This is a genomic window from Paenibacillus oryzae (assembly GCF_001675045.1).
Classification (GTDB): Bacteria; Bacillota; Bacilli; order Paenibacillales; family Paenibacillaceae; genus Pristimantibacillus; species Pristimantibacillus oryzae.
The window spans coordinates 57,532-115,202 of sequence record NZ_LYPA01000032.1 but is presented as its reverse complement, the minus strand read 5'-3'; the positions used below and the strand labels follow the sequence as shown (position 1 = coordinate 115,202).

37 protein-coding genes (2 of these 37 only partly in view) are annotated in these 57,671 nt (G+C 48.9%); 25 read left to right on the top strand and 12 right to left on the bottom strand.

Annotated features, from left to right (window positions below):
• The 9 genes from A7K91_RS05490 to modB form a co-directional block, all read left to right on the top strand.
• On the top strand, positions 1-1,461 hold the 3' portion of the coding sequence (locus A7K91_RS05490) for an alpha-galactosidase (RefSeq protein ID WP_068680507.1). It extends 750 nt beyond the left edge of the window; the window shows 1,461 of its 2,211 coding nt (coding positions 751-2,211); its start codon lies beyond the left edge, outside the window; it ends in the stop codon at positions 1,459-1,461.
• A gap of 221 nt (positions 1,462-1,682) precedes the next feature.
• On the top strand, positions 1,683-2,993 hold the full coding sequence (locus tag A7K91_RS05485; RefSeq protein WP_068680505.1) for an ABC transporter substrate-binding protein: 1,311 nt from the start codon (positions 1,683-1,685) through the stop codon (positions 2,991-2,993).
• 229 nt (positions 2,994-3,222) lie between these two features.
• The gene (locus A7K91_RS05480) at positions 3,223-4,062 is read left to right on the top strand and encodes a YitT family protein (protein ID WP_068680602.1); all 840 of its coding nucleotides are present in this window, start codon (positions 3,223-3,225) and stop codon (positions 4,060-4,062) included.
• A 430-nt stretch (positions 4,063-4,492) separates the two neighbouring features.
• Complete coding sequence (locus tag A7K91_RS05470) at positions 4,493-6,106, top strand: Na/Pi cotransporter family protein (protein WP_068680499.1); 1,614 nt, start codon at positions 4,493-4,495, stop codon at positions 6,104-6,106.
• Between the two features lie 274 nt (positions 6,107-6,380).
• Entirely contained in the window at positions 6,381-7,868 is a 1,488-nt protein-coding gene (locus A7K91_RS05465) for an amidase family protein (protein ID WP_068680495.1), read from the top strand.
• 317 nt (positions 7,869-8,185) lie between these two features.
• The gene (locus tag A7K91_RS05460) at positions 8,186-8,965 is read left to right on the top strand and encodes a GTP cyclohydrolase II (RefSeq protein ID WP_068680493.1); all 780 of its coding nucleotides are present in this window, start codon (positions 8,186-8,188) and stop codon (positions 8,963-8,965) included.
• Positions 8,958-10,049: a bifunctional diaminohydroxyphosphoribosylaminopyrimidine deaminase/5-amino-6-(5-phosphoribosylamino)uracil reductase RibD gene (gene ribD / locus A7K91_RS05455; RefSeq protein WP_068680488.1), complete on the top strand. Its 1,092-nt coding sequence runs from the start codon at positions 8,958-8,960 to the stop codon at positions 10,047-10,049. The genes A7K91_RS05460 and ribD overlap by 8 nt, the downstream gene beginning before the upstream one ends.
• A 482-nt stretch (positions 10,050-10,531) precedes the next feature.
• Positions 10,532-11,407 carry a molybdate ABC transporter substrate-binding protein gene (modA, locus tag A7K91_RS05450; protein WP_068680486.1) on the top strand — a complete coding sequence of 292 codons (876 nt, stop codon included), beginning with the start codon at positions 10,532-10,534 and terminating at the stop codon, positions 11,405-11,407.
• A gap of 2 nt (positions 11,408-11,409) precedes the next feature.
• Complete coding sequence (gene modB, locus A7K91_RS05445) at positions 11,410-12,066, top strand: molybdate ABC transporter permease subunit (protein ID WP_425415644.1); 657 nt, start codon at positions 11,410-11,412, stop codon at positions 12,064-12,066.
• Between the two features lie 76 nt (positions 12,067-12,142).
• Here modB and A7K91_RS05440 read toward each other — a convergent pair whose 3' ends face one another.
• From A7K91_RS05440 to A7K91_RS05430, 3 genes are all read right to left on the bottom strand, one after another.
• The gene (locus A7K91_RS05440; protein ID WP_068680482.1) at positions 12,143-12,619 is read right to left on the bottom strand and encodes a hypothetical protein; all 477 of its coding nucleotides are present in this window, start codon (positions 12,617-12,619) and stop codon (positions 12,143-12,145) included.
• Positions 12,620-12,777: 158 nt separating this feature from the next.
• Positions 12,778-14,970 carry a GH92 family glycosyl hydrolase gene (locus tag A7K91_RS05435; protein ID WP_068680480.1) on the bottom strand — a complete coding sequence of 731 codons (2,193 nt, stop codon included), beginning with the start codon at positions 14,968-14,970 and terminating at the stop codon, positions 12,778-12,780.
• Positions 14,971-15,038: 68 nt separating this feature from the next.
• On the bottom strand, positions 15,039-16,190 hold the full coding sequence (locus A7K91_RS05430) for a GntR family transcriptional regulator (protein WP_068680478.1): 1,152 nt from the start codon (positions 16,188-16,190) through the stop codon (positions 15,039-15,041).
• A gap of 791 nt (positions 16,191-16,981) precedes the next feature.
• On the opposite strand from A7K91_RS05430, the gene A7K91_RS05425 reads away from it, so the two are divergent.
• Complete coding sequence (locus A7K91_RS05425; RefSeq protein WP_068680476.1) at positions 16,982-17,281, top strand: hypothetical protein; 300 nt, start codon at positions 16,982-16,984, stop codon at positions 17,279-17,281.
• A 116-nt stretch (positions 17,282-17,397) separates the two neighbouring features.
• On the opposite strand, the gene A7K91_RS05420 is transcribed toward A7K91_RS05425, so the two are convergent.
• From A7K91_RS05420 to A7K91_RS05405, 4 genes are all read right to left on the bottom strand, one after another.
• Positions 17,398-19,248: a cyclic nucleotide-binding domain-containing protein gene (locus A7K91_RS05420; RefSeq protein WP_169833377.1), complete on the bottom strand. Its 1,851-nt coding sequence runs from the start codon at positions 19,246-19,248 to the stop codon at positions 17,398-17,400.
• A 309-nt stretch (positions 19,249-19,557) separates the two neighbouring features.
• Entirely contained in the window at positions 19,558-20,178 is a 621-nt protein-coding gene (locus tag A7K91_RS05415; RefSeq protein ID WP_068680475.1) for a hypothetical protein, read from the bottom strand.
• Between the two features lie 208 nt (positions 20,179-20,386).
• A complete protein-coding gene (locus A7K91_RS05410; protein ID WP_068680473.1) occupies positions 20,387-21,616 on the bottom strand; it encodes an aminopeptidase in 1,230 nt (409 codons plus the stop codon).
• Between the two features lie 208 nt (positions 21,617-21,824).
• Positions 21,825-22,733, bottom strand: coding sequence for an ArsR/SmtB family transcription factor (locus A7K91_RS05405; RefSeq protein ID WP_068680472.1), 909 nt, complete (start codon positions 22,731-22,733; stop codon positions 21,825-21,827).
• An 857-nt stretch (positions 22,734-23,590) separates the two neighbouring features.
• Here A7K91_RS05405 and arfA point away from each other — a divergent pair.
• Both arfA and A7K91_RS05390 read left to right on the top strand, forming a co-directional pair.
• Entirely contained in the window at positions 23,591-25,096 is a 1,506-nt protein-coding gene (gene arfA, locus A7K91_RS05400) for an arabinosylfuranosidase ArfA (RefSeq protein ID WP_068680468.1), read from the top strand.
• A 532-nt stretch (positions 25,097-25,628) separates the two neighbouring features.
• Positions 25,629-31,619 carry an immunoglobulin-like domain-containing protein gene (locus tag A7K91_RS05390; RefSeq protein ID WP_068680466.1) on the top strand — a complete coding sequence of 1,997 codons (5,991 nt, stop codon included), beginning with the start codon at positions 25,629-25,631 and terminating at the stop codon, positions 31,617-31,619.
• Between the two features lie 483 nt (positions 31,620-32,102).
• Here A7K91_RS05390 and A7K91_RS05385 read toward each other — a convergent pair whose 3' ends face one another.
• The 3 genes from A7K91_RS05385 to A7K91_RS05375 form a co-directional block, all read right to left on the bottom strand.
• Positions 32,103-32,603: a DUF2798 domain-containing protein gene (locus tag A7K91_RS05385; protein WP_068680465.1), complete on the bottom strand. Its 501-nt coding sequence runs from the start codon at positions 32,601-32,603 to the stop codon at positions 32,103-32,105.
• 392 nt (positions 32,604-32,995) lie between these two features.
• Positions 32,996-33,559, bottom strand: a complete 564-nt coding sequence (locus A7K91_RS05380; protein ID WP_068680463.1) for an NAD(P)H-dependent oxidoreductase — start codon at positions 33,557-33,559, stop codon at positions 32,996-32,998.
• Between the two features lie 95 nt (positions 33,560-33,654).
• Positions 33,655-34,302, bottom strand: a complete 648-nt coding sequence (locus tag A7K91_RS05375) for a hypothetical protein (RefSeq protein WP_082967254.1) — start codon at positions 34,300-34,302, stop codon at positions 33,655-33,657.
• Between the two features lie 212 nt (positions 34,303-34,514).
• Here A7K91_RS05375 and A7K91_RS05370 point away from each other — a divergent pair, with 212 nt between their 5' ends.
• Complete coding sequence (locus A7K91_RS05370) at positions 34,515-36,020, top strand: glycoside hydrolase family 43 protein (RefSeq protein ID WP_068680462.1); 1,506 nt, start codon at positions 34,515-34,517, stop codon at positions 36,018-36,020.
• 389 nt (positions 36,021-36,409) lie between these two features.
• Positions 36,410-37,507 carry a PA2928 family protein gene (locus A7K91_RS05365; protein ID WP_068680461.1) on the top strand — a complete coding sequence of 366 codons (1,098 nt, stop codon included), beginning with the start codon at positions 36,410-36,412 and terminating at the stop codon, positions 37,505-37,507.
• On the opposite strand, the gene A7K91_RS05360 is transcribed toward A7K91_RS05365, so the two are convergent.
• Together A7K91_RS05360 and A7K91_RS05355 are read right to left on the bottom strand one after the other, a co-directional pair.
• Positions 37,504-39,105: a response regulator gene (locus tag A7K91_RS05360; RefSeq protein WP_068680455.1), complete on the bottom strand. Its 1,602-nt coding sequence runs from the start codon at positions 39,103-39,105 to the stop codon at positions 37,504-37,506. The two genes, A7K91_RS05365 and A7K91_RS05360, sit on opposite strands and share 4 nt — an antisense overlap.
• The gene (locus tag A7K91_RS05355; protein ID WP_068680453.1) at positions 39,098-40,921 is read right to left on the bottom strand and encodes a sensor histidine kinase; all 1,824 of its coding nucleotides are present in this window, start codon (positions 40,919-40,921) and stop codon (positions 39,098-39,100) included. Before A7K91_RS05355 ends, A7K91_RS05360 begins: the two co-directional genes overlap by 8 nt.
• Before the next feature lie 666 nt (positions 40,922-41,587).
• Here A7K91_RS05355 and A7K91_RS05350 point away from each other — a divergent pair.
• The 11 genes from A7K91_RS05350 to A7K91_RS05295 all read left to right on the top strand — a co-directional run.
• On the top strand, positions 41,588-42,931 hold the full coding sequence (locus A7K91_RS05350; RefSeq protein ID WP_082967253.1) for an ABC transporter substrate-binding protein: 1,344 nt from the start codon (positions 41,588-41,590) through the stop codon (positions 42,929-42,931).
• 67 nt (positions 42,932-42,998) lie between these two features.
• Positions 42,999-43,889, top strand: a complete 891-nt coding sequence (locus tag A7K91_RS05345; protein WP_068680446.1) for a carbohydrate ABC transporter permease — start codon at positions 42,999-43,001, stop codon at positions 43,887-43,889.
• 12 nt (positions 43,890-43,901) lie between these two features.
• A complete protein-coding gene (locus A7K91_RS05340; protein WP_068680440.1) occupies positions 43,902-44,726 on the top strand; it encodes a carbohydrate ABC transporter permease in 825 nt (274 codons plus the stop codon).
• Between the two features lie 33 nt (positions 44,727-44,759).
• On the top strand, positions 44,760-46,433 hold the full coding sequence (locus A7K91_RS05335; RefSeq protein ID WP_068680595.1) for a glycoside hydrolase family 43 protein: 1,674 nt from the start codon (positions 44,760-44,762) through the stop codon (positions 46,431-46,433).
• Positions 46,434-47,248: 815 nt separating this feature from the next.
• Entirely contained in the window at positions 47,249-48,877 is a 1,629-nt protein-coding gene (locus A7K91_RS05330) for a sigma-70 family RNA polymerase sigma factor (protein ID WP_068680438.1), read from the top strand.
• Positions 48,878-49,739: 862 nt separating this feature from the next.
• A complete protein-coding gene (locus A7K91_RS05320) occupies positions 49,740-50,243 on the top strand; it encodes an RNA polymerase sigma factor (RefSeq protein WP_068680435.1) in 504 nt (167 codons plus the stop codon).
• Positions 50,240-52,201 (top strand): TolB-like translocation protein, encoded by a 1,962-nt coding sequence (locus A7K91_RS05315; protein ID WP_068680434.1) that lies wholly within the window; start codon positions 50,240-50,242, stop codon positions 52,199-52,201. The genes A7K91_RS05320 and A7K91_RS05315 overlap by 4 nt, the downstream gene beginning before the upstream one ends.
• 509 nt (positions 52,202-52,710) lie before the next feature.
• Positions 52,711-53,451: a LytR/AlgR family response regulator transcription factor gene (locus A7K91_RS05310; protein WP_068680432.1), complete on the top strand. Its 741-nt coding sequence runs from the start codon at positions 52,711-52,713 to the stop codon at positions 53,449-53,451.
• A 4-nt stretch (positions 53,452-53,455) separates the two neighbouring features.
• Entirely contained in the window at positions 53,456-54,763 is a 1,308-nt protein-coding gene (locus tag A7K91_RS05305; protein WP_068680431.1) for an ATP-binding protein, read from the top strand.
• A gap of 112 nt (positions 54,764-54,875) precedes the next feature.
• Entirely contained in the window at positions 54,876-57,002 is a 2,127-nt protein-coding gene (locus tag A7K91_RS05300; protein WP_068680430.1) for a serine hydrolase domain-containing protein, read from the top strand.
• A gap of 413 nt (positions 57,003-57,415) precedes the next feature.
• Positions 57,416-57,671 carry the start of an NUDIX hydrolase gene (locus A7K91_RS05295; RefSeq protein ID WP_068680429.1) on the top strand. Its footprint extends 638 nt past the window's final position, so only the first 256 of its 894 coding nucleotides appear in the window; it begins with the start codon at positions 57,416-57,418; the stop codon falls past the right edge of the window.

The window sequence follows — 57,671 nt, the reverse complement described above, 5'->3', positions numbered from 1 at the left end:
AGCTTTGTATACAGCGGAAACTTCCTGGCGCAAGCCGAGGTGGATACGCATCATGCTACGAGGGTGCTGATGGGCATCCATCCCGACGGCTTCCAGTGGCCGATGGCTCCCGGCGAAAGCTTTCAAACGCCGGAGGCGGTGATCGTGTATTCCGACGCGGGACTAAACGGCATGAGTCAAACCTTTCACCAGCTCTACCGTACAAGACTGGCGAGAGGGCAATGGAGAGATTCCGTCAGGCCGATTCTCATAAACAATTGGGAGGCGACCTCGTTCCATTTTGACGAATCCAAAATATTGGGCATCGCCCGGACGGCGAAGGAGCTGGGCATCGAGCTGTTTGTTCTGGATGACGGCTGGTTCGGAGCCCGCAACAATGATGCTGCCGGACTTGGCGATTGGAGCAGCGTCAACCCGGAGAAGCTGCCGGACGGCATAGATGGACTGGCGAGCAAAATTGAAGCTTTGGGCATGAAGTTTGGCCTCTGGTTCGAGCCGGAGATGGTCAACAAGGACAGTGATCTGTACAGAGCTCATCCCGATTGGATCATTGAGACGCCGGGGCGTTCCGCCTCACCGTCCCGAAATCAATATGTGCTGGATTTCTCCCGCCGCGAGGTAGTGGATGAAATTTATCGGCAAATGTCCTCCATTCTTCGGGGAGCGTCCATCAGCTATGTTAAATGGGATATGAACCGGTACATTACGGAATGTTATTCCGCCACAGCGGGATCTGGCGGACAAGGAAAGGTCTTCCATAAATACATCCTTGGGGTGTATGATTTATATGAACGCTTGACGTCGGAATTTCCGCATATATTGTTTGAATCCTGCTCTAGCGGCGGCGCAAGATTTGATCCCGGCATTCTCTATTACGCTCCGCAGACGTGGACAAGCGATAATACGGATGCGGTGGAGCGCTTGAAGATTCAGTATGGCACCTCCTTTGTGTACCCGCTGAGCAGCATGGGGGCTCATGTATCCGAGGTTCCGAATCAGCAGCTTGGACGGATAACGCCGATTGAAACAAGGGCAAATGTGGCTTGTTTTGGCGCCTTTGGCTATGAGCTGGACCTGAACCATCTCACCGATGACGAACGAGAGACGGTAAGGCGGCAAATCACCTTTGCAAAGCGGCATCGGGAGCTTATCCAGAAGGGTGTTTTCTATCGGCTGTTAAGTCCATTTAGCGGCAATGTTACGGGCTGGATTGTCGTATCGGAGGACAAAACGGAAGCTCTTGCCGGGTATTATCGGGTACTTAACGGGGTTAATGAAGGCTGGAAGCGAATGAAGCTTGCCGGTCTGGAGAGCGACTTTAGCTACAGAATCAACGATGATTCCAGCCGGGTCCATTACGGCGATGAGCTGATGAACGCGGGGATTGTAATCCGCAAGGAAGAGCTGTGCAACGGCACAGGCGACTTTGCATCCGCGCTCTATTATATGGAACGCGTATGAAATGATATAAGTTGAACAATCGAAATAAGCAACAGGCCAGAGTGTGAATGGTTCTGGAGAAGCGAAGCGCTCGTTTGTGTTCCCGGATTTCACCATTAACTCCTATTATTTAAGGAAATCCGGGAACAACTACGATCGGAAGAACCTTTCACATGGCGGCCCTCCTGCCAAAATTCTTTTGTTCAACTTAAAAAAAGATGACCAAAGGGGTTTTGGGCATCATGGTCAAAAAAAGCTGGAGACAATTTATTGGCATCATGCTGCTGATCGTGCTGCTGCCCGCATGTAAAAGCACGGGCGGCAATTTGAACACATCCATGATTAATAACGGTGACGACGAGACGTCCGGCGAGCAAATCACGCTGCGATATTCCAGCTATTTGCTGGATACGGCTCAGGCGGGCAAGGTTTATTATGATGCAATCAGGGAGTTTGAGGAGCAGAATCCTTCCATCAAGATTGAAACGGATTTTATCCAAAATAACAACTATACAGCGGGTATCAAAATCCGGCTGCTTGGCGGCGAGCAGATGGATGTGTTCGATACATGGTCTCCCAGCTTGTTCGAGGAATTCCGGGCGCTCCGCAGCGACATTTATCTGGACCTTACGCTTTCGGAGTTTCTGGACGATTTTTTTCCTAATTCCTTAAAGCCTGTCACCATCGACAACAAGGTGTATGGCGCGCCGGAGGTTATGCATAGCGACGGGCTGCTCTACAACAAGGTGCTGTTCGACAGGTTTGAGCTGGAGGTCCCGGAAACATGGGATGAGCTGCTGCAGGTTTGCGAAAGGCTTAAGGAGGAAGGAATCATTCCTATCGCCATGGATGCGGAGTGGTCAACCGCCCAGTTTTTCTGGGGTTCGATTATGTCCAACAATGGCGCGGATCAGGAATGGACCCGCAAGCTGGAGTCGGGAGAGATCAAAATCACCGATCCTATCTTTGTGGAAGCGATCGGGATGCATAAGGAAATAATAGACCGGGGCTACGTTCCCCCGGACTGGCAAAGCCTGAAGCATGAGCAAGCCAAGGACTTGATTGGCGAAAGAAAAGCAGCAATGATCATTACGGGAACGTGGGACATCCCCAGCATTCAGGAGCGCAATCCCCGTAATGACATCCGCTTTATGATGGTTCCCGGGCGGGAGAAGACGGTTCCCAACATTAACGTCGGCACCTACCGAGTCATTAACTCCATGACGAAATATCCCGAGGAGGCCAAAAAGTTTGTTGCTTTTATGACGGGGAAGTCCACACAGGAAAAGCTCGCGGCCGGCGCTTTGGCTGTTCCCTCCATCGTGACGGCAAGCGTAGACAATCCCGTGGCGGCACAGATTGCGGCCGCCGTCACAAGAGAAGATGCGGTGCTATATTGGCCGCATACGGTTTCAACGGAAACGCTGCAAACGCAAATCCAGGAAGCGGTAAACCGCTATTTAGGCGGACAAAGTCTTGACTCCACGCTCCGGGAAATCCAGCTTGTTGTAGATCAGGCGGCAGCCAAGCGGCGAACGGCCAAACCATCGTAATCTTTTCGTCAGTCTCGCTCTGAGGGGTTCAGGGCGAGGCTGTTTGCGTTTTCCAGCCGTTAACAAAATATATTGTATACAAATTTTGCGACTCCTGTTAGAATCATTGCTGGGGCATAGGTAACACCACTTGACAGCTATGGGCGCGAAGAGACGTTTTTGCGTTATGGAACAACAGGTACGCTCTGTGCGCAAGCTGATTTTTTTGAAGAATTGGATGGAATGCAGCATGAAGAAACGAATAGTGGATATAGCTTGTTTGATGGTTGGCGCGTTTTTTTTCGCTTTGGCGGTCAATTTGTTTGTTATTCCCAATGATCTGGCCGAAGGCGGGGTTACGGGGATTACGATTATTTTGTATTATTTGTTCCAGTGGTCGCCGGGGTTGATGAACCTGATTCTGAACGGCATTTTGCTCATTGTGGGTTATAAATTTCTGGATAAAACGACAACGGTATATACGATCATAACGGTGCTGTTCAACTCTCTGTTTCTGCATGTTACAGAAAGCTGGAGCATCAATTCCGACGAGCTTTGGGTCAATACGATTTTTGCAGGTGTTTTTGCGGGACTTGGCATAGGGCTTATTGTACGCGTCGGCGGCACAACCGCAGGAACGGTCATTTTGGCGAGGATCGCCAACAAATATCTGGATTGGAGCATTAGCTACGCGCTGCTGTTTTTTGATCTGATTGTGGCGTTTTCCTCGTTTTTCATTATTGGAGCCAAGGGGCTTATGTGTACGATCGTGCTGCTGTTTGTTGGCACGAAGGTGATGGAATTTATGATTGAGGGCCTTAATCCCAAAAAAGCGATTACGATTATATCCTCCAAGCAGGACAATATCGCGAAGCAGGTCATTGAAAAAATGGACCGCGGCGTAACCGTGCTGTCGGGGCATGGCTATTATACAAAAAATCCGAAGGAAATATTGTATATCGTCATTAGCAAGCAGGAGGTTCCCATGCTGAAAAGGATCGTGCGGGCAGAGGATGTTGACGCTTTTATTACGATTCATGATGTGCGCGATGTGTTCGGGGAAGGCTTTATTGAGCTTTCCAAGACGTAAAGAGGCGGAAGCTGCAGGGAAGAAAAGCAGCAGACTAGCAGTAAATATGAGGCGGCAAGCGGCAGCTGGCAGCACATGCTGGTGGAAGCAAGAAGTGTAAGCCTGAGATAGCAAAGAGATAGTAGTATGCAGTTAATAAGTTGCCCCGATTAAGCCGCCTATAGGGCGGCTTTTTAGTTTGTTCGGGGCGGGGACTCAACTAAATCAGGCTAACAACGATTCGTCCCAGCGTTCTGGATTGCAAAATATCGCGAAGCGCATCATTGACGCTGGAGTATGTGCTCCGAATCGGGATATCTCCCTCCGGCAACATTACGGCCGGTTTTTTAACTTTTTGTCGAAAAAGGGTTTATTAATGTTTTGTAAATTACTTATAATGGGGGAGGCGCTTCTACGGCGCTCCTATCATTTGGGTATAGGGGGAGAATGAGTGAATTGGCAGGATGTAATTTTTAAGTTTGCAGGAGGACTCGGCATTTTTTTATTCGGCATCAAATATATGTCGGACGGGCTTCAGAAATCGGCAGGCGACAAAATGAGAGATGTACTGGCCAAGTATACGTCTAATCCTTTTTTGGGTGTGTTGTTTGGTATCGGAGTTACCATTTTAATTCAGTCGTCAACAGGCACGACCGTTATGGCTATCGGGCTAATCAATGCCGGCTTGATGACGTTAAGACAAGCGATCGGCGTCATTATGGGCGCTAACATCGGGACAACGATGACGGCGTTTATCGTGGGGATCAAAATTGAAACGTATTCGCTGCCCATTATCGGCCTTGGAGCTATTTTGCTCTTTTTTATCGGCCGAAAAAAGGTACAGTACATAGGTCAGGTTGTATTTGGCTTCGGCATGCTGTTTCTGGGTTTATCCACGATGGGCAGCGGCCTCAAGCCGCTTAGCCAATTGCCCGCTTTTTCGGATTTTATCGTAAACATGTCGGAATATCCCGTATTAGCGCTTCTTGCGGGAACTATCTTTACTGTTATTATTCAAAGCTCTACAGCAGCTATCGGCATTCTCCAAACGCTGGCGGATGAAGGCATGATCAGCTTCCGCCATTCCTTGCCGATCCTGTTCGGCGATAATCTTGGAACGACGATTACGGCTATAATCGCTTCCATTGGCGCCACCGTTGCAGCCAGACGCGCGGCATTGGTGCATGTTATGTTCAATGTGCTTGGCGTTATTCTCTTTATGATTTCGCTGCCTCTGGTTTACAATGTGCTGATGTGGATTGGGCCGGACATTAACGTTCGAATGCAAATCGCTTATGCGCACGGCTTTTTTAATGTAGCCAATACGATTATTTTCTTCCCGCTTATTCCATTCCTGGCCTGGATCGTGACCAAAATGGTTCCGGGCAAAATGGAAGAGCTGGAGTTTGCGCCAAAATTTCTGGATCTCCGGCTGCTGGCTACGCCTTCTATGGCGCTGGGACAGGCCCAGCATGAAATTATGCGCATGGGCAAATATGCAAGGGAAGCGCTTGAGGATGCTACCGGATACTTTTTCCGCCGGGATGCAAAATCAGCCGCCATGGCTCTGCAGAAGGAGCAATTAGTCAATGAGCTTGAACGAAAAATAACGGATTATATGGTGAAAATTCACCAAAACGGCTTGCCGGAGGCGGAGTCCGAGCGGGCGACCGGTCTTATGCACGCGGTAAATGATATTGAACGGATTGGCGACCATGCAGAAAACATCGTGGAGCTGACTCAATATTGCGCGGATAACAAAGTGGAAATATCACAGGATGCGGAGCTGCAGCTGAGGGACATGCTGGAGCTGGCCGACCGGGCCGTGGAGCGGGCGATATATGCGCTTGAGCATCATGACCGGAGCGCGGCCGATGAGGTGCTTCTTCACGAGGCGGAGCTGGACCGGATGGAGAGGGAATATCGAACGGCCCATATTAACCGGCTTAACCAGAACGCCTGCACCGGCAATAGCGGAGCGATTTTTCTGGATATAATCCACAATCTGGAGCGCGTTGGCGACCATAGCAAAAATATTGCACAATATGTTTTGAAGGTAGAGTAAGACGATACTATCTGCAATTCAGCAAAACCGGTCCGCTTTATTTTGATCCTATCTGTAGTGGATAAAAGCGGACAAAAAAGCTCGCCCTCAAGACACCCTTTCCCGTCCAGTCCTCTATGCCGGGATGTTCGGAAGCCCGAATTCAGGCCCCTGCAGCCTTAATAATATCGCGAATTTGCTTATCATAATTCACATTGGAAGGGGAAGAGGGCGTGTAGACAAATTAAAATCAGGGTAGCTTTTCCAATTATCCATAAAGCCGGGGGTATAACCAATGAATGAAGAGCATCATCTCATTACGCTTTCGCTGGACCCGGAGGAGGCCACCATTCTTGAGCTGCAGCAAGCTATGGAGAATGGGAGCTTAACCTCGCGGGAGCTGGTGTTTTATTATCTGCTCCGCATAGCCCGTTATGACCAGGACGGACCTTGCATCAATTCGGTTCTGGAAGTGAATCCCGACGCTATTTTTATAGCGGAGGCGCTTGATCTGGAACGGCAGAGCCAGGGAAGCCGGGGGCTTCTGCACGGCATTCCGATTCTGGTCAAGGATAATATTGAAACAAGGGATAAAATGCGGACAACTGCCGGTGCGTTTGCGCTGTCCCGGCATGTGGCGCAGGAGGATGCTTTTTTGATCAAAAGACTTCGGGAAGCGGGTGCCGTTCTGCTTGGCAAAACCAACCTGACGGAATGGGCAAACGGCATGTCCTCCACGATGTGGGCGGGATATAGCGCAATGGGCGGTCAGGTTCGTCATCCCTATGGCGACTTCTTTGTAGGCGGCTCCAGCACGGGTTCGGCTGCAGCGGCTGCAATGACCTTCGCTGCGGCTGCGGTGGGAACGGAAACGACAGGTTCTATTTTGAGCCCGGCAACGCAGCAATCGGTCGTTGGCATCAAACCTACGGTTGGTTTGATCAGCCGTACGGGAGTTGTTCCGTTCACTTATAGTCAGGATACGGCGGGGCCAATGGCCCGGACGGTTACAGATGCGGCTGTATTATTGGGAGCGCTGACAGGCCGCGATGAAGAGGACCCGGCGACATGGCGCAATCCTGCTAATAACGGAAATAGCTTGGACTATACCACCTTCTTGAATAAGGATGGCTTGCGGGGCGCTCGGATAGGAGTATTCCGGAAGGCTCCGGAGGGTGAGCTTTCCTCCTATGACGAAAATTTGTTTAATGATGCCATCGAAACGCTTCGCCAGGGAGGCGCGGAGGTGATCGAGTCCATCGAAATTCCTTCTTTTGACGGGCCTTGGAAGTGGAATAAGCTAAACCTGGAGTTTCAGCACAGCATTAATCGTTATTTGCAGAAGCTTCCGGCTCATGCCCCTGTTCATTCTCTGGATGAGCTTATTGCCTGGAACGAGGAGCATAAGGAGCATGCGCTCCGTTATGGTCAAGATATGCTGCAATACCGGGCGGGTTTAAGCGGCGCTCTTAAAAATAAAGACTATATTATGGAATCTGTATCCGACTTGCTTCAGGCTCAGGACAGTGGTATTGATTACGCCTTGAAGCGCGATAATCTGGACGCGATCCTTTTTGCGGCCGATGTCGGCTCGGATTTGAGCGCCCGGGCCGGGTATCCCAGTGTTGCCGTGCCTGCGGGATATTTGGCTAACGGTAAGCCCTTTGGCATTACTATTGCCGGAACAGCTTTTGCCGAAGCCAAGCTTATTTCCATAGCGTATTCCTTTGAGCAAGCTACGAAGCTGCGCAAGAAGCCTATAATGAAATCTGATCCGTCATAATGAAGCAGATAAAGCCAAGCATGCCAGCGCAACATTCCGGCCAGCTTGGCTTTTCTCTATGCTAAGCGCCGATTTACCTATTGACTTGCCTGCCAACTTATAATAAATTACTTATACAAATATTAATTTATTATGACTTATATCATATCCCGGTGAAAACTGCCTATGTACATCAACATACGGATGACGGGAGTACAAGCGTTGTTTTTACACATATTAAGACAACAATCATTTTTCTGTATAAGTCGCTTCACTTGGCGGCATCTCCGCTGCATTTTTTTGTTCGACTTATATAGCCCGGAAAAGGAGACATACTTATGCCCGCCATAAAAACCTTAGACCCAAAAGTCCTGTCCTTATTGCAACCGAAAATTAAGCTGATTAAAAAGGATGAAGGGGCTATTTATCTGGTTGGTCCCATTAAGCTGCCGGTTAACCTGGATGGGCAAACCATCGAGTTCAAATGGTACTGCTGGTTGAACTGCAAGGAGGTAACGGAGGATTTCGAGCGTATCGTCGCCAAGCTGTCCGCTGTTAATTTGGCCGAGCTTCAGCAGTCTAGCGTGCTCGTCTACGGAGATTTCGAGCAGGAGGAAAGCGCCTTGATCCGGTTTCACTCCATTTGCCATACTGGCGATATTTTTGGCAGCAAGCGTTGCGACTGCGGCTTCCAATTGAAGCAGTCTATGAAGCAAATCGCGGAGCATGGAAGCGGCGCTTTGTTTTATTTAGCCAACCATGAAGGAAGAGGCATCGGTCTTTTCAGCAAGGCTCTTGCTTATATTTTGCAGGAAAACGGCTTTGATACGGTGGATGCCAATCTTCAGCTTGGCTTTGCTGATGATGCGCGGGATTACAGCGATGCCATTGCGGTGCTGAAAACGCTGCGGAGCAAGCCAGTTTCGCTTCTGACGAATAACCCTCGAAAGCTGGATGCATTGGGCAAAGCCGGTCTGGATGTTGCAGGACGGGTGCAGCTATGGGGAGATGTTTCGGAGTATAATGAAAAGTATCTGCAAACCAAAATACATCGCTCCGGCCATTTAAACGAAGAGGATGGCATGGGCGAAGACAAGGACTGCTGCAACAATGACTAATCATGAATTTTATATGGATCTGGCGCTGCAAAATGCGATGGCGATGAAGGGACAAACCGATCCCAATCCCCTGGTTGGTTCTGTCGTTGTTAATGACAATCGCATTGTAGGCGTTGGCGCTCATATGAAGGCAGGAGAGCCCCATGCCGAAATTCATGCCATTCGTATGGCAGGCGAGCATGCAAGGGGCGCTACGATTTACGTTACGCTTGAGCCTTGCTCCCATCATGGCCGAACCGGACCTTGCGCGGTAGCTATTGTTGAAGCCGGCATTAAAAAAGTTGTGATCGCCACACTGGATCCCAATCCTTTGGTTTCGGGAAGAGGCGTAGCTATTCTGCAAGAAGCCGGAATTGAAGTCATCGTTGGCGTTTGCGAGGAAAAATCCCGAAAAATGAATGAAGTGTTCAACAAGTTCATCCTTGAAAAAACGCCGTTTGTCACGTTGAAAACAGCTATTACGATGGACGGGAAAATCGCAAGCCATTCGTTTCACAGCAAATGGATCACCTCGGATGCCGCGCGTGAGGACGTTCATGTCTTGCGTAATCAGCACGCCGCGATTCTGGTTGGCGCCAATACCGTAATCAAGGACGACCCGCAGCTAACGACAAGATTGCCAAACGGGAGAAATCCCGTCAGGGTCATTATGGATTCCACGTTGCGGCTTCCGTTGGACGCTAGGGTCGTAACCGACGGAGAAGCGCCAACATGGGTATTTACGACAAGCCGGCATGATTCCGAGAAGAAAAAAGCGCTTGAGGAGGCTGGAGTCCGCGTTTTTGTTACGGACCAAGACGACAGGGTACATCCAGCGGAGGTGCTTCATACGCTCGGCAAGGAGCTGATTTCCTCCCTTCTCATAGAAGGAGGCGGCGAGGTGAACGCTTCCTTTTTTGAACATCGGCTTATTGATAAAGTAATCCTTTATATGGCTCCAAAGCTGATTGGAGGCCGCAATGCTCCATCTTTCTTGGCAGGCATGGGTTTACCGCAAATGAGCGATGCGGTGGAGCTGGACGATCTTAGCGTTGAGAAGCTTGGCAAAGACTTTAGATTTGTTGGTTATCCAAATTATGTGTAAGACTTGGAACAACCACTTTTAGTGTGCCTCCCGGGGCTGCTCCTTGATTGTCGAGATTTCCCAATCCTGCCGATAGATAGGCGAAGTGTCTTTATCCGGTTGACGAAGCACGGGATGCAGCTTCTGGAGGCATAGTCTGAAATGCGTGTCGAGGAATTAAACCGGGCCGGCTTGATGACTATTTACAAGGAGAAGTACAGTCATGAAGATGAATCGCTAATTGTACATACTACAAAATAAGGACAATTGAAATGGAATTATCCATTTAACCTCTTCAATGTTGGAGAGGTTTTTGTGTTTAAAAATGCACATGCCCAAATAATATCAAATCGAATCAAATTATATGAAATCGATATGAAGGTGATGTAAAAGCATTGATTCATATCATGAAACGATATATATTGATGGAGTATAGTTTTGTTTAGATATGATGTGTATGATTTAGTTTTGTTTTGTTTGAGGGAGAATGTGGAGGGATTCATATGTTTAATGGGGTTAAAAATCAATGGCTTATACTGCTGTTTGCTGCGATAATGATAGTATTTACAGGCTGCGGCGGTTCTCAAAATGCAAATGGTAATGCGCCGGCAGCTGCGACTGCTTCCTCAGAAAGCGCATCGGAGCAAAGCCATCAGCCGGAGGAGAGTCAGAAGCCCGCTGAAACGGTTGAGCTTACCATCTCTTCTGCCGCTAGCATGACAGATGCCTTGGCCGACATTCAAAAGCTGTATGAAGCCCATCATTCCGGCATAAAGCTAAACTTTAACTTTGGCGCTTCCGGCGCATTACAGCAGCAAATTGAGCAGGGAGCGCCTGCCGATTTATTCCTGTCAGCCGCTGTCAAAAATATGACCGCGCTTGTTGATGAAGGATTAGTAGATTCCGGCCAGCAAACAAACCTGCTGAAGAACGAATTGGTTGTGGTTGCCGCTGCGGATTCCGCCGCATTGATTCAGAAGGTTGAGGACTTGAGCAATGCCGAAGTAAAAACCATTGCTATTGGCATTCCGGAAAGCGTACCGGCTGGCAATTACACGAAGGAAGCTTTGACAGCCCTGAACCTGTGGGATACGCTCCAGTCCAAATCAGTTCAGGCCAAGGATGTAAGGCAGGTTCTGCAATATGTGGAAACCGGCAACGCGGATGCGGGTTTTGTATATAAAACCGATGCATTGTCGTCGGATAAAGTGAAAATCGCATTTGTTGTTGATCCATCGACCTACAAGTCCATCCAGTACCCGATCGGTATCGTAAAAGCAACCAAACACGCCAAAGAAGCTGAAGATTTCTACGCGTATTTGCAAACGCAAGAAGCATTGGACGTTTTTGTAAAATACGGATTTTCCGTTGCTGAATAATGATGGTTAACTGGCATGATTTTTGGCTTCCAATCAAACTGTCCTTACAGGTTTCGCTGCTCTCCAGTATTATCGTTATTGTTATTGGTGTAGCTGTTGCTCATTGGATGTCCCGCCGCTCCTTTAGAGGCAAGATTTTTGTGGAAACGGCATTTATGCTGCCGTTGGTGCTTCCGCCAACGGTTGTTGGCTTTTTGCTTCTGGTGATGCTGGGACGCAGAAGCTGGCTCGGGAAATGGATCGAATGGCTGTTTGACGCGCCGATTGTATTTTCATGGTGGGCAGCGGTTGTGGCAGCGGTTGTGGTTGCTTTTCCGCTGGTTTATCAAACGATGAAAACAGGTTTTTTATCCATAGACCGGGATTTGGAGGATGCCGGACGCTCCATCGGGGCGAATGAATGGCAGGTATTGCGGTATATTACGCTTCCGCTGGCGTTTCGCTCGCTTGTAACGGCTTATATTCTCGGATTTGCCCGCAGCCTTGGGGAATTTGGCGCCACGTTAATGATTGCGGGAAACATCCCCGGAAAAACCCAGACCCTTCCTACAGCCATCTATGTTGCGGTTGACTCTGGCAATATGGAGATAGCTTGGTTATGGACGGGGGCTATTATTATCATCTCCTTTGTTTTGCTGCTGGTCAGCAGGAGAGGGTGAGCAAATTGGCAATAAAGAAAGCGGCACTTTCAGTGTTATTAGAACGCTAAAAGTGCCGCTTTTTGGTGTAAAGTGATTATTGTTCATTTATCTCCATGTATGTGCCGTTAATCGGATTGAAAAAGAAAGATACTTTTTGATTGTTAATTTGCATGTTTATTACATATCCTCTTTTTAAAAAATAATTCAGTTTTTTAGTTGATTTCATTGTTTTGGTTTTAGTATGGATAGCTTCTACATTTGCGTTTTCAGGTAAGTTGTGCAAAATCATCGTTGTTGCTTCGTTATATGTGTATCGCGGCATTTGGTTAACTGTTATGATGATTAACGCAATCAACAGTAACAAGCTTCCTATGAGTGAGGATAAATGATAAATAATTTTTTTTCTCGATAACAATATATTTGAATAAGTAGCCATGCATGCAGCAAAAAACGAGATAACAATCAACTCTGAATTAATTCCCGCTGCTTGATAAGCGATAACGCAGTTTATGATTAATACGATGGAAAAGAACAGACTGCATACGACATTCGCAAGAGTTCTCTTTTTCATAAAACATTTACCTCGAGCTAAGCGAGGAATTAGCGGGTTGAGTAAAAAGTAAGTATATGAGCAAGCAAAAAACCAAAAAAACCGGCTGAACACCGCGTTCTAATGGGGAACGCTTTTTCAGCCGGCTTTTTATTGTTTGAGACTTTGCTATTTTTACTCTACTTCTTCGTTAACGAAAACGGAAGCTCGTCTGCGCTGTAGCTCCGGTGAGTTGGCGCCAGGCCAAGGCGGAAGTCCAGCGTTTTGCCCGCCATGATGTCCTCGTGGGTAATGAACAGCTTGGTATACTTTTCGCCGTCCACCTCAAGCTTGCTGACAAAGTTGGATTGCGGGTTGTTGTTTTCCGTATTGACTTGCAGCTGCTTGCCGTTCGCGAGCTCCACCGTTACGCTGTCGAACAACGGAATGCCCAGCACGTATTCATTGCTGCCCGGGCAAACCGGGTAGAAGCCCATAGAGCTGAACACGTACCAGCCGGACATGCTGCCGTTGTCCTCGTCGCCAGGGAAGCCGTCATACCCGCTGTTGAACAGATGCGTCATGATTTGTTTAATGACGATTTGCGACGAAGCCGGTTGGCCCACATAGTTGAACAGATACGGAATATGGAAGCTTGGCTGATTGGAAATCGCCACCTGGCCGAAATCGACAGCAGCCATTTCGCTCATTTCGTGTATTTCAAAGCCGTAGCCCTTGACATCAAAGTCCGGCGCTTTGTTGCAAAGCTCCGTGATTTTTTCAAAGAATTTGTCGCTGGAGCCATGCTCGTTGATCAGGCCCTGGAAGTCGTGGTATACGGCATAGCCGTTTTGCCAGGAGCTGCCCTCCGCGTAATCCAGTCCCCAGCTCGTATCGCTAAAGCCCGGACGGAACTCGCCGTCCTTGCTTTTGGCGCGCATATGGCCCGTTTCCTTGTCAAAAATATTGCGGTAGTTCAAGGAGCTTTGCTTATATTTCTCCGCTACGTCGGTTTTGTTCAGTACGCTTGCCACCTGGCTGATGCAGAAATCGCTGTAGGCGTAATCCAGCGTATGATTGACGCTCTCATGGTAATCCAGCGGCACGTAGCCGTATTTCAGATAGTCGATCGTGCCTTGGCGGCCGTAACCGTCCTTCTGGCTTTGCGTCGTTGCGGCAGTCAGCATCGCTTCAAGCATCTCCGGCATCATGTCCATGCCGATGCCTTTTTTGGCAGCGTCCGCAATAACTGCGTCGATCAGCGTTCCCGGCATCAGGCCGCGCTCGTCGGGGGAGAGCCATTTTGGCAGGAAGCCTGTTTCCCGGTAGGAATTAAGGTAGCCCTGCATCATTTCCTCGTACTCCTTCGGAGCGATCAAGGAATAAAGCGGATAAACCGTTTTGTACGTATCCCAGAAGCCGTTGTTGGTGTAGAGAATGCCCTTTTGCACCTCTTTGGCGGTTGTGTTGTAATGGATCGGCTCGCCGTTTTCGTTAAGCTCATAGAACCTTTGCGGGAACAGGAACATGCGGTACAGACAGGTGTAGAAGGTTTTTACCTTTTCCTCGTCGCGGTCGCTCACCTTGATTTTATTCAGGTAATGGTTCCATTTGTCCGCTGCTTGCTCCTTCAGCTCCTCGAAGCTGAATTCCAGCTCGCGGCTGTAGTTCAGGCTTGCCTGATCAAAGCCGATGTAGGAGGTGGACAGCTTGGCCAGCAGCGTGCCTCTTTCACAATCCAGGAACCGGATCACGAAATGGCGGTCTGTTCCGTCCAGCTCGGTTGCCTGCGTAAAGTTGCCTTCGGAGTCATAGTAACCGGTAGATGCTGCGTCGATTTCTTTATCAAAGGTCAACACGGCGTAAATGCCGAAATTTTCATCGCGGCAGCCGGAGTAGTTATTGAAAAAGCCGCTTAAGGTACGGTTTTTGATGTCCAGCGTCAATTGGCTCTTTTGCTTGGCGTTGATGACAAAGCCCGCTTGCTGCACCGAATTGTATTTGACGCGAATAGCCGCGCCGTAGCAGGTTGGAGTCAGCTCCGACACGATGTTGTAGCGCTGCTGCTTCACCTTTACATAGTTAGGCTTGAACGTAGCTTCCTCCGGACGGTAGGAGCTTTGGCAGGTGAAGACGGTGCCGCGGATTTTGTCATCGGCAATTGGCGTCATCAGGAAATGCGCGAAGTCGCCCATCCACGGACTTGGCTGATGCGTCAGGCGGTAGCCCTGAAATACGCGGTCGTTCGGATTAAAATACCAGCTGCCTTCGTTTTCGGTTTGCACCGCAAAATGGTTCATGCCAAAAGGAACGGCCGTATAAGGCAGCGCGTTGCCGTTGGAGTAGGTGTACTTGTTGTTTGTGCCTTGTCTGGTGTCGATGTAATGCAGCATGTGGACTCTCCTTTAGGTTGTTAAATAGTTACGGTTAAATAGTTACGATAGAATCGGGCGTGCGGCGATTATGACCGGCCCTGCAAGGTTTTGACGGTTTGGCGCTCCATGAGAGCGACGGGAACAATTGCGGGCTCCGGCCGCTGCATGGGATTGCGTATTTGCTGCACCAGCATTTCCGCTGCCATATAGCCCATTTGCTCAAAATTTTGCGAAATCGTTGTCAGCTTAGGCTCAATTAAATCCGCGAGCTGAATATTATCGAAGCCGATGATGGAGAGATCATCCGGAACGGATAACCCCATCTCCTTGGCAGCGCCGATAAACTCGATGGCCCGGAGATCATTTTCCGCTACGACTGCGGTTACGCCTTGCTCCAGCAAGCTCTGGATCAGCCGGATATAACTTTCTCTGCTGATGTCCACCTCATGCGCCAGATAATGATCCGTCGTATCGGCAGCCTCCCGATCCAGCAATCCATGGTCAAACATCGCTTTCAGATAACCCAAATAGCGCTCCCGGATGCTATACGAGCTCTCTACCTTCAACGAGGAAATAAAAGCGATTTTCTGATGATGGTTTTGAATCAAATGGGCTGTGGCCATATAGCCCCCTCCGAAGTTGTCGGAAACGACGGATGGAAAGGGCAAGCCTTCGATCTGTTTGTCCATGATGACAATCGGAAATTGCTTTAAACGGTATTGGTACAAGGCGCCGACATCGGAATGGCTGTCCACCGGATAATAGATCAGTCCCCGATTGGGGCCGCGCAAGGCATTTTCCAGCAGCCTGCGCTGGCCGAAATTGGAGCTGGACTGGATATTCAGCGTATAGCCTGCCTGGCTAAGATAGTCATTAATCCCTTTTTCGTAATCGCCTAATCCGGGATTATGGGCAAACGGCAAAATCAAAAGCACGCTGTTTTCAGCATTGCCGTAAGGCCCGCTATGAACTTGGCCGCCAGCCTCCGCTGCTTGCCCTTGGCCATGGGGAGCAGTTTGGCTCTGCTCCCGCACAAAGCTTCCCCGGCCCTGTACCCGGTAAATTAGCCCTTCATTCTCCAGCTCGGTCAATGCCCGCTTGGATGTAATCCGGCTGACGCCGAACTGACTGGACAATTCCGCTTCCGTTGGCACCTGATCTCCGCTTCCCAGCTCTCCGGAACCTATTTTCGCCTTGATGGCATCAACGATTTTTTGATACAACGGTATATTGGTCATAACAATACTCCTCTTTCATATTTGGTATATCATATTAGAGGTCATTTTGTCAAAATGGTATATGTATGTTTTTGTAGTATGATGTTGGTTGACTCTCGACACGATGCCCGTTTTTTTAAGCGCTGGTGCAAAAAAAGGGTGTTTGCATGGAGGGTGAAGGGCGATAACTCTCGATATTTGGCGGTTCCATGAGGGGCGCCGCTTGTCAAAGGCACGAAGGACGTGTCGGAGAGACTGCTATTATGACATGAATTGTTGTTGTATTGATTTATACTATATCGCATTTTGGCAGAATACAAGCTGTCAATGCTCGTCATTCTACGGAGGCAAAGTCAGCGTGACATGTCGTTTCATGCTGGTGTGATCGATTTGATATATCAAATTTGGCGGAGGATAGGGGGGCGTGTTGTCGTTGTCTCGTTTAAGTCCGTATAGGTTTGTTTCAATCAGGAAGCAGCTTGGGAATGTCGGGAATAGTGATCCTTGTCATTGTTAAAATGCATCCAGTTTGCAAAACGCTTCAATGGGTATAAAATAAGGAGGAGAAGATTTCTATATAAGTTCAACTAAATAATGTTGGCAGGGGCCAGGCCGCCGTGAGGAAGGTTCTTCCGATCGCAGTTGTTTCCAGATTTCTTGATTGTATTTGTTTAATGTAGAAATCCGGAAACACAAGCGAACACTCCGCTTCTCCAGAACCATCCTCACTTTGGCCAGTTACTGACGGTTTTTTAGTTGAACTTATATAACTCACTATTCAGAACAAAGCGTGAAGACGGGAGATGGCCTATATGTATACGCGACTGAAACAGTTAGAGGATCGGTTGAGTGAACAGCATCACAGAGATTTATTCCTTCAGGCGAAGCATACGCTCGGCGCTTTGGACGATTTGGCGGATCAACATCGTCGCTACAGCTCCATGCAGGCGATAAGCGGCGTAAAGATCGTGGGTAGCGAGGAAGCATTGTTCTACAATACGCTTGCGGAAGTGAAGGAGCAAATCATATTGACGCTTGAAAAAACGTTAAATGATCTGGAGCACAAGGGCGACAAGCATTATGACAAAAATTTTGTAGACGGAGTCGAGTAGGAACGGACTTGTAAGGTGACTCGATTAAAAACAAATAGGCCGGGCGGACGGGGAGTACCCCTTAACCGTCCGGCTTTTTGCTGTGAAATAAAAGGAAGCCGTATGCTATCAAAAGATCATGGGCTGGAACGCAGCGCCTGTCCGCATCGGGCGCAATAGCTTAGCTGACTGGGCGCAAGCGTTCCGCAGGCCTCGCATCTAAGAGCGGGCTGGGGCGAGGAGGCAGCATCCAGCTTTTCCAGAAGGGCCGCTTGCTCAGGATACTGCGCGTCAAACGATGGGTTTAGTGTATTCAGAGCGGCGCTCTCATCCCGCACGCCTCTGTTCAAAAGCCGGAAGAGGATAAACAAGCCGGCTGCTCCAATAAGAAGCATGCCTGGTATACGTAAAGCTCCTTCCATAAAGCTGCTGTTCCACAAGGCATGCAGCAACAGGCTTGTCGCCAGCAGGAGCAGCGTAGCAACAGAGTTTCGGCTAACGGCCTGTCGTGATGTTGGGCGGACTCTGTTTTTAAGACCGAACCACAATCCGGCAGAACCTATGGCCGTCCAGGTGCCGTGCCCAAAAGGAGACAGCAAGGCGCGTACCCACATCACGGCGAGCATGTCGGAGGCTGTGCCTTGCTGCAGGTAATTCCAGCCGTACCAGAGGCTTTCTGCAGCGGCAAATCCCATACCTACAGCAGCGCCGAATACGACGGCGTCCATCAGGAAGCGATGCTTTCCGCTGCGAAGAATCAGGATGCACAGCAGCAGCTTTAGCCCTTCCTCGATAATGCTGACGGCGATTGGTTCCATAATAGGCCCGGAATGAGCCAGCCAGGCGCCGCCAGCGAATAAAAGCCGGCTCTGGATCAGCCATGCCAATGGCACGGTGGTAAAGGCTGAAAGCACAAATACTTGTGCCAGCCGACTGATCCGATAACCAAGCAATTGTGAGCTTCTGATGTACGAGACAAAGGCTACAGGACCTGTCACGCTGCCAAATAGGAGAGAGGCTCCCACCCATATCGGATGCTTGAGCCATATGGCGAGAGCCGTAGAAGCAATAAACAAGCCTCCAAGGATAAAAAGCACGTTTATCCAGGCATCGCTTTTAATGGTCTCGGATTTTTTTTCAGGCTCAACAGGCTTCTCATCCTTCTCGTCCAGCAGAGGATTGCCCGCCATAGCGTCATCGGCATCGGCATAGCGAATGTTGACAAGCTCCAGAAAAAGTCGCTGAACCTGCTCGTATTGCTGCAAAATGTAATGAAACTCTTCCTTGCCCATAAGCAGGAGTTCCCCGTCCTCCAGGGCCGTCACTGTTCCGCTGCAATTTTTATTTAACAGGAGATCGCCTTCGCCGAAGCAATCCCCGCTTCCCAAAATGGCTTTTTTTCGTCCCGAACTAATGGCTTGAAATTTGCCGCTGGCAATCATATAAAGCGAATTGGCCTGTTCACCTTGGGCTACAATAATATCTCCCTTGGATACTTGTTGTCTGGACGTGACTTCAGCCAAGCCTCGAAGCTCCGCATCTGCAATGGATGACCAGATGGTTGCTTTGCGAAGCAGCCCATGAACCTGGCGTATACGCGCCGAAAACAATAAGCTTTCATAGAAAAGGGGACTTGCTTCGGCCAAGCGATAAAATGGAGCAGCTCCTAGTCGCAGAAGCGTAAGCTCGCCCAACGCTTTAATATCTGCACTTCTCGTCTCATCCAAGAGTAAAGCAATTTCCCCGACCAAGGCGCCTTCTCCGAGGACGCCGAGAATAACAGGACGACCAATTAAATTGCGCGAAGAAACCAGAGCTTGACCGCTCATAATAAAATAGCAGCAATCCCCGACCTCTCCCTCTGTGATAAAACGTTCTCCATCGTGCAATTGTTGAATCTCCATTATCGCGGCCGCACTGGCAAGCTCCGCGTCTGGCACGCCGCGCAGCAATGGATTGCGTTTCAAAAAGGATACAATATCCGTCATAATCATCTCTCCATAAAAGAACGGGGCTATCCGAAAAGTCTATTACGGTGAATAACTATTCAGCAAAACCGGTCCCTCCCGGAAAAGGGTGTCTTGGAAGCTCAAACCTATTTGTCCGCTTTATTTTGATCCTGTTTTTAGTGATAAAAGCGGACAAAAAAACTCGCCCTCAAGACACCCTTTCCCGTCCGGTCCTCTCTGCTGAATAGTTATTCGTTCCATTTGACTTTTCGGACAGCCCCGTGCTGCTTTGTCACAGATAGTCAGCCTGATTATAACAGAATTGTGCTGTGTCTGAACGAAAAATTATTAACGCATATTGCCGATAATGGAGCTTCTGGAATCCTGCATTTTTTTGATGAAATTGGTCATCAGGTCAAAAGCTTCATTCCGTTTGTTTGTCAAACTCTGCATACGCAACATGTCCATTTGCTGTGAACTGTTATTAGAATCGATGAGTGATTTAAGCCTTTCAATTATTGCATTCATTTCGGCCATGCTATACATGCTTTTCTTCTGTAGGGGTACGCCTTTCTCCAGCAAGGAATTTTGGATGGCGGCATCCAGACTGTAATTTCCGTTTATTGGATTTATCATGGCGGTCGTTACCTGGTTCAATAGAAGATTCAGCTCCGCAATGTACTTGTTGCGATCTTGGACTGCTTCGAGTTGTGTTTTTAACTGTTGTTCCAAAAGCTGGCTGCGCTGCTGCTGCACCATCATAAGTGCGGTTTCGATATCAATGGCACCAAGCGAGACATTGCCGCCAAATCCATATACATTGTTAAAGCCGATCATATTTTTTGTGCCTCCGTCGCTGAAGACCCCTTTTACAGCTGTATACGCTTGATCGTTCATCATAATTCCGGTTCCGATCACAACTCCGAGCATGGTCAATCCCATTTTGGTCAATATTTGTTTTTTCTTCATAATCAGTGGCCCCCAACCTTCACTTTGTGTTTGTTGTACTGATTATATCGTCAATAAGGAGAAAGTTCTGTAATGTGTTATACATTTTTGATTTTCCATACAATATCACTCACAATCTTGCCAATAAAGGTGCCTATTGAAATAAAAAAGCCTTCTAAACCACTATACAGGTGGAATAGAAGGCCCTTTGCTATTTTAATTAACACCCTTAAAACGCCCAGTTGCCCTTGCGGAAGACCGGCTCGACTTTACCGTCTTCGGTAATTCCGTCGATATCCATCTCGGCGGAGCCGATCATGAAATCGACATGCAGGAAGCTTTGGTTAAGTCCGGCTTGTTGCAGCTCCTCCTTGGACATGGCCGCGCCGCCCTCCACGCAGGTTGGGTACGCGTTGCCCAGAGCCAGATGGTTGGATGCATTTTCGTCAAACAGAGTATTGAAGAAAATGATGTTGGCATCCGAGATGGGAGAACGATGCGGAACAAGAGCCGCTTCTCCCAGATAACGGGAGGTGCCGTCCAGATCCAGCATCTCCTTCAAGGAGTCATAGCCTTTTTCGGCTTTGAAATCTATAACCCGCCCGTTTTGAAAAACGAGACTGAAGTTTTCAATAAGGTTGCCTTGGTAGCTGAGCGGTTTGGTACTGCTCACTATGCCGTTTGTTTCATCCTTATGAGGCGCGGTGTAAACCTCCTCCGTCGGTATGTTGGGGTTAAACGTTCCGCCACGCTCGTTTTTGGAAATGCCGCCGTTCCAGTTGTGATTTTTGGGCAGACCAATAACAAGATCCGTGCCGGGAGCGCGATAGTGGAGTTTTTTGTATTGCTTGGCGTTCAGATAAGCGCGTTTGGCGAGCAGCGTAGTATTGTGCTCCTCCCATGCCGCGACCGGGTCATCCAGCTTGACGCGGACGGCCTTGAAGATCGCTTCCCACAAGGCCTCCACGGCGGCATCCTTATCCAGCTCAGGGAATACAAGCTTGGCCCAGTTGTCAGATGGGGCTGCCACGATGGACCAGGATACTCTTTTGGAGGACGTATAGGTACGCCAATTGACGAGCGCGGCCGAGGAAACACGGGAATAATCGGCGATGCGCTTGGGATCGACGCCTTTGAGCAGCTCGGGATCGTCGGATTTGATCAGCAAATAAGCTCCGCCGCGCTCCGCGATTTCATTCATTCCCTGTACGCGCCAGGATGGGTATTCCTGAAAGGCTTCATCAGGCGCAAGGTTATACATCAATTTTGTAACTTCCTCGTCGCGCCATTCTACATGAACGTGCTTTGCACCTACCTCGTAGGCGCGTTTGACGACCAGACGGACAAGCTCCGGAATATGGATAGGGGCATTAATCCAAAGCTCTTGCCCCGGTTGAATGTTAACCGCCGTTCTGACGATCAGATCGGCATACTTTTGTAAATCTGCAATTGCTGGCATCTCTTTAACTCCTCCTCATTTCTAAATCCCTTTTGTAGCCTTTTTATTTCCCTTAGAAGTTTAACACTTTAGCGCTTAAGAAAAAAGAACGGCCGTCACACTTGGCGCAGAACAAGCATTGGCTTTGCTTGGTTTGTATGGAACGGCAACAGTGAGTAGTCATTCTCGGGGCATTCCTATCTAGCTCTGTCTGTCTAGCTCTGTCTGTCTAGCTCCGCTCCGTGTAGCGCATTCGGATTAACAAATCCTGCTCGTAGTTGCCAAAACCCCGTCCGTAGAGCGTCAGACCGCCCCGTCCTTTTTTGAGGTCCTCGGCACTGATCCGCAATGTCCAATAGGTAGCTCCAGGGTCCAGTATGTCGACCGTTGCTTCGGATATTTTCATGCCGTCGATAAAGGCTCCGTGCGGGTTAAGACGAAGAACCTTCAGCATGCCATATTGATTGACATTCGGATTCCACCATAGCGGGGTCAAGCGGCCGCGCTGCTCGCCAAAATCGCCCGGACTGGTCCAGATACCAACAGGCTTTCCATCCAGCGAAAAGGAAATGTCGGAAGGCCAATGCTCATTAATTTCGGGCGCTTCCGAACCAATTTCCATAGATATCTCAAGCTCCTTCAGAGATTGATCGCCCAGCAGATAATTAGGAATGCGATATTCTACATACCCTCTCGCAAACCACAAAATGCCGGCGTGAACCCGTTCGGGGTCAAGGAAGCTGACAGGATCGTCGTAATGTCCGATCAACCGCTCCGTCGTGGAAATGCCGCAGGTCGGCGACGCTTCAAGCTCTGTATAATGACCCACCGGGATTGACAGCTCCTTGACATTGATATCTGTTGCCGGCGGAGAAAGCTTGATTTGCATAAATTCGGTTGTCACGAAGCAGAATTTATAAGTACCTCCATTGATGCGCCTCATTTCGCTGCCAACGACGCCGGCTTTCTCCAGCTTGCCCACGTGGCTGCTGACAACGGCGTTGCTGAGATAAAGCTTGGCCGCCAGCTCCTTGATGGACATTTCCTTAATGTATAACAGGTCTATAATTTTGAGGCGTATTTCGCTAGCCAGCGCTTCATAGACGGCCAGCGACTCCGTGTTTGTTGTCAGATACATAATGAGCTCCTTCAGGCAGTTAATGCGATAATGGGACAATCGCTCCTACGCGCAGTGTTAAGAGTTGTTTAGTTTGAATGTTGTGCGATGATGCGATGTATCAAATCAAATGTACGGTGGTACGATGGTGCAATGTAGTGATTGTGCAATGCAAGGAATAAGCGATGTATAGAGGGTGACATGAACAACATGCGTCGGACATAAATGACCGTTAGAGCTGGATTTTGGAGTCAACTCGTCTTTTAACGGAAACGAATGTCCGTTACAGAAGTTTTTGAGCGTGATTTAGAGCTTTTTTCCCCCATAATGGACATTCGCTTCCGTTAGAAAACAGAATTCCAGCATTTCAGGGAGCTGACGGACATAAATGTCCGGCAGAATGTGCTTTCATCGACGAGTGATCAGTCAGTGATGTGCTGCCAACGGTGAGTGATTAGTGATGTGCTCTCATCGTCGAGCATACTTCAACGAGTTTCTTTCTACGATCTGCCGGAGACATTTCCTGCGATGAGCCTCATTCACCAGGCTACAAGCAACATCGGGAAGCGCGCCATACAAGGAAATCCGGAGCAATTGAAGTCGGAAGAACGCCATACAAGGAAGTCCGGAGCAATTGAGATCGGGAGGACTTTTCATATGCCGGCCATACTGCTTAGACTCTTTTGTTTAACTATCGTTTGTTCAACTTATCTTTTGTCCAACTTATCGTTTGTTCAACTTGTTTAGTCAGAATTAGTTATTTATCGAATCCTGAACAATTGCAGTTGTTTACATTACTCTATTATGATACAAATAAAGTGAAGTTATCAATATCAGGATTTTGCTTTTACCTAATTCAAAGAAAAGAGGCTGAAGCGATGACTGTCAAGTCAACCATGTTAATTGATAAGAATTTTGTTATTTCATCCGTAGATAAGCGGATTTACGGCTCGTTTATCGAGCATTTGGGCCGCGCGGTATACGGCGGCATTTATGAACCGGGACATCCGACGGCTGACGCCAATGGCTTCCGTCAGGACGCTATTGAAGCGATCAAGGCGCTGAACGTGCCGATTATCCGTTATCCCGGCGGCAATTTTGTATCCGGCTACAACTGGGAGGACGGCGTTGGCCCCAAGGAGCAGCGCAGACGTTTGCTGGAGCTGGCCTGGTGGACGACAGAAACAAACGAAGTAGGCACTAACGAATTTGCAGATTGGGCCAAGCTGGTCGGCACCGAAGTGATGATGGCGGTTAACCTGGGTACACGCGGCATCGACGAAGCGCGCAACCTGGTGGAATATTGCAACCATCCATCCGGCTCCTACTACAGCGATTTGCGTATTTCCCACGGCTACAAGGAGCCGCATCGCTTCAAAACCTGGTGTCTGGGCAACGAGATGGACGGTCCTTGGCAGATCGGCGCCAAAACGGCAGTGGAGTACGGACGTCTCGCTAACGAAACGGCCAAAGTAATGAAGTGGGTTGACCCAACAATTGAGCTTGTTGCTTGCGGCAGCTCCAGCAGCGGCATGGACACGTTTGCGTATTGGGAATCAACTGTGCTTGATTTGTGCTACGATCAGGTTGACTACTTGTCGCTGCATACCTATTACAATAATAACAACAACAACACGGAAAACTTCCTGGCGTCATCGCTTAATCTGGATCATTTTATCGGCAGCGTGGCCGCAATCTGCGATGCAGCCCAAGCCAAGAAGCGCAGCAAGAAAAAGCTGATGCTTTCGCTGGACGAATGGAATGTCTGGAAAACGATCGGAACAAGCCGCATGGAAGAACGCTGGACAATTGCGCCGCCTGAATGCGAGGATGTGTACAACCATGAGGACGCGCTGGCTGTAGGCTGCTACCTGATTACGATCCTCAAGCATGCGGACCGTGTCAAAATGGCGTGTCTGGCGCAGCTCATCAACGTTATCGCGCCAATCATGACGGAAAATGACGGTTCCCTTTGGCTGCAAACGACGTATTATCCGTTCCTGCACGCCTCCAACTTTGGCAGAGGCACGGTTATCCACTCCATCGTAAACTCGCCGAAATACGATGCGAAGGACTTCACGGATGTTCCTTACCTGGAAGCAACAGCGGTGCATGATGAGGAAAACGGCTATGTCACTATTTTTGCAGTCAACCGTCACCTGAGCGAAGCGATGGAACTGGACATTGATGTGCGCAGCTTCGGCAATGTAACCCTTGACCGTCATATCGTGATGGAGAACGATGATTTGAAAGCCTTCAACTCCAAAGCAGCGCCAAACAACGTTGTGCCTCACGATAAGGGTAATACGACTATTGACGGCTCACGCGTTACCTCCCGCCTGTCCAAGGCATCGTGGAACGTCATCCGTCTGAAGGTCAACTGATTAGCCCCGACGGACACAGATTAACTTGAGCATAAACAGTTTAATTTGAGCACAAACAGATTATCTTGAACATAAACAGATTATGTTGAACGTAAACGGACGGATTATTTTGAGTTTGAACGGATAAGCAATAGCCTCGATTTCTGACGGGTTCTTTTTGAACAAGCCGGGAATCGAGGCTTTTTTGTGCTGCTCGGGATTCCCGCAAAAGCTGTAGTGAGCCGCTTGCCAGGGAATGCCTGACCAGTTCACACCGTATGATATTGTTCACTCGGGAAATAGGCCTTCTTCACGGCCATGCCCATAGTCTCGGTATGCTCAGAATGAACTATGAACAATTCAAGCTTCAATGAAATTTCTTGCGTTTTTGGCCGGAAAATCCCTGGTTTGCTCCAGTTCATTCGCGTAGATATTCTTCAGTTGCGAGACCAGAAAGGATTCGTTATCATTCGTTGTGACGTTCTGCTAAACAACGTGGAAGCGCATACAAACAAGGGCGAGGGCGATCATTACATTAAAAGGAGGCAACACATTGCTTAAACAGAAAAGATGGATTTCGCTAGCGTTATGCTGCATGTTGCTTGCGACATTGTGGACGCCAATGAAACCGGTCTTTGCGGATGGCGGCGACAGCGCGCCTTCCTCGGACTGGACGGAGCAGGAGCTAAAGGCTAACGATTATATTTTGTATTTTGTAAACGCGGGCGATGCCACGCCTGCTACATTGGAAGGCAATGACAAGCTTGGTCTGTACGCCTCCGTTACGGAGCAGGTATACGGTCCTGATCCCGTTACAGGCAAGCAGTGGGGGCTGGTGACAGCAACAAGCGGAACTAGCGGAGGCAATGCTGCAACCAAGGAGGGCAGTCTGAGATATTACAATGGCCCTCAGGTCAGGGACAAAGCGCTGGAATACCGTTTTGAGCTGCCTTCGGATGAATATGATGTCACCTTCGGCTTCCAGAACCCTTGGAGCGGCCGCAGCGTCAATCTGTTGCTTGAGGGCGTTAATGTTTCCGGCGGCGATATGGCGATCGGGGCCGACGGCGCTTTTAAAGAGGTAACCTACCGCAAAATCGCGGTGAGCGATGGCATGCTGGATTTGCGTGTGCAAGGTCCGGCAGCGGGAACCTTGAATCAATACAACGATCCCTTGGTCAACTATCTGATCATTCGGAAATCCGTAGTGGTGCCGACTTCTGATTTGCAGGATAAAATAACGGAGGCTGAGGCAGCAAAAGGCGCAGATAATTATTCGCCCTACAGCCTTGGTATTTTGAACGATTCCATTGCAGCGGCTAATGCTCTTCTGACGGCTCTATCGGAGCCGGGGCAGGATTATGGAAGCCCGGACAATCAGGAGAAAATTCGGGCGGCTATTGCGGATTTGGCTGCGGGCATAGCGGGTCTGGCGGTGAGCGAGGTCTATTCCTCTTTTAAGCCGGGCGCTGTCTGGAACGATACGAACGGAGCCTTGATCCAGGCTCATGGGGCAGGCATTATTTTTGATGAAAAATCGCAAAAGTATTATTGGTACGGCGAGGATAAAACGCATGGCTACCTGCCTGCAAGAGGAGTGCGCGTTTATTCGTCGACCGATCTGTACAACTGGCAGGATGAAGGTCTAGCGCTGACTGCGATTAAGGATATGGACGCCTTCACCAATGATCCGCTGATTTCGTCGCTGTACGCAGGGCGTCAGGATAAAGCCGACATTCTCAACGATATCGGCATCGACCGGATCATTGAAAGACCAAAGGTCCTTTACAACGCCAAAAATGACAATTACGTCATGTGGATGCATACCGACGGGCCTTCAGAGACGTCCACAGCTAACTATGCCAAGGCGGAGGCGGGTTATGCAATCAGCGATTCCCCGACAGGACCGTTTGTTTATGGCAAAAGCGAACGAATGGACCGTGCGCCTGAAGGAGCGACGGACAACGGACAGCCAAATCAGCCGGGCATGGCCCGCGACATGACGCTGTTCAAGGATGATGACGGTACGGCTTATCTGGTTTATTCCAGTGAAGAGAATTTAACGATGTATATCTCCAGGCTGAATGAGGATTATACGGATGTTGTGGGCTGGCATAAGGATGGCAATGTCGAGCGGGATACGGAGTACAAGGCGGAATACGGCGTAGATTACGTCCGCGTTTTCCCGCTTGCCCAGCGCGAGGCTCCGGCATTGTTCAAGTATCAGGGTCTTTATTACATGATTACATCCGGAGCTACGGGCTGGGACCCTAACGTGGGCAAATATACGGTAGCGGATAATTTGATGGGGCCGTGGAGGCCGATGCGCGATGTTGCGCCGGGCAGCTCTACCACCTTTGGCTCGCAAAGCACACATGTAATTCCGGTGGACCCTGCTAACGGCAAATTTATTTATATGGGCGACCGCTGGAACAAAAATGATTTGAAAAACTCGCGTTACGTTTGGCTGCCTATCGAATTCGGGCAAGGCGATGAAATTGTGCTGCGCTGGCATGACGAATGGACGCTGGAGGATCTGAACGGCATGGGCCGCGTGGAGATCAAGACGGAGCTTCCCGGCAGCACTACAATTGGTCAACTGCCGCAGCTTCCGGAAACTCTCGTAGTTAAGCAAGGCGACGGCACTGACGTCACAACGCCAGTGATTTGGACTTCCACTGCGTCAGCCTTTGCAAAGCCGGGTCCGGCTACTCTGGCGGGAACGCTGCCCGAGTTCGGCAACAAAAAAATTCAGCACAAGCTTTATGTAATCCCTGAGGGCAAGGCTTATTTTGTCCATGCGGGCGGAGCCAATACAGCGGATTACCAGGAAATGATAGAGCTGATGGGGGCGGAAAACGTCCTGAACGGCGCTGTCATTGATCAAGCCTATAATGCGGCTTCTGCTCCCACTTGGGGGCATGTCGGATACAATACGAACTCCAATGGCACCGACAGTGGAGATTTGTTCAGCTCGCTTCGCTACCTGCTGAGCAATAAAGGCGATGATTTAACCTATCGTTTTGATGTGGAGGAAGCAAAATACAACGTTTACGTTGGCCTGTATGATCCATGGGCTCAATACTCCAACGGCAACCGGAAAGCCAACATTTTGCTGAACGGGAACGTCATGACGCCGGGCTACGTGTTCACCTCGGCGCGCGATGTGTTGAGCTACAGCAATGTAACGGCAACCGCCGGCAAGCTGGAGCTGACCGTGCGCCGTGCGGCGAGCGGCAACGCAGATCCGCAGATTAGCTGGATTATGATTACCGAATCCAAAGGAACAGATGTTGAACCGCCGCGTGAAACGCCGAAGCTGAAGCTCTACTATGATTTTGGCAAGGTGGAGGATACGACGGTAGTGGACCAGGCGGGTGAATTTGACGGCATCTGGAGGAATAAAGACAAGGCCCGTCACGTCGAGGCCGGAGGCACTGGCGTGGCGGATTTTGCCGGAGGCTCCGTAGATTCCTATATCGAAATTCCGCAAGGCGTTTTGGACGGTCTGCAGGATGTGACGGTATCTTCGCTCGTAAGCTGGAATAGCACTCGTCCGGCGGAGTGGGTGTTTGCTCTAGGACAAAACGATACCCATTATTTATACTTGACGCCTAAATACAACAATAACAACAACGCGTCAAGCGGAGCTCGGACCGGTATTGCGACAAACGGCTGGAGAAACGAGCAAAGCGCGATTGCTTCATCCGTTCTGCCGACTCAAACATGGAAGCTGGTAACGGTAACCGTGCAGGGGCAGGAAGGAAAGCTTGCCTTGTATATTGACGGCCAGCCGGCCGGAACCGGAGCAACGGGCGGCTTTACGCTGGAGCAGATCAAACGGACGACGGGACCAAGCGGCTATATCGGCAAATCGTTTTATGCCCTGGACCCTTATTTCGGCGGGAAAATTGCCGACTTCCAAATTTATGACGGCGCGTTAAACGCGGCTGAAGTAGAAGCTCTGTATACAGATTATGCCGACAAGCTGGATGTACTGGAGGGGCTGTCTGTATCGGAGGCTGCGGAGCAGCTTGATGCGGCCTCGATGCTTGGGGCCAACCCATCCAAGGATGAGGTGCGTGGAAATCTGAGTCTGCCGACAACTGCCGGGCAAGGGCTGACAGTAACGTGGACCTCCTCCGATGCAAGCGTCATTAGCACGGACGGAACGGTGAACCGTCCTCCGTATGGCGGTCCGCCTGCCATCGTCACGTTGACGGCTGAGGTGTCCGACGGTACGCATAAGGGGAGCAAAAGCTTTACCTTTACCGTGCTGCCTATGGAAAATGACCGCCAGCTGGCGGAGTGGGATGCCGCGGCGTTGAAGGTAAATAATATCGCTGATGTGCGGGGTCATTTGACGCTGCCGACCAAGGGCGAGCACGGCTCTGTCATTACATGGGCGACAGAGGATGGTTCCATTGTAACGGCTACTGGAGAAGTGAACCGTCCGGCTCATGGAAGCGGGGATAGAACGATTGCTTTAACGGCAACCATCAGCAAAGGCTCCGTTTCGCTGACCAAAGCTTTTGGAGCTGTTGTTCGGGAGCTTCCGCCTCAGGAGGAGCTTGCGGGATATTTGTTCAGCTACTTCAAGGGCGAAAGCAGCGCAAACGGCGAGCAAATTTACATGGCTCTAAGCAACGGAAATACGGCGCTGGATTGGCGAGAAATGAATAATGGCCAACCCGTGTTGACCTCTGCGCTTGGCGAAAAGGGACTGCGCGATCCTTCCATTATCGCGTCGCCCGAGGGCGATAAGTTTTATATGATCGCAACCGATCTGAAAATTTACGGCAATAATGACTGGAATCGCGCGCAACGCTCCGGCAGCCGCTCCATTATGGTTTGGGAATCCTCCGATCTGGTGAACTGGTCTCAGCAGCGCATGGTCGAGGTAGCGCCGGAAAACGCAGGCAATACCTGGGCTCCAGAGGTTGTGTACGACGATGTCAATGGCCAATACGTCGTATTGTGGGCATCCAAGCTGTACAATACGCCGGATCACAGCGGCGACAGCCAGCAACGGATCATGTACGCTACAACGAGAGATTTTTACACCTTCTCGGAGCCGCAGGTTTATATGGATTACGGATATTCCATCATTGATACCACAATAGTGAAGGATGGAGGAAGCGTATACCGCTTCACGAAGGATGAACGGGACAACAACCAGGGGACGCCTTCCGGAAAGTTTGTGTTCCAGGAAAAAGGAAGCGGCATTTTCGCCAATGATTTTGAGCTGGTGAAGGAAGCCATCGGGAAAGGACAGATTGAACGCGGAGAAGGTCCAACCGTTGTCAAATCCAATACCGAGGACAAATGGTATCTGTTCATTGATGAATTTGGGAAACAAGGATACGTACCTTTTGAGACAACAGACCTGGATTCCGGTAACTGGACAAAATCGGCGAGCTACCATCTTCCATCCAGTCCGCGCCATGGCACCGTTATTCCGGTAACGGCATCGCAATATGCGGCTTTGTCGGCGCAAGTGCCGGGCGTAACGCCGCCTCGGCAAGACGTGCCGGTAACGGGAGTGGAGCTGGAGGGCAGCTCCGTCAGCTTGAAGGCGGGCGAGCAAGCAGCGCTTAACGCTGTTGTAACGCCAGCTAATGCAACAAACAAGGGACTGCTGTGGTCCAGTAATGCAACTGATGTGGCAACAGTGGATGCTTCCGGAAAGGTAACGGCATTAAAGGCAGGAACGGCTGTTATTAGCGTGACAACAGCAGACGGCGGCTTTAGCGACTGGAGCAATGTGACAGTGGAGGCGGCACCAACTCCAACAACGACGCCGGAGCCTACTCCTGCGCCAACGTCCACAACAAGTCCAACACCATCGTCAACGACTTCGCCGGGTTCAAATTCGACGCCGTCGCCAACAGCGTCGATGGGGCCAAGCGCGACGCCAACGGCAAGCGCCAGCCCGAGTCCGACGCCATCGCCAACGGCAAGCTCAACGCCTGCCCCTACGGGCAGTCCGTCTCCAACACCAACGGAGTTTGCAGATACGGGCAGCCATTGGGCGAAAGAGGTCATAACCAAGCTGACTGCAAGCGGTGTGCTGACAGGCTTCCCGGACGGCAGCTTCAAGCCCGAAAGGCAGATGAGCAGGGCGGAGTTTGCGGCCGTCGCGTTCAGACTGCTTGGCTTGCAGGCAACCGATACACCGGCTGTGTTCACTGATGTTGCCGCGGATGCCTGGTACGGTCCTTATATTAACGGGTTGCATACCGCCGGTCTGGTGAATGGCTTCCCTGACGGCGAGTTCAAGCCGAAGGATCAGATGACGCGCGAAGAAGTGTTTGTCATCCTTTACAGAGGTCTTAAAGATAAGCTTAAGCCAATCGATGCTGGAGCAAACTCAGGCGAGCATGTATTTACCGATGGCAACGCCGTTTCGGCTTGGGCTAGAGAAGCGATCAAGGCTTTGACGGAGGCAGGAATTATTTCCGGCTACGGGGACGGCTCGATTCGTCCAAAAAGCCTAATAACGCGGGCAGAGGTAGCAGCCATCGTTGCCAAATTGATGGAGTAAATGCAGAGTGGACGTACAATTAATACGGAAGAGAGCGTGCGTTGTATGATTTTTCGTATAAAAGCTGCTCTCATAAGGGTCAGTTAAGCTATTTTGTATGATGAATCGTACAAAACGAAGGCGGCAGAGGGCTCAGGCTTATATTTTGTATGTTTTTTCATACAACAAGCCTTCTCCTCCCTGGATGGGCAGCTATTTTGAGTGAATTATCGTATAAATACAATTTGAGGGCATTAAGTTTGAGGGCATTAAATAGAGATCGCATTAATGCAAATGCAACAAATGAAATGGCCAAGGCTGATTACGCCTTGGTCATTTTTCGCAAACGCGGATAATTATCTTGGAAGGCACTCGACCGAGGATTAACCTCCATGAGCCTGTTTGTTTTTTTCAGCGTGATCTCTTTGAGTATCGCGGAATCGATAGATCGCCAGATCTTCAGATTGCCAGATCGACAGATCGCCAGGACTGAGATGCGCATTATTAAATCTGGCTTGCGCCTGCGAGAGGGGAGTTGGTTTTCTTTTGGACAAAACGAATAAATACGTAACGAACCAAGGGACCAACAATTAATAATTGCAGCGGAAGGGCAACAATAAAGTTTTTGCCGAAGGTTTGCAGGTAGCTTACCAACAGCGGCTCCGTCCCTGGACCGTTAATCCAATAGGCCATTGCCAGGCCGTATAAGGACATGCATGCCGCCATTCCGATAACCATACAAGTTGAGATGGACAAAATGGCGTACACCTTTTTGGATTTATTAATAGGAAGCTTAAACGCCATTTTTTTGGCAAACGGCCCAACGAGGAAAAAGTCCAGTAAAAATGCTACAGAAATGCCGCATAAAAATTCAACAACGCCCTCCGCTAACGTTATCTCCCATAACCGATTATTCAACGCCAGATTATACGTCGTCATCACAATAACCATTCCAAAACACATCATTAAGCCAAAATAAAGACTTTCCTTCTTTGTTGCCGGCATTCTCTCTCAACCCTTCATATCTAGTATGGGGTTAATTATAGAGATCAAAAACTCCGCGCATAAGTGAACATTTAATGAAGATTTTCATCTAGTTAAACACGATTAAATTAAAGGTTCAATTTGGATAATTATGATATTTTTATAGATGCTTGATGATGTGAATAACTGATACGACCTTTTAGAATTATACATGGATTAGCAAATGAAAGGCAAAAAGGAGGGCGGGGCCTATGAGTGAAACCTGTGTTCCGCCGGGCATGCTGCCGGATGATTCTCTTGATGTCATGAATATTTTTATTGCGAGCTGGAGACGCCCTCATTCGTTATTAGAATGATAAGGCGTCCTTTTTGCTTATAGAAGTGATCAAAATATGCCTGGCTGACTGGTAATATTAATTCACATGATTGAGGAAGTCAATGTAATTACGGGCACTTTTGTCCAGTTCGTTTGTTGAATTGTTGGCGTCCATGCCGGGAGTATTTTCTCCGGGGTCGCCCTCGTGTCCGTATTGGGCATAGAACGAACGGTAGTTGGCCTGGCAATACTGGAACGTCAGCGCAAACGGAAGTAAAACCTGTTCCAATTCTGAGCGGTATCGCCCGGATGGGCTGTACTCTTCCTTTTTGATTCCTGCGGAGACGGCAAGAGCAACCTTGCGGTTTTTCAGTGCGGTTCCGTTTGAGCCATAAGCCCATCCGTAGAGCAAAACCTCATCCAGCCATTGCTTGAGCAAAGGCGGACAGCTAAACCAGTAGATAGGAAATTGAAAAACCAGATTCCCGTGCTCCTCCACAAGCCTTTGTTCATTGTTTACGTCGATTTTGCCTTCGGGGTAAGCCTTGTACAAGTCGTGAATCGTAAATTTATCTGAATATTTCTCAAGCTCGGCCATCCAGCGTTTGTTGATCACGGATGATTTTAAATCGGGGTGGGCTATGATGATGAGAGTTTTCATGACTATCCTCCGAGTTAATGATTTATAGTCTTTTGCAGTTATAAGTATAAAAGTAAAGTGTGTTGCCCGGTAAGTACGCACTTTTTGTTCAGCTACTATAGTGAAGGATAGCGGGATATCGAAATATAACGCCTAAGCTCCATCATAAAATGAAACACCGTATAGCTCAGCATGCCATAGATCAAAATGAGCACAACGACAACAAACTGCTGCGTAACAAATCCAAGCGTAACATTGGAAGCCAGATAGCCCAGACCTGCAAAGGCTGCGACGGGCTTGCTCCATTCGGACTTGGTCCGGGCATCCTTTTTTGACTTTTGCAAGAAGACAGGGGCAGTTTGCTTGCCCTTTTTTTTGCGGTTCCGTTTTATATAGTCATAGAGAGCAATTCCATAGGCGAGCAGGGTTCCCAATGCAAAAAACGGAGTATTCAGCTCCAGCATGGAATAGGCGAATTTTTGCATGACAATAAGCAGGCTCAGACTGCAAACTACGCCAAATATGCCTCTGAACAAAATATAGCTCCGCTGCAATGCGGCTGGAAGCAGGATCAGCAGTAACGCCCACAGGTTCATCACAATCAGAGGCGGAAAAAGGAGAGCCATATACAGCTTTTCCGCAGGCGCCGCCAAAACGGGAACCAGTACAAATACATTCAGAAAAAAAAGAACCAACATTGCGGCATGAAAACGAATGCTGCCGGGAGATTGCGACAGCGTGGATGTAGGTTTTGCAGGTTGCATGTATCATTCCGCTCCTTTCTATTCTATTTACGATATAGGATAAAAAGGAAAAAAACAAACCTGCATCAGGCCAGAATGTGAGAGGTTTAGGAGAAATGCCCGCAACGCTGCAGCTCTTTTGTAAAACGTATAGAAAGACAAGGGTTGTACTAGAGTCTGGTAGTGGTAGTATATTATGTACATATCCATTTTTTTATAAGGAGTGATAGGAAATGACTTATCGCAATCCCGTTATCAGCGGCTTTCATCCCGATCCCAGCATTTGCAGGCACGGGGATGATTATTATCTGGTCACAAGTTCCTTCGAATATTATCCTGGTGTTCCATTGTTCCATAGCAAGGACCTCGTTCATTGGGAGCAGATCGGGCATTGCTTGAGCAGGCCGGAGCAGCTGGATTTAAGCCGGGCTGGCAGCTCGCAGGGCATTTTTGCTCCAACAATTCGTGTACATAAGGACATATTTTATATGACGACTACCAATGTAACGAGCGGCGGCAATTTTTTTGTTTATACCGATAACCCGCGCGGACAATGGTCTGATCCGATTTATGTGGAGCAAGGCGGCATCGATCCCGAGCTGTTTTTTGATGACGATGGCACTGTTTATTATACAACCTCCATGGACATGAAGGTTTATCAAAGCCGAATAGATCTCGCTACGGGCAAAAGACTTTCGGATTGTGTACCTATATGGAACGGCACGGGCGGACAATATCCCGAGGCGCCGCATATTTACCGCATTGGAGAATGGTATTACCTTATGATTGCGGAGGGCGGTACTGAATATGGGCATATGGAAACGATTGCAAGAAGCAAACGGCCGGATGGCCCTTACGAAAGCAACCCGCATAATCCGATCATGACCCATCGCAGCCTGAACAAAACCATTCATGCAACAGGGCATGCGGATTTGGTGCAGACCCCGGAAGGGACATGGTGGGCCGTATTTCTGGGTATACGCCCGCTTGGTTATCCCAACAAGCATCATCTTGGCCGGGAAACCTTTCTTGCCCCTGTTACCTGGAGCGAGGAGGGATGGCCGACAATCGGAGACAACGGAACAATTAGTGAAGAGATGTCCTCTGACGGGTTGAATCTGCAACCCCTTGCCCCTAAACCGGAGAAAGATGATTTTGATGGCAAGACGCTGGATTATAGCTGGAATTTTTTGCGGAAATCCGATTCGCAGCTATGGTCGCTGAATAAACAAGAGGGCTTCCTTACGCTAACCGGCTCCGCGGCTACCCTCAATGATATCGCTGCTCCTGCATTTGTAGGAAGAAGGCAGCAGCATTTCCAGTGCGAGGTGTCTGCACTTATGGCGTTTGCGCCGGAGCGGGATGGGGATGAAGCCGGCCTTACGGTCTTTATGAATGAAAGATTCCATTATGAAATAGCCATTGCCCGAATTGTGGGTGAAACAAAGCTGATTATGAGAAGGCGCATCGGCAGCTTGTGGAGGATTGAAAACGAAATGCCGTGGGGGGCGGATTCCATTACGCTGGCTGTACAAGCCGATCGCGAGCGATATACGCTTGGTTATTATGACGGCAACAGCACATTTATCCCGTTTGGAAGCGGGGAGTGCAGCTTGCTTTCAACGGAGGTTGCGGGCGGCTTTACAGGGGTTTATTTTGCTATGTATGCTACGGGCAACGGCGCATCGTCGCAGACGCCGGCGCATTTTGACTGGTTCCGCTACAAGGTCCAGGATTAAACGGGGCGTTTTCTAACACAATGAAAATCTTCCGCCGCACGCTGCCGAGCGACAAGAAATGTTCGATAGTTCGCAGGTTTTAATGATTCAACACAAACGCAAGCATTGAGGGAGGGCCTAGCGGCTTCCCTTGGGGCTTGCGTTTTACTTTTTTTTAGCCACAAAACATGACTTTTATCCTACAGTGTGCAACGCTTTTATAACCGCTGTAATGCCTTTTGGCTTACGAATGTGGTCATGGTTGTTGAGACATTCTTCCATATGGTAGACTTTTCAGAATAAACGTACTGGATGATATATAAGCAGAACCATAGAGAAGTAGCGTCAGGCCAAGGTGTGAGTGGTTTGGAGAAAGGCATAAGGGCCGAAGGAACTGGGGAGGAATAGTCATGGACTTTTTTCGGAATTGGCAGCCAACGGGCTGGTTTGGACAGGATTTGACTCTTTATATCATTTACGGAGCGATAGCGTTTGCTATATTGGGAGTAGCATACAGTTGGGTAAAAAGGTCCTCCTCCAAGCCGTTTGCTTTGAAAAAAGCGGCCGTTGCGCTAGCTGCCATTATAGCTGTGGGTTTTCTGGGCGGGTCGTTTGTATTGTTTGTGTTTAACGGCGCAGGCCGGTCGGTGAGGATTGAGGCGGATTCAAAAACAGTGCTGGCGGAGCAAGACGGCCAGCGGCTTGCGATCAATAAAATGCGAATGATCATTCCAAACGGACAGTCCAACGGCATCTCCACCAGTACGTCCCGTTTCGAGATGATTGCGGTTGATTTGGAGACGGGCCGTAATGCCTGGCATCGCAGATCGGTTTGGCATGAATCGGTAATCGGAGGTACCAAGGAAGGCATTTTGACCATCAACACAAAGAAAAAAACGTTATTTTTTGTTGATCCCATGACGGGGAAAACGGCGCTGACCGAAGCAGAGTGGCTGAAGCGTTATCCTGGTCTGGAGGACAATTTGAGCTATGCCGCCAACGATTATTACGTTGCTTCAGAGGATGAGCTTTACCTGTATGCATTGGACGGAAAATATTATAAAGTAGATTTTTCCCTCCAGAAGGTGACGGAAAACCCGGCGTACAAGGATACGCTCAGCAACGACTTTTTTGCATCGACTTCACCGCTGGCCCTGCCGAATGACGAAGCTTGGGAGCTGACCCAGCGTCTGGACGGCATGTATCCCGATCTGCTGGAAAAAACAGTGCTGGTTGCGGAAAACGACGGGCGGAACGTCGTGGTTGGCCATCTGGAAAAACGAAACGATAAGAAATGGAGCCTTTCGCTGCTTTCGCTGGAGGAGCAGAAGGTGTTATGGACGGCACAAGTGGATGCGCCCAAGGGGATGGCTGGTACCGACTACGGTGCTGTGAAAGCCGGAAACAACCTGCTGGTTTATTCCAACGGCAAGCTGTTCCCGGTTCAATTGGAAACGGGCAGCATGAATTTTACGTACCAGTACCGCTGGAATAAAGCCGTCCGTTAAGAGCTGATCGTATTGCGGTATTGCTTGGGCGTCATGCCCATATATTTTTTGAAAACCTGAAAAAAATATTTTTCATCGTTGTAGCCCACCTGAAGGGCGATATCCGCGACGCGCAGGCTTTGATCCTTAAGCAGCAGGCATGCTTTCTCCATGCGCACCTTGTGCAGAAAATCAAGGAAGCTGCTTCTAAGCTGCTGCTTGAACAGCAGACTCAAATAACCGGGCGTAATAAACACTTCCTTGGCTACGGTTTCCCGGCTGATGTCCTGGCTGTAATGCTCGCGGATATAGTCCAGAATCGACTCGAACAGCTTGTTGCTTTGTTTTTTTTCGTTGAGCTGACGGGCGATGCATAATGCGGTGCTATGCAGCTCGGCATAGATGCTGTCGATGTTCAGCTTGGCCAGCTTTTTTGTAATCTCCTCCAGGTCCTGGCCAAACAGAGCGTTTACGTCCAATTCCTTTTCAATGCAAAGCCGGTACAGTGAAAAATATAGCGCAAAAGCAAATTTAAGCACCAATGACTTGGATTGCTTTTCATGATGAAGCGATTGCTGAAATAACAGGAGGCCGGACGTGATTTGCCCTTCGTCTCCCGATAGGACCGACTGGAGGACCAGCCTTTCCAGCTCGATGGGATAGGCGGTCTTCAGAGAGTCTTCATCCATAGCTTCCTCATAGTCGATCAGCTTGCCCGGGCCCTGATAAAAAGCCGTATCCAAGGCGTTTGCAGCAAGCAGTCCGGCGGTTCGGAGCTGGTTGATGCCTTTGTCCGCGGAGCCAATGGCGACGGAGACGCTAAGACGTAAAAAAGCGGCAGCATTGGCGATCAGCTTTTCTGCAAGCGGCTTTAAGGCTGAGACCGTCATTTCCTGCTCCACGTTCAGAATAACGGCTATATCGTCCTGCTCCTCCACGGCTGCGCAAATCCCCGCTTGAGACAACGTTTCCTCGCAAATATTTTTTAAGCCGTATTTTAGCAATTCAAAATCGAAAGCGCCAAAACGGTTCTGGTGCTGGAGATAATCATCAATCTGGATACGGATGATGCCAAAATAGGGATGGGGAAAGGTCAGGCCGCTTAACGCAAGGTTGTCAAGCAGCTTGGCATGAGGCGCGTCCTCCGACAAAAGCAGACGGCTCAACGCCTTGTCCCGCATCAAGGGCAGGCTTTCGCGGAAGCCTGCCTTCAGACGCTCCATATGCTGCGATTGCTCATGTTCAGCTTGTATTTCGTCCGACAGCTTCAGGACGGTATCCAATATTTCCTGGCGGCGGCTTGGCTTGAGCAGGTAGTCGCTGGCGCCAAGACTGAGCGCTTTTTTGGCATAATTAAAATCGTCGTAGCCGCTCATAATGACTGATTTGATATGCGGGTAGAGGCTTTTGACGCTTTCAATAAGCTTGAGGCCGTCCATCTCCGGCATGCGGATGTCGGTTAGCATAATATCAACGTGTCTTGTTTCAAGCAGCTCCAGCGCTTCGACTCCGTCGCGCGCTTCGCCAACGATGGTTATGCCGTGCTCCTCCCAATCAATCAACGTTTTGATGCCGCTTCTCGCGCGTTCCTCATCATCCACAATTAACAATTCAACCATGCTTTTCTTCCTCCCGGGTTTCCGTCATAGCAGGGATGCTCAGTTCGACCCGCGTGCCCTTGCCCGGCTCGCTGATGTAGGTCAATTTATAATCATCCTTATAGTAGTGGCGCAAGCGCTGAATAACATTTTGGATGGCGTATCCGCCCGTTTCCTGAGCGGTATAAACGTCCGATTCGGGCTGAAGCTCGGTTATTTCCTTAAGCATGCTTTCATCCATGCCTATTCCGTTATCCTCGATGACAAAAGAAAGCTGCTCGCCGTCAAGTCTGGCGCTGACATTTACGTACCCGCCTTCCCGCTTGCGCTCGATGCCGTGGATCAGCGCGTTTTCGATAAAGGGCTGAAGAAGCAGCTTCAGGATGACGTAATGCTCCAGCTCCTCGGGAATGTCGATGTCGCAGGTCAGCTTGTCCGCAAATCTCATTTGCTGCAGCTTCAAATATTGCCGGATCAATTCCTTTTCCTTGCCCAGGCTGGTAAAGCTTTTACCGCGGTTCAGGCTTAGCCTGAACAGTCTTGACAGCGTAATGACCATGTCGCTAATCCGGTCCTGCCCCGCCTTTTCGGCCTCCCAAAAAATCATATCCAGCATGTTGTAAAGGAAATGGGGATTGATTTGTGATTGCAATGCCTTCAGTTCGGCTTCTTTTTCCTTGAGGCGCAGCACATAGGCCTCGTCCACCAGCGTTTTAATATTTAATACCATATTGTTATAGCCTTGGCTGAGCAATCCGATTTCATCCTGATATTTGACCTCGACGCGCTCTCCGAAATGCCCGTTTTGAAAACGCCGCATGGAGATCAGAAGCTTCTTGATTGGCGCAGTCAAAAAGGACGTCAGCAGAGTAGTCAGCGGCACGGTCAATACGATGATGCCCAGTATAGCCAGGCCAACAAACAATTTAATGGCGTTTAATTCCTTCGTCAGCAGATGGAGCGGCACGGCGTAATAAATGCGCCAGCCATTGTCCATTACGCTGTAGGAAATCAGCAGCTCCTCTCCGCCAATTTGCGTGACGCGCGAACCGCTTGGTTCCTGCAAATCGTTCTCCTGTGGACTAAACAGAGCCAAATCCGGCTCATAAAACGTTTTGCCTGCCGCCAGCATCGACTGGCCGTTTTGATCCAGAATAAGAATTCCGTGATCCTGATCGTACAGGTTTTTCAAATAGTGGCTGCGGATTGTCTGATGATTGACGCCTACAAAAATAACGCCAAGCTTTTCGCCATTCAACGTGCTGCGGACGATGCGGCTCATGCCCATTTTGCCCTGCCGGTTGTATTCGATAAAAGCATTATTCGTAAGCGTCAGCGGAAACCAATAAGGCGCGCCGTTTAGCCGCTCCGTCTGCCGGTATACCTCGCTGGCCGTTATCGTTTCCAGCTTGGCGGGGCCGCTGCTGTCATCTGTTGCAACCTGGTAAAGCGGATCGCTGCTGCTTTCGCCGTACAAGGCCAAATAATCAAAATTTCCCGTAACCAGCATCTGATCCATCAGCGAAGCAGCCGGCCCCGAATAAAGAGCGAACTCCAGCGCATCCTGTTCATTGGCTTGCATCTGCAAGGCTTGCTGAACCGTAGACGACAGCACAAAAACAGTAGCCCAGTCGGAGATCGAGCGCTGCATGCGCGTTACATTGTTGTCGATCACCGTAATAACGGACTGGTTTGAAACGCTGACCTTGTTAACGATCTGGGTTTTGGACGTTTCAAACGAAAAATAACCCAGCGTAACGGCCACAAGCGCCGTGATGAGTTGAATGATAACAATCAGCTTTGTTTTCAGGCTCCAATGATAAAAGGATTTGACCATATCTGCTTCCAACTCTCTTTGAGGTTGTTCAAATAGACGCCTATATAAGTTGAACAAAAGAGCTTCAGCGGTGCGGGCCGACGTGTGAAAAGTTCTTCCGATCGCCCATTGTTCCCGGATTTCTCTGAATTAATTGTTCAATGGGTGAGATCCAGGAACACAAGCGAACGCTTAAAACGTTCTGAAAGAACGTTACCTCGTAAGCATAGGCATTTCTCCAGAACCCTTCACACTCTGGCCTGATGCTGATCATTTTGTCATCTTAATTAAGGGATTGTCCGAAAAGTCAAACGGAACGAATAACTATTCAACAGAAAGGACCGGAGGGGAAAGGGTGTCTTGAGGGCGAGTTTTTTTGTCGGCTTTTATCCACTACAAAATAGGATCAAAAAAAAGCCGACAAATAGGTTTGAGCTTCCAAGACACCCTTTTCCTGCAGGTACCGGTTTTGCTGAATATTTATTCACCGTAACAGACTATTCGGACAGCCCCGTATTGAAGCATACTTTCAGTGTAGCCTGCCCGGACTTGGTTAACAATAAGCGAAAGAGGTTATGATATAAATCTAAACCTTACGCGATGATTCTCTACTTACAGCATGCGGATGGCTTGTTATGATACAAACATGAACCGGCAGATACCGGATTACAATGAGGGGGATTTGACATGATGAAGAAAAAGACAGCGTTTTCGTTAATGGCGCTTACTGTTGCGCTTACAACTGTTTTATCCGCTTGCGGAAGCAACGATGGAGCAAGCAAGCCGGGAAACACTCCTTCTAATACGAATACATCCGGCGAGACCAAGCAAGTTACGCTCCGATTCTTCTCCAACCTGCCTGACCGCAAATCCGGCCAAGGCTTGGCGGAGCAAACGGTTATCGACAATTACGTAAAAGAAAATCCAAATGTAAAAATCGACGTTGAGGCGCTTGCGGAGGAGCCGTTTAAAAACAAGCTTAAAGCTTACATGGCCTCCAACGAGCCAATCGACATTACAATGGTCCATAACGGCGCCGAGCTGGATACGCTTGTAGCGGCCGGTTACGTGACCGAGCTGAATCCAAAGGATTATGAAGGCGAAAAGTATAACTTCCTGCCGGGCGTATTTACGGGATTTACGTTTAACGATAAAATTTACGGCTTGCCGCGCAACAGCGACTATTCCGTTATTTATTACAATAAAGCCTTGTTCCAGGACAATGGCATCAAGGTTCCAACAACTGTAGACGAGCTGATGGCTGCAGCCAAAGCGTTCCAAGAGAAAAAAATCGAGCCTATTTCCATGAACGGCAAGGACCTGTGGAATATTGGCGCCATGTTTCAGAACCTGCATCAACGGCTTAGCGGCGAGCAAACATCCCTGAAGGAAGCAGCCAAAGGCCAAAGGAAATTTGCCGACGATCCTTATGTTATAGAAGCAGCAGCGCTGCTGCAGCAAATGGTGAAGGACGGCATTTACAATAAAGCTTACATGACGATGGACTACGGCGCGTCGCAAAACCTGTTTACTCAAGGCAAAGCGGCGATGTGGTATATGGGCTCATGGGAAGCTGGCATGGCCTCTAATGAAAGCTTGCCGCAATCGTTCCGCGACAATCTGGGCGTTATCCGCTTCCCGGTTGTGAATGACGGAAAAGGCGGCATCAATGATCTGATTGCCTGGAACGGCGGCGGCTATTCCCTGGTTGAAGCCTCCAAAAATAAAGAGGAAGCGAAAAAATTCTTTGACTTTATGATGAGCGCCGATCAATGGGCGAAGGTAGCATGGGACACTGGAGCTGCTGTTCCCGCCCAGAAATATGAGCTGACTGGCAAAGAAACCGAAGTGCAAAAGGAACTGGCCAATATTTTGCTGGAAGCAACGTCCACAACAGGCATCCTGTTAATCGATGCCAGCACAGCTTCCTTCAAAGACGCGGCTCAGACGGCTCTCGGCAAGCTGGCGATTGGCAACATTACCCCTGAAGAGTTTGCGGCTGAGCTCGATAAAGCGGCAAGCAAAAAATAAACAGAAAAATCGAAAAGGGCGGACATCGTGATCTGCCCTTTTTGTCTCTCTTGGGAGGAGTGGCATCATGCATAAAGTATTAAGCGATCGGATGGCGATATTTATATTCGTCTTCCCGGGATTGGCTTTTTTCATCCTGACCTTTGTAGCCCCTATCATTTTGAGCGGGTATTACTCCTTGACGAACACGATTGCGCCCGGAACAAGCGTTGATATGGTTGGACTCAGCAATTTCAAGGAGCTGCTTCTGCACGACGAGCGCTTCTGGCTTTCCCTTCGCAATGCGCTGCTGCTGGGACTGGGCTTTGTCTTGATCCAGCATCCCATTTGTATCTTTTTTGCGATTATGCTGGATCGGATCGGCGGCAAAGCGGAAAAATGGTTCCGCACCATCTTTTTTATCCCTTGCGTAATATCTGTTGTCGTTATTTCCAGAATGTGGCTTTCGCTGCTTGACCCGACATTTGGCTTGTTGAACAAAGTTTTGGGCTTTCTGGGACTGGAATCATTGCAGCATGTTTGGCTGGGCGACTCCAGCACGGCGCTTGGCTCTCTCCTGTCCATTCTGATCTGGTCCGGCTTTGGCTGGGGTCTGTTGTTCTATTATGCAGGCGTTAAAGGCATTCCCGAGGAGTTATATGAAGCGGCGCGTCTGGACGGAGCAACGGGCATCAAGCTTCACTGGCGCATTACGGTTCCGCTGCTTTCCCCGGTTATTACGGTACAAGTGACCTTGGCTATGATTACGGCATTGAAGCAGATGGAAACGGTGTTCCTGACCACAAACGGCGGTCCCGGCGATTCTACTCAGTTTCTTGCGGTATACCTATATAATCAGGCGTTTTCGGCCAGCAATTATGGCTACGCCAACGCGATTTCAATCATGTTTATTATCGTCTGCCTGCTCGTTACCTTCCTGTTGAACCGCATTATGAAAAACAAAAATCTGGATTATTAAGGAGAGAACAAGATGTCAAAAGCAAACCGCAGCATGCTCTGGATCTTTTTTCTCCTTGTCGCATGCGTTCAATTATTTCCGCTAGTCTGGCTGGTTGACTTTTCGCTAGTTGATTCCAATGAATTTTTCTCTGATAGCGTTTTGGTTTGGCCCGATATTATTAAATGGCAAAATTACATCAACGCTTGGGTAGACGGCCAATTCGTTCGTTATTTGATTAACAGCGTCATTGTATCCGGCGCAACGATTATTTTGACAACGGTCATCTCGCTGTCCATGGCTTACGCGTTTACACGGATGGAGTGGAAATGGCGCGCATTCTTTTTCGGCGTTATTTTGCTGGGCATTATGATTCCGATCCACGCTACTTTGCTGCCGAACTTCGCTATCTTCAAGACGCTGGGCTTAACGGATTCCTATTGGGGACTTATTTTGCCCTATACAGCGGTGTCGGTTCCGTTCAGCACCTTTATTCTGACGGGCTTTATGCGCAGCATTCCCCGGGCGATTGAGGAATCCGCCGTTATGGACGGCGCAAGCATTTACCGGACCGTATTTCAGATCATTTTGCCGCTGACGATGCCGGCTGTTGTGACGGTTGCGGTAACGACCTTCCTGAACTGCTGGAACGAGTTTATTATGGCATACACCTTCATTAGTAATAACAGCTTGAAGACGCTGCCGTTTTCCGTCATGAATTTTGCGGGACAATACGCATCCGATTACGGCTCCCAATTCGCCGTTATGGTACTTACTTCAATTCCGGCTATCGTGATTTACGCTATCTTTAACGAAAAAATTACGAAGGGCGTTACGGCCGGCGCAGTTAAGGGATAGGTCATGGCGTTGAAGTTTTATTTTGGAGGGAAAATATACATGATACAAAATCCGGTTTTGCCCGGCTTTAATCCCGACCCGTCTATCATACGAGTAGGCGAGGACTATTATATCGCCACATCCACGTTTGAATGGTTTCCCGGCGTTCAAATTCATAATTCCCGCGATCTGGTTCATTGGCGGGTGCTCGGCTATGCGCTGGACCGCCCGTCGCAGTTGGATTTGAAGGGTATCGAGGCCTCCGGCGGCGTTTGGGCGCCTTGCCTGTCGTATAACGAAAAGGAAGGCATCTTTTATCTGATCTATACAATTATGCGCAGCACAAACGGCGGAGCCTTTGATCTGGACAACTATGTTGTAACGGCGAACAACATCGAAGGTCCGTGGTCGGAGCGCATTTATTTGAACAGCTCCGGCTTCGATCCGTCGCTGTTCCATGACGACGACGGACGCAAATGGCTGCTTAATCTGGAATGGGATTTTCGCCAGGGCTACGAGCATCCCGGCTCCATCGTAATTCAGGAATACGACGCAAAGCTCCAAACGCTGGTTGGCGAAGCGCGCTCCATTTCCCGGGGAGCGACGGACATGGGCTGTCTGGAGGCGCCGCACATCTATAAGCGCAACGGGTATTATTATCTGGTGACGGCGGAAGGCGGGACGGGTTTTGGACATGGCGTCGTCATTTCACGCTCGCGGGATTTATTTGGTCCCTATGAGTCAGACCCCTGCAACCCGATCATTACGTCCGCCCGCGAGATCAATCTGAACCGCAGAGGCGTCGACGATTATTTGAAGCCGTATCAATATAATCCCGACTCCATTCTGCAAAAAAGCGGACATGGCTCCATCGTTGAAACGCAAACAGGAGAATGGTATATTGCCCATCTGTGCGCCAGGCCGCTTAAATCGGAGGTAAGGAGCATGCTTGGGCGGGAAACGGCGCTCCAGCGCTGTCAGTGGACCGAGGATGGCTGGCTTCGGATGGCTAATGGAGGCAATCGCGCCGAAATGACGGTGGAGGCCCCCAAGCTTGAGGCCCATCCCTTCGCGGCAGAGGCCATACGAGAGGATTTCGACAGCGGGAAGTGGAATGTTCATCTGAACTCGCTGCGGGTTCCGCTGGAGGAAGCCTGGATGTCGCTTGAAGCAAGACCGGGCTATCTCCGGTTGCGCGGCCGCGAGTCGCTGTTTTCGCTGCATGAGCAAAGCCTTGTGGCGCGGCGGCTGCAGCATTTCCGGGCGACAGTGGAGACCTGTGTGGAATTCCAGCCGGAAAATTTTCATGAGATGGCGGGGCTCACGCTCTTTTACGATCAAAATATGTTTTATTATCTGCGGATTTATTACAGCGAAACGTTTGGCTGTCCATGCATTGGCATTTTGAGCGCGGACAACGGCAAGCGGACGGAATGGCTGGAATCCCGCGTTCCAATCCCGGATTGGGAGAGGGTTTATCTTCGCGCCGTCATCCATGACGGTACCTTGAACTTTTATTGCTCCTCCGACGGTTCATTGTGGTGGCAGGTCGGCACGGAGCTTGACGCCAGCAAATGCTCCGACGAATATTCCTCGTCGGGACATTTCACGGGCGCTTTTGTCGGCATCTGCTGTCAAGACTCGTACCGTAAGCGGAAATATGCCGACTTCGATTATTTTGAATACAAGGAGACAACTGAGACAACCGAGACAACCATGACAACCTGATCCCCTGGCACTCCTGAGTTGATTACCGCCCGAAAATTCATCAGTTGATAGTTGGGCATAAGCAGAATGTCATAAGTAGAACATCTTAAGCAGAACGCCATAAGAAGACGTCATGAGTAGATGACACGAACAGATGGTATGAGCAGATGACTCGAACAGATGATATAGGCAGGGCAGATTGCACGGGCAAATGGCACTGGAGATCGAATCGCTAATCTCTTGCGATCGCATCATTTGTGTAATCAGCATAATCTTCAAAGCATAATCCATAAAGCCCTCATTTAACCCGCATCTCTTTAGGAGGAGATGCGGGTTTTGTTGGTTGGGCTGCTTTTAAGCACAAGCAATCTCAAGCAAATGGAAAACGAATCGCAATTATTCGCCAGATCGAGCCTAATTTGAAAAGATATACGCGTTTCTGCATGTATAATCATAAATACAGGCGCAGTTTTTTACACTCCTGTTATTCCTCTGCTCCATTGGGCGCATTCATCCGGCAAACGGAAGCGGATTTGGAGGCAGGCTTATTCTTACGGACATTGTTGACCTTTAGAAGGAGTATTTTACGGTAAGTCCGTTTGTAAAGGTCATTTGTGTCCGTAAGACCCTATAATTCCACATAAATGCATCATTCTGGAGCTCTAAAGGACACGGGTGACCGTTGCTCAAAGCAAATCTGATTATTTTAGTCTCTGACGGTCATTTATGTCCGGCAAATGACAGGCTGCGTTAAAATACTCTTACTTTTAAAAATAAACCCAACCTTTTGTGCATACCGGACACTTATATAGCGACCAACCTTCAAGGAGGAGCGCATGGAGAAGCAAGCGGCAGATCAATACATGTTGGACTACAACAAAAAACTGTTTGGTTTTGCGTTGTCCAAAACGCGAAGTATGGAAGCGGCGGAGGAATTGGCATCGCAAATTGCTCTGGAGGTATATGCGGCGCTGCTCAAACGGGATAACATCGCCAATCCCAACAGCTACATTTACCGCATCGCCCAGAATGTCTATGCCAGATCGGTGGACGCGGCTTGCAAAAAAACGTCTCTTTCTGTGCATATGACAGAAATTCCGGCCAAGGGCGATTTTACGGAGGAGCTGGCGCAGAGCGAAGCTTATATTCATTTGAGACGGGAAATTGCTTATTTATCCAAGGTCCAGCGCGAAATTATTATTCGGCATTATTTTGATCGGATGAAGCTGGATGATATTGCCCGCGAGCTTGCCATTCCTCTCGGTACGGTCAAATGGCATATGTATGAGGCCAAACACAGCTTAAAGGAAGGGATGATTAACATGAGACAAACTGGAAGCCTGGGATTGAAGCCAGTAAGGTTTTGCTCGATGGGGCATAGCGGGAGCGCCGGGCATTTAGGGGACACAAGCGATTTTCTGAAAAAGCGGCTTACGCAAAATATCGCCTATGCAGCGTATCATGAGCCAAAAACGGTCAATGAAATCGCGGAGGAGCTTGCGGTGTCGCCGTTGTTTGTAGAGGATGAGGTTGCGATATTGGAGGAATACGGCTTTATGGATCGGCTGCCGGGAAATAAGTATCGGACGGAAATTTTTATTACGGAGCCGGACCGGGAAATCGGGAAAAAGATGCATGAAATCTACAACCATTATGCAGGACTGCTCTGCACTCATTACGTACCTGATGTTATTGAAGCAATGCGAGACATAGATAAAGCGGATATCTATATTCCCGACAACGATATGAATTTGTTATTTTGGGCAGCCATTACGTACAGCATTGGCAATAAGCTGCAAATAAAGAATGTAGACCACAAGCGATTTTCAGTCAAGCGCAAGGACGGGGGCGATTACATCGCTTTTGCTACGCTAGAGGCTGACTTCGAGTCCGAAGTCGATGAAGAACGTTACAGAGTCTGTGGGGATATGCGCCGCGGGTCAGATAAATACCCCGTTATGGCCTGGCAACTTAATACGTATTATGACAGCCGAGAGCTGGATTGGCAGTCCAATAGAAGTGCAGATTTTGAGTACGTATACGAATATTTGAGCGGTTCGCTGAGCAAGGAGCCCAGCCAGGTCGATAAATACAGACGATTATGCGATAAGGGTTATATCCAATTATACAACGGGCAGGAGCAGGTCAATCTGATTGTAACCAGAGCTGAGGGAGGAAGGGAGTACTCCTCCCGACTGTTTGAGCTGCTGCCAGAGCCGTCCGAGGTGGTTGTCAGGATAGGGGAGGAGCTGGACAAGGAAATCTATGAGCTGAACAAATCCCGCTATCCCAAGCATATGCAGCAGTTATTTCAGGCGTTTTCCAGCAATTGTATGAGCGATAACAACATGCGCTCGCGCGTGCTGGAGCAGCTTGTGCAAAGCGGCGTTTTGACAGAGCCGTCTGAACGCCATAAAAGCGGGCTCAATACGATTGTGTTCAGCGATATTTTGCCGCAGGCTTAAATGAATCAATGCGAGTATTCGCACTTGTACTTGACATTCCAAATAAAGCGCAAGCAGCGAAGCCGTAAGGCTGGTTGCTTGCGCTTTTTTCTCTTAAGACGTATGGCGATAGCTTGCACGTTTTTCGCTTGATACAAATGGCCGATTTCTTGCTCGTTTTTTTCTCCTGAGACGTAAGACCGCTGCTTGCGCTCTTTTTTCTCCTGTGAAGCATGGCTGATTGCTTGTGCGTTTTTTCTCTTGAGACATACGGCCCGATTGCTTGTTCTTCTTCTCTTGCCGGTGTTTACCCTCATGCTGATGCTTTTATTATGTCTCAACCGCATAAACAGCACTTGGTTTGTTGCAAGGGTGTACTGCTGAATATTAGCTCATAGGTCAATGGCGGGTAAATGAAGAGGGGGTTAGTCCAGGTTTGTGATATGCCGGTCAGCGATGACCGTTAGAACCTGAAATGCCCGGATTTTCTTCAAACAACGGTCACCCGTGTCCTTTAGCGCTCCAAATTGGCTCAAATATGCGGCATTATTGGGTTTTACGGACACCAATGTCCTTTACAAACTGGCAACGCGTAAAAAACAGCTTTTAATGGTCAGAAATGTCCGTAAGAATGAACCTGCCACTGTGCGTGCTTCGCTTGCCCCAATTCAGTGCGTGCTTCGCTCTGCCCCAATTCTATGCGTGTTTGGCTCTGCTCCAATTCTGTGCGTGCTTCGCCCTGTTTCAAAGTGGTCCGTCGTGTTGGTTGAGACCCAGCGTTGATTTCCGGTTCGGTTCGAGCTTTTTTTATGAATATTTTTTGAGACGATGATACTTTTCCATGGCTTCATTCGTTTGATGTGTTATAAGGGAGAGTTGGAGCATGAGAACGACATTTGAGGAGCTGTACAATCTATATTTTGATGATGTGTACCGGTTTGTGCTTTTCAAAACGGGGAGCGCGTGGGATACGGATGATCTCGTCAGCGATATTTTTCGCAAGGCGTTTCAGAGTCTTCGGAAATCGGGAATCGAGCCTTCGGGGGCGAAGGCATGGCTGTTTGTTATTGCCAGGAATACGGTCATCGACTATTACAGGCGAAAAAAGGAAGTGGCTTACGGCGATGATCCCGAGGTGTACGGGTATACGGATTCCCGATTGTTCCCGGATCAGGGAGATGCCCGTGGCGAATGTCTGGAGCAATCGCTGAAGGAGCTGTCTGCGCTGGAAAGAGAGCTGCTTAATTTAAAGTACATAGCGGGTCTGAAATATGCCGATATCGCTAAATTAACAGGCAAAGCGGAGGATTGGCTAAAGGTCAGAACCCATCGGCTTAAACAAAAGATGGCCCGGTTAATTACGGTTTGCATGGAGGGAAAACAATGAGCGAGGTCATGTGGGAACAAACAATGGAACAGCTTAAGGAACAATTGCCCGTGAATGAAGAGCTGAAGCGCAAGCTGCATGCCTCCTTGCTCCGCAAGCGCAGGCAAGGCAGAATTTGGCGTGGAGCCTTGGCAGGTATTACGGCAGCTGCGTTGCTGCTGGGCAGCTTTGTTATAAAGCCTTGGGAGCGGGAAGCGCATGTGCTGGCGGCATCCCTGCATATAGCAAGCCAATTCACGCTCAGTCAGCAATTGGGCAAGGAAAACAGCGTAGCTGTCGCGGAATTTGGAGATGTCCGGTATTACGCTGTGGAGGAAGAGGGGATTTACGCGCAGTATAACAATGGACTGGAGCTGCTTGTGCCCGGAGGAGCCGAGGCAGTTGCCGTTTCGCCGGATGGCGGCAAGCTCGCATATACCCGCGGCGGGAATGTCTATGTATACGATTTGAAGCAAAATCAAAATCATCTTTTACTTAAGTCGGAAGGGGCTGGAAAATATCTTTCCCCGGTCTGGTCGCCGAGTGGCGAGCGGATTGCCGTTGTAAAGCTTGCGGATGATAAGCGCGAAGCTGGAATCGGACAGGGGGAGGAGGAAAAGTCGGATGTGCTGAATCAGCCTGAGACTGCAGGGAAAAGCGCTGTCGGAGATATAATGGAGGTTGAGGTTAAGGATGGGAAGGCACATTTGTTCAGTGTCGGGTCTTCACCGTCTTATGTATCTGGACAACGAACGTTAGTGTTCGAACGGGAAGGCGCGATTATGTCCATAAATCTTAAAACCAAAGAGGAACGTAAGCTTGCGGAAGGAAGTTATCCAAGCGTATCGCCGGACGGTAATTATGTTGCTTTTGTTGTAACCAGGGGGAACCCGGCAATGGAGGAGCTGTGGATTGCCGATATCGACTTCCAGACCCGGAAACGATTGATTGAAAACCAGCTGGCCGATGCCTGGGACCGGAATACGGGGGAAATCATCGAAGGCAAGCAGCAAGCCCGTTTTACACTGGAGCAGCCTGTTTGGAGCGGAAATAGCAGCAGTATGCTGGTCTATAAAACATTCCATACCAATGATGAGTATAAAAAGCTGGTGAGACTTGAAGTGACCGATCAGGAGCCAACGCCGGAGGACATTGTGGCTGGCTCGATTGAGGCGCTCATTTATCGGGATGAGGAGTATGCACATTCCTTTTTTAGCTATGATCCAGGCTATCTGAAGGGAACAAGCCCGCGCCAGATAGGGTATTCCATCATCGACAGCGGGGAAAAAGAAGGCGTGCGGTATGTCGACGCAGAGACGTATCTTTCCTATTCTGATCCATACATGGCCATTCAGAAAACCCGCTATTTCTTATCCGAAGGAGAGATGGGGTATCGGATAGACGATATGCTGGACTTAAGCTATACGGAGTTAAGCGTGTGGGACGATGGCATTTACCGGAGCATTGAAGGCGTTCGGGAAGAGGAGCCATTGTTGAAGACCTCCGATCTGCCGCAAGCGGATGGCTGGAGCAATGCTGGAGTCGACAGTCTCAACTATCGGGAGTCTGACAAAACCTTGTGGCTGACATTGAAGAGAGAAAAGGAGGGGCAGTCAGCATTAAGCCTCATCAGCTATGACTTTACCAAGCAGCAATGGACGGAATGGTCGAGCTATGAAAATGCCCGTTCACATATGCTGCTGGTTGATGATGATGGAGGGCATGTTTCGATGGATCTTACCCTATACGAGAAGGCCCATTTTAACGATGGGGAAGAAGCTGACAGTAGGACCGAGGTTGTTGTTTATGATGTATTGAAAAGGCAGGACACTCTGTTGTCCAAGGGCATCGAAGGCATTCCTCCCGATGATGTGAATACACGATTCTGGAAAAATGGCGTACTCGTTTATTATGCAGAGGCGGGAGGACGGGATGTATTTTTAAGCTATAATGCGTGTGGCTGTCCAAAAAGTCCCTAAAATAAAAGGGTTGGGCGAGAAAACATAACGTTTTCTGCCCAGCCCTTTTATAGGTATAATGGGGATTCAAATTTGCTTTTCTAAATCCTTGAACCTCAACCAGTGAAATCATAGGTAATTCCTCACGGTTCCTGTACAGGCTTCCGAATATGATTTTCAGATTATTATGTTAGAAAAAAGTGTAATGTTGCAATTAGAGATGTCTTCGTAGTGGAAATATTTTATACTACATAGTGATTATTTATGAGGAGAGGGATAAGCATGTCACAGCTAGATATTAAGATGAGCTTAGCGAGTTTTTTTCATTCTGTGCCAGTGGGTGCTGCACGACTATTTACACCAATTAGATGAAATTGAGCAAAATGGAGAAGCGATACGTGCATGTTTAGCGCCTTATATACGTGAGATATTTACTTCCTTTGAAGAAATGGCAAGGCTATTAATTGCAAGAAATTAGCTGAAAATGGAGGTAGGTGGTAACATTTTTTGTTTAAGAGAGGAGAAATCGCATGTACAGAATTGCTATTTGCGATGATGAGGAAAGAGAGAGGGAGAAGGTAAGAGGGATGCTGGTCGCTCTATCAGTCAAAAGCGGGAACGACTTCGAGGTGGTAGAGTTTGCTTCCGGCGAGGGGTTAATCGCGCATTACGAGAAGGAGGAGGCTCCTTTCCATATCCTCATTCTTGATATTGAGATGAGCGGCTTAAACGGTATTCAGACTGCGCGCAGGCTGCGGGAAATGAAGCGGAATCACGAACAAATTGTTTTTCTGACGAGCTACGCCGAATACATGCTGGAAAGCTTTGACGTGGTTACTTTCCAATATTTGATGAAGCCGATTGAGGCAGAGGTTTTCGAGAGTAAGCTGCTGAGGCTGTGTCGGTATTTTGAAGAACGGGATCAGGATATTTTAATTATCAAATCGGCATATGAGGAATTTGTGCTGCGAATCGAGGACATTATTGCTATAGAAGCGGCTAAAAGCTTGACGGTGAAGAGTAAGCTGAAATTTACGACGGTGGGTGCCGTCTATGACGGTCGTGGATTGATTTCGCAATATGCAGAGGCATTAAAAAGCAGCAAATTTCTGCAGATTCATCGCTCGATTCTTATCAATCTGCTTCACGTGCATAAATTTTCCGGGAATAACGTAGTGATGTCGAACGGGCTGGAGCTGCCGATTGGCCGATCCAAGATCAAGGAAGTTAAAGATGCATGTACCAAATTTATGGTCATGAGGGCGGATTGAAACGATGGAGCCTCTTATTCTGCTGTTGAACCTGAGTATTGTGCTGGTTATGGCTGTTCAAGTGAATTTTTATTTTAATTCCGTCTTTGGCAAAGAGAGAAGCAAGCCAACGAAGTGGAAGTATATTCTGGCGTTTCTGATTATCAATGTGTTGTATTTGACCGTGCCTTTTTCCTTGTTATGGTCCAACCTGCTGTATGTGACGGTTATTTTTTGTTTGTCATTGGGGTATGAGGCTGAGCTGCGAATGAAATTGGTGTTTTCCGTTCTTTATGCCGTGCTGCTGACGCTTGTTAACACGCTTTGTCTTTATTTGCTTGATCCCTCGCTGTCCGTGGCGCTGGACAATGCCTACACCAGCAATAATGGGGATCAGATGCTTTATGGTAGAGCTCTACTAATTAGCTGTATAATCATGTTTGCGGTGATTCAAGTCATTCGCTTTTTCTCCAAACGAAGAAGCTACCCGCTAAGCTTCCGTTATTATTTGCTGTTTCTCAGTGTGCCAGCCATCAGTATCTATCAGGTGAATGTGCTTACGATCTACAGCGAAAAAAACATCAATTATTTCCTTTCGGTTTTTGGCTTTATCATAGTCAACGTGCTGGTCGTCTATATCCTTGATACGGTCATGGCGAGATTCCAGCTTTTGCACGAAAATACACAGCTCCAGCTTCAAATGAATTATCAGGACGCCAACTATGAAAAGACGGTGCATAGCTTCAAAAAGATCAAAAGCATCATTCACGACACTAACCAGCACCTGCTATACATTGAAGAATGCATCAGTCGGGGCATGACGGTCGAAGCGAGCGAGCATATCCGCGTCACGCTGAACAAGGTTGAAGGGGCGTATCACCGAATCAACACCGGCAATCTTGTTATCGATGCTCTGGTAACCAATGCGTTAAACATCGGACAAGCGAATGGGATTACTATGGCAACTGAGCTTCTTCTGTTCGACAGCAAGCTGCCCGTTGATCGTTATGATCTATGCGTTGTGCTGGGTAATTTGCTGGACAATGCCATCGAGGCTTCAAAAAAAATAAAAATGGCCGAAGATAGGCACATCCTTATACATATTCGTTCCAATGAAGTTGCGTTATTTATCCGTGTTCGCAATCATGTGGAGCGGGAGATAACCAATTTGCAGAGCAAAAAAGCAAATCCAGAATATCATGGCTACGGATTGACCAATATTAAGCGAATCTGCGAAAAATATGGCGGGCACATGACCATCGAAAGCGAATCGCGACAATTTGAGAATATGGTTGTTTTGCCGTTCGCTAGCTCCAGGGATTCCCGAACGTAATGCATTTCGGGGATTCTTTTTTTCGTTTCAGGGAGATTTGTTCTTTTCTTCCCCGTATTTCCTCTATGATGAGTTCACTAGAAAATGATCTGCAGAAAGAGGGAATAACGAAATGAAAATGTGGAAAAGAACAGGCGTAGCCTTGATTGCGGCTGTGCTGTTTGCAGCTCCGATGGCTGAAGGAGCGATACAGGCTAATCAGGGTAGTATTGTAGCAAAGTCTGAGGACGGGGTGACACAGGCCGATCAAGGCTCAGAAGCTAAGCGATTAGCCGAAGCGGAAGCCCAATTGATGGCGCAGACGCTTATCGACGGCTATGGTGCAAGCGGCGTCCAATATGCCATCCGTAGCAAAGGAGAGATTGTATTGTCGGGAGGAATAGGCGTCGATGCTGCTGGAAACAAAACGCCGATTGGAAATAACGTCATGTTTGCCATTGGCTCGGTCAGCAAAATGTACGTGACCGCTGCAACGATGATGTTGGCCGATGCCGGCAAGGTGGACATTGACTCTCCTCTTACGAACTATATCCCCGATTTCACAATGGCCGACGAAAGGTACAAACAGATTACGCCACGTATGCTTATGAACCATTCGGCTGGGTTTTATGGTAGTCATTACAGAAACAGCATGTTGTTTGCGGATAATGATACGGAGAACCATGACCTATTACTGCAAAATTTGCGTTCAGAGCGGCTAAAGTCGGAGCCGGGTGAATATTCCGTTTATGCCAACGACGGATTTCAATTACTGGAGATTTTGGTGGAGCGGGTAAGCGGCATGAGCTACACCCAATTTCTTGCACAAAGCATTAGCGCTCCGTTAGGGCTGACTTCAACAAAAACCCCGCTTGACACGTTTGATCGAAGTCAGATCTACTCTGTGCATGTGCCAGGCATCGACGGTGCGCTTCCCGTCGAAAATGCCAACGTGCTCGGAACCGGCGGCATTTATTCCACCGCCGAGGAGCTGACCTTGTTCTCGGAAGTGTTGACAGGCAAACAACCGGACCTATTGTCGGAAGCGGCGGCTTTGGCTATGCAGCAGCCAGAATACCGCAACGGCGTTTGGGTTGACGGAAGCTCGAACGTTTACGGGTATGGGCTGGGGTGGGACTCGGTCGATTTGGCTCCTTTTGATGATTACGGCATTCAAGCAGTGACCAAAGGCGGAAATACGATTCTGTATCATGCAGCGTACATTGTTTTGCCGGAGCAGGAGGTTTCGATTGCGTTTCTGACAGCAGGTGGACCGTCCACCTTCAATACAGCGGCGGCATCAAATATTTTGCTGGCTTACCTGAAGGGGAGCGGAGAAATCAAGGATATTCGACCAGACAAAACCTTCGAAGCACCTGTCAAAAAAGAAATGCCGGATCATTTTAAGGCCTACTCCGGTTTATATAGAAAGGTTGGCTCTACACTTAGCCTTACGGTCAAGGATGGTGAAATAAACCTGCCTGCGATGAAGGGCGGCCTCATTCCGGAGCAAACCTACGTTTATATCGGTGATCAGGTCTTTATGGGAGAGGATGGACGTACAGCTATCAGCTTCGATGAGCAAAGTAACGGAAAGACCTATGTTCGTGTCCAGAGTGTGCTGGAGTTTCCCGGATTTGGACAATCCGCTCTCGATCATTATGAGCTGCAGAAGCTGGACGCTAATACGCCGGATGATTCCATCACACAGGTATGGAAGAAACGCGACGGAAAAACCTATTATGCAGTAAATGAAAAAATTAATTCGCTGTTTTATTTTTCGCCTCAAGTGTTATCGAAAATGATTCAGCTTGACGAGGGAAGCGGTTATGCTAATGGAACCATCATTATGGAGAACAATAAGGCAATGAACATTGCCGAAATTCCTGTTATGAATGGCCGTGACGCATTTGATTTGATTTTTTATAAAGAGAATGGGATTGAATATTTACAATCGGGTGGTTGGACCTTCATCAGCGAGACGGCTATCATGCCGATCTATAACGGAAGCGCCTCTACTGTAACCATTCCTGCGTCTGGCCATGCGCGTTGGTTCCAAATTGGCGAGGGAGCAGGGGGAAGAAGCATGACGGTTGAGATGCCGGAGTCTAGCGGCTTCGTGGTTTACGACGCCAATGGAATACCGATTCAACATTCGGTGGCCAGCGGCAGCTCAAGCGTGATTTTGCCTGCGGGCGGTTTGATCGTTTTCGGCGGCGAAGCGGGCGACATATTCAAGATTGCACTAAAGCGTAAGTAATAGAAGGAAGGGCTGTCAGAAGTCAGTGTGAGCTGAAATCTGATGGCCCTTTTTTCTGTTATTCCGAAGATGCAGTAAAGCGAGAAGGCCGTAATAGCTTGCTCGCGATGCAATATTGGTTTTTGTTTGGTCGTATTCGTGTGTGGGTCCCACAGAGTAATAGAGTCGCGCTTTTCGCTCGCAGACCGCATATCAGGCGCTGGACTCCACAGCGGCACATGGTGCCGGAATGCAAGAAGCTCCAACGAATACGGTTTTGACCTTGACAATTTTTGAGAACGGCATTAAATTAGTAACATATAGTTAATATCATTCGGATAATAACAAATAGCTAATAACAATTAGTTAATATTCAATAGAAATTAACGTCATGAGTTATTAATCATACAAACAAGCTTGAAAGGATGACTAAGATGAGTGTCAGGGACCGGAACGGTCTTACCGAAGAAGAGTTTTTACGTCAATACGATGCGGGGGATTACGCGCGTCCTTCAGTAGCTGCGGATATGGTCATTTTCACCATCATGGACAGCGAAAGAGACAATTACCGCAAGCTTCCCGAAAAAACATTAAAGCTGCTGCTGATCCGCAGAGCCGGACATCCCTATATCGGCCATTGGGCGTTGCCCGGCGGCTTCGTCAGGCCCCATGAAACGACGGAGCAAGCCG

Excerpts from the sequence above, each read along its gene's own strand:
- A7K91_RS05485 (WP_068680505.1), top strand. The coding sequence starts at position 1,683 with ATGGTCAAAAAAAGCTGGAGACAATTTATTGGCATCATGCTGCTGATC.
- A7K91_RS05480 (WP_068680602.1), top strand. The coding sequence starts at position 3,223 with ATGAAGAAACGAATAGTGGATATAGCTTGTTTGATGGTTGGCGCGTTT.
- A7K91_RS05465 (WP_068680495.1), top strand. The coding sequence starts at position 6,381 with ATGAATGAAGAGCATCATCTCATTACGCTTTCGCTGGACCCGGAGGAG.
- A7K91_RS05460 (WP_068680493.1), top strand. The coding sequence starts at position 8,186 with ATGCCCGCCATAAAAACCTTAGACCCAAAAGTCCTGTCCTTATTGCAA.
- ribD (WP_068680488.1), top strand. The coding sequence starts at position 8,958 with ATGACTAATCATGAATTTTATATGGATCTGGCGCTGCAAAATGCGATG.
- modA (WP_068680486.1), top strand. The coding sequence starts at position 10,532 with ATGTTTAATGGGGTTAAAAATCAATGGCTTATACTGCTGTTTGCTGCG.
- modB (WP_425415644.1), top strand. The coding sequence starts at position 11,410 with ATGGTTAACTGGCATGATTTTTGGCTTCCAATCAAACTGTCCTTACAG.
- A7K91_RS05440 (WP_068680482.1), bottom strand. The coding sequence starts at position 12,619 with ATGAAAAAGAGAACTCTTGCGAATGTCGTATGCAGTCTGTTCTTTTCC.
- A7K91_RS05435 (WP_068680480.1), bottom strand. The coding sequence starts at position 14,970 with ATGCTGCATTACATCGACACCAGACAAGGCACAAACAACAAGTACACC.
- A7K91_RS05430 (WP_068680478.1), bottom strand. The coding sequence starts at position 16,190 with ATGACCAATATACCGTTGTATCAAAAAATCGTTGATGCCATCAAGGCG.
- A7K91_RS05425 (WP_068680476.1), top strand. The coding sequence starts at position 16,982 with ATGTATACGCGACTGAAACAGTTAGAGGATCGGTTGAGTGAACAGCAT.
- A7K91_RS05420 (WP_169833377.1), bottom strand. The coding sequence starts at position 19,248 with ATGACGGATATTGTATCCTTTTTGAAACGCAATCCATTGCTGCGCGGC.
- A7K91_RS05415 (WP_068680475.1), bottom strand. The coding sequence starts at position 20,178 with ATGAAGAAAAAACAAATATTGACCAAAATGGGATTGACCATGCTCGGA.
- A7K91_RS05410 (WP_068680473.1), bottom strand. The coding sequence starts at position 21,616 with ATGCCAGCAATTGCAGATTTACAAAAGTATGCCGATCTGATCGTCAGA.
- A7K91_RS05405 (WP_068680472.1), bottom strand. The coding sequence starts at position 22,733 with ATGTATCTGACAACAAACACGGAGTCGCTGGCCGTCTATGAAGCGCTG.
- arfA (WP_068680468.1), top strand. The coding sequence starts at position 23,591 with ATGACTGTCAAGTCAACCATGTTAATTGATAAGAATTTTGTTATTTCA.
- A7K91_RS05385 (WP_068680465.1), bottom strand. The coding sequence starts at position 32,603 with ATGCCGGCAACAAAGAAGGAAAGTCTTTATTTTGGCTTAATGATGTGT.
- A7K91_RS05380 (WP_068680463.1), bottom strand. The coding sequence starts at position 33,559 with ATGAAAACTCTCATCATCATAGCCCACCCCGATTTAAAATCATCCGTG.
- A7K91_RS05375 (WP_082967254.1), bottom strand. The coding sequence starts at position 34,302 with ATGCAACCTGCAAAACCTACATCCACGCTGTCGCAATCTCCCGGCAGC.
- A7K91_RS05370 (WP_068680462.1), top strand. The coding sequence starts at position 34,515 with ATGACTTATCGCAATCCCGTTATCAGCGGCTTTCATCCCGATCCCAGC.
- A7K91_RS05365 (WP_068680461.1), top strand. The coding sequence starts at position 36,410 with ATGGACTTTTTTCGGAATTGGCAGCCAACGGGCTGGTTTGGACAGGAT.
- A7K91_RS05360 (WP_068680455.1), bottom strand. The coding sequence starts at position 39,105 with ATGGTTGAATTGTTAATTGTGGATGATGAGGAACGCGCGAGAAGCGGC.
- A7K91_RS05355 (WP_068680453.1), bottom strand. The coding sequence starts at position 40,921 with ATGGTCAAATCCTTTTATCATTGGAGCCTGAAAACAAAGCTGATTGTT.
- A7K91_RS05350 (WP_082967253.1), top strand. The coding sequence starts at position 41,588 with ATGATGAAGAAAAAGACAGCGTTTTCGTTAATGGCGCTTACTGTTGCG.
- A7K91_RS05345 (WP_068680446.1), top strand. The coding sequence starts at position 42,999 with ATGCATAAAGTATTAAGCGATCGGATGGCGATATTTATATTCGTCTTC.
- A7K91_RS05340 (WP_068680440.1), top strand. The coding sequence starts at position 43,902 with ATGTCAAAAGCAAACCGCAGCATGCTCTGGATCTTTTTTCTCCTTGTC.
- A7K91_RS05330 (WP_068680438.1), top strand. The coding sequence starts at position 47,249 with ATGGAGAAGCAAGCGGCAGATCAATACATGTTGGACTACAACAAAAAA.
- A7K91_RS05320 (WP_068680435.1), top strand. The coding sequence starts at position 49,740 with ATGAGAACGACATTTGAGGAGCTGTACAATCTATATTTTGATGATGTG.
- A7K91_RS05315 (WP_068680434.1), top strand. The coding sequence starts at position 50,240 with ATGAGCGAGGTCATGTGGGAACAAACAATGGAACAGCTTAAGGAACAA.
- A7K91_RS05310 (WP_068680432.1), top strand. The coding sequence starts at position 52,711 with ATGTACAGAATTGCTATTTGCGATGATGAGGAAAGAGAGAGGGAGAAG.
- A7K91_RS05305 (WP_068680431.1), top strand. The coding sequence starts at position 53,456 with ATGGAGCCTCTTATTCTGCTGTTGAACCTGAGTATTGTGCTGGTTATG.
- A7K91_RS05300 (WP_068680430.1), top strand. The coding sequence starts at position 54,876 with ATGAAAATGTGGAAAAGAACAGGCGTAGCCTTGATTGCGGCTGTGCTG.